At 49.4% G+C, this 56483-nt stretch carries 67 protein-coding genes, 2 tRNA genes and 1 pseudogene (1 of these 70 running past the window's edge); 30 read left to right on the top strand and 40 right to left on the bottom strand.

The genetic code is table 11. The features are described 5' to 3' along the window. Positions 1-110 carry the start of a spermidine synthase gene (locus AT710_00350; GenBank protein KUO93322.1) on the bottom strand. 838 nt of this gene lie to the left of the window's left edge, so 110 of the gene's 948 nt are visible here — the first part of the coding sequence; its start codon is at positions 108-110; its stop codon lies off the left edge, out of view. A 143-nt stretch (positions 111-253) separates the two neighbouring features. Between AT710_00350 and AT710_00345 the strand changes: the two genes are divergently transcribed. Then, positions 254-910 (top strand): 30S ribosomal protein S3, encoded by a 657-nt coding sequence (locus AT710_00345; GenBank protein KUO93321.1) that lies wholly within the window; start codon positions 254-256, stop codon positions 908-910. A gap of 191 nt (positions 911-1101) precedes the next feature. Here the strand turns inward: AT710_00345 and AT710_00340 are convergent, their stop codons facing one another. Further along, positions 1102-2247: a hypothetical protein gene (locus AT710_00340; GenBank protein KUO93320.1), complete on the bottom strand. Its 1146-nt coding sequence runs from the start codon at positions 2245-2247 to the stop codon at positions 1102-1104. 57 nt (positions 2248-2304) lie between these two features. Between AT710_00340 and AT710_00335 the strand changes: the two genes are divergently transcribed. Then, on the top strand, positions 2305-3441 hold the full coding sequence (locus AT710_00335) for a tyrosine--tRNA ligase (GenBank protein KUO93319.1): 1137 nt from the start codon (positions 2305-2307) through the stop codon (positions 3439-3441). Here AT710_00335 and AT710_00330 read toward each other — a convergent pair. Further along, the gene (locus tag AT710_00330) at positions 3435-3995 is read right to left on the bottom strand and encodes a hypothetical protein (GenBank protein KUO93318.1); all 561 of its coding nucleotides are present in this window, start codon (positions 3993-3995) and stop codon (positions 3435-3437) included. The genes AT710_00335 and AT710_00330 overlap by 7 nt on opposite strands. 81 nt (positions 3996-4076) lie before the next feature. On the opposite strand from AT710_00330, the gene AT710_00325 reads away from it, so the two are divergent. Further along, complete coding sequence (locus AT710_00325; GenBank protein ID KUO93343.1) at positions 4077-4874, top strand: 5'-methylthioadenosine phosphorylase; 798 nt, start codon at positions 4077-4079, stop codon at positions 4872-4874. A gap of 18 nt (positions 4875-4892) precedes the next feature. Here the strand turns inward: AT710_00325 and AT710_00320 are convergent, their stop codons facing one another. After that, positions 4893-5369 (bottom strand): hypothetical protein, encoded by a 477-nt coding sequence (locus AT710_00320; GenBank protein KUO93317.1) that lies wholly within the window; start codon positions 5367-5369, stop codon positions 4893-4895. Between the two features lie 168 nt (positions 5370-5537). On the opposite strand from AT710_00320, the gene AT710_00315 reads away from it, so the two are divergent. Continuing rightward, on the top strand, positions 5538-6962 hold the full coding sequence (locus AT710_00315; protein KUO93316.1) for an MFS transporter: 1425 nt from the start codon (positions 5538-5540) through the stop codon (positions 6960-6962). Between the two features lie 47 nt (positions 6963-7009). Here the strand turns inward: AT710_00315 and AT710_00310 are convergent, their stop codons facing one another. Continuing rightward, positions 7010-8908, bottom strand: coding sequence for a hypothetical protein (locus AT710_00310; protein ID KUO93315.1), 1899 nt, complete (start codon positions 8906-8908; stop codon positions 7010-7012). Between the two features lie 111 nt (positions 8909-9019). Between AT710_00310 and AT710_00305 the strand changes: the two genes are divergently transcribed. Then, positions 9020-9400, top strand: coding sequence for a hypothetical protein (locus AT710_00305; GenBank protein KUO93342.1), 381 nt, complete (start codon positions 9020-9022; stop codon positions 9398-9400). Further along, positions 9393-9941 (top strand): ribonuclease BN, encoded by a 549-nt coding sequence (locus AT710_00300; protein KUO93314.1) that lies wholly within the window; start codon positions 9393-9395, stop codon positions 9939-9941. The genes AT710_00305 and AT710_00300 overlap by 8 nt, the downstream gene beginning before the upstream one ends. On the opposite strand, the gene AT710_00295 is transcribed toward AT710_00300, so the two are convergent. Continuing rightward, a complete protein-coding gene (locus AT710_00295; protein KUO93313.1) occupies positions 9942-10562 on the bottom strand; it encodes a hypothetical protein in 621 nt (206 codons plus the stop codon). It abuts the gene before it with no gap. Between the two features lie 35 nt (positions 10563-10597). Next, positions 10598-11527, bottom strand: coding sequence for a hypothetical protein (locus AT710_00290; GenBank protein KUO93312.1), 930 nt, complete (start codon positions 11525-11527; stop codon positions 10598-10600). 109 nt (positions 11528-11636) lie between these two features. Between AT710_00290 and AT710_00285 the strand changes: the two genes are divergently transcribed. Beyond that, positions 11637-11724, top strand: a tRNA-Leu gene (locus tag AT710_00285). Between the two features lie 374 nt (positions 11725-12098). Here AT710_00285 and AT710_00280 read toward each other — a convergent pair. Then, positions 12099-13487, bottom strand: a complete 1389-nt coding sequence (locus tag AT710_00280; protein KUO93311.1) for a sugar transporter — start codon at positions 13485-13487, stop codon at positions 12099-12101. Between the two features lie 727 nt (positions 13488-14214). Then, positions 14215-15195: an alcohol dehydrogenase gene (locus AT710_00275; GenBank protein ID KUO93310.1), complete on the bottom strand. Its 981-nt coding sequence runs from the start codon at positions 15193-15195 to the stop codon at positions 14215-14217. Between the two features lie 115 nt (positions 15196-15310). Between AT710_00275 and AT710_00270 the strand changes: the two genes are divergently transcribed. After that, positions 15311-16660, top strand: a complete 1350-nt coding sequence (locus AT710_00270) for an NADH oxidase (protein ID KUO93341.1) — start codon at positions 15311-15313, stop codon at positions 16658-16660. A 40-nt stretch (positions 16661-16700) separates the two neighbouring features. After that, positions 16701-16991, top strand: a complete 291-nt coding sequence (locus AT710_00265) for a hypothetical protein (protein ID KUO93309.1) — start codon at positions 16701-16703, stop codon at positions 16989-16991. 23 nt (positions 16992-17014) lie between these two features. On the opposite strand, the gene AT710_00260 is transcribed toward AT710_00265, so the two are convergent. After that, on the bottom strand, positions 17015-17947 hold the full coding sequence (locus AT710_00260) for a Fis family transcriptional regulator (GenBank protein KUO93308.1): 933 nt from the start codon (positions 17945-17947) through the stop codon (positions 17015-17017). A gap of 25 nt (positions 17948-17972) precedes the next feature. Continuing rightward, positions 17973-18215, bottom strand: a complete 243-nt coding sequence (locus AT710_00255; protein ID KUO93307.1) for a hypothetical protein — start codon at positions 18213-18215, stop codon at positions 17973-17975. Positions 18216-18375: 160 nt separating this feature from the next. On the opposite strand from AT710_00255, the gene AT710_00250 reads away from it, so the two are divergent. Genes AT710_00250 through AT710_00240 form a run of 3 tightly spaced genes read left to right on the top strand, consistent with a single transcriptional unit; the run spans position 18376 to position 19461 of the window. Further along, on the top strand, positions 18376-18621 hold the full coding sequence (locus tag AT710_00250) for a hypothetical protein (GenBank protein ID KUO93306.1): 246 nt from the start codon (positions 18376-18378) through the stop codon (positions 18619-18621). Beyond that, entirely contained in the window at positions 18618-18869 is a 252-nt protein-coding gene (locus AT710_00245) for a hypothetical protein (protein ID KUO93305.1), read from the top strand. The genes AT710_00250 and AT710_00245 overlap by 4 nt, the downstream gene beginning before the upstream one ends. Positions 18870-18876: 7 nt before the next feature. Next, on the top strand, positions 18877-19461 hold the full coding sequence (locus AT710_00240) for a hypothetical protein (GenBank protein ID KUO93304.1): 585 nt from the start codon (positions 18877-18879) through the stop codon (positions 19459-19461). Positions 19462-19485: 24 nt separating this feature from the next. On the opposite strand, the gene AT710_00235 is transcribed toward AT710_00240, so the two are convergent. The 4 genes from AT710_00235 to AT710_00220 form a co-directional block, all read right to left on the bottom strand. Then, a complete protein-coding gene (locus tag AT710_00235; protein ID KUO93303.1) occupies positions 19486-20091 on the bottom strand; it encodes a fumarate hydratase in 606 nt (201 codons plus the stop codon). Continuing rightward, entirely contained in the window at positions 20092-20985 is an 894-nt protein-coding gene (locus AT710_00230; protein KUO93302.1) for a fumarate hydratase, read from the bottom strand. A 19-nt stretch (positions 20986-21004) separates the two neighbouring features. Continuing rightward, positions 21005-21913: a porphobilinogen deaminase gene (locus AT710_00225; GenBank protein ID KUO93301.1), complete on the bottom strand. Its 909-nt coding sequence runs from the start codon at positions 21911-21913 to the stop codon at positions 21005-21007. A gap of 70 nt (positions 21914-21983) precedes the next feature. Beyond that, entirely contained in the window at positions 21984-22265 is a 282-nt protein-coding gene (locus tag AT710_00220; GenBank protein KUO93300.1) for a hypothetical protein, read from the bottom strand. 108 nt (positions 22266-22373) lie between these two features. On the opposite strand from AT710_00220, the gene AT710_00215 reads away from it, so the two are divergent. The 4 genes from AT710_00215 to AT710_00200 all read left to right on the top strand — a co-directional run bounded on the left by AT710_00215 (position 22374) and on the right by AT710_00200 (position 24757). Further along, entirely contained in the window at positions 22374-23168 is a 795-nt protein-coding gene (locus AT710_00215; protein KUO93299.1) for a hydroxyethylthiazole kinase, read from the top strand. Between the two features lie 122 nt (positions 23169-23290). Further along, a complete protein-coding gene (locus tag AT710_00210; GenBank protein ID KUO93298.1) occupies positions 23291-23554 on the top strand; it encodes a hypothetical protein in 264 nt (87 codons plus the stop codon). Next, positions 23544-24257, top strand: a complete 714-nt coding sequence (locus AT710_00205; GenBank protein ID KUO93297.1) for a hypothetical protein — start codon at positions 23544-23546, stop codon at positions 24255-24257. The genes AT710_00210 and AT710_00205 overlap by 11 nt, the downstream gene beginning before the upstream one ends. A gap of 311 nt (positions 24258-24568) precedes the next feature. Further along, positions 24569-24757 (top strand): chorismate-binding protein, encoded by a 189-nt coding sequence (locus AT710_00200; GenBank protein ID KUO93296.1) that lies wholly within the window; start codon positions 24569-24571, stop codon positions 24755-24757. Positions 24758-25224: 467 nt separating this feature from the next. Here AT710_00200 and AT710_00195 read toward each other — a convergent pair. Then, positions 25225-25299: transfer RNA gene (locus AT710_00195), tRNA-Glu, on the bottom strand. Positions 25300-25676: 377 nt separating this feature from the next. Here AT710_00195 and AT710_00190 point away from each other — a divergent pair. The 6 genes from AT710_00190 (at position 25677) to AT710_00165 (ending at position 30019) form a co-directional block, all read left to right on the top strand. Further along, the gene (locus tag AT710_00190; GenBank protein ID KUO93295.1) at positions 25677-26828 is read left to right on the top strand and encodes an acyl-CoA dehydrogenase; all 1152 of its coding nucleotides are present in this window, start codon (positions 25677-25679) and stop codon (positions 26826-26828) included. Positions 26829-26883: 55 nt separating this feature from the next. After that, on the top strand, positions 26884-27330 hold the full coding sequence (locus AT710_00185) for a hypothetical protein (GenBank protein ID KUO93294.1): 447 nt from the start codon (positions 26884-26886) through the stop codon (positions 27328-27330). 77 nt (positions 27331-27407) lie between these two features. Further along, positions 27408-27749, top strand: coding sequence for a hypothetical protein (locus AT710_00180; protein KUO93293.1), 342 nt, complete (start codon positions 27408-27410; stop codon positions 27747-27749). Beyond that, positions 27742-28116, top strand: a complete 375-nt coding sequence (locus AT710_00175; protein ID KUO93292.1) for a hypothetical protein — start codon at positions 27742-27744, stop codon at positions 28114-28116. Before AT710_00180 ends, AT710_00175 begins: the two co-directional genes overlap by 8 nt. 55 nt (positions 28117-28171) lie before the next feature. Then, on the top strand, positions 28172-28669 hold the full coding sequence (locus tag AT710_00170) for a hypothetical protein (protein ID KUO93291.1): 498 nt from the start codon (positions 28172-28174) through the stop codon (positions 28667-28669). A 33-nt stretch (positions 28670-28702) separates the two neighbouring features. Next, positions 28703-30019, top strand: coding sequence for a hypothetical protein (locus AT710_00165; GenBank protein ID KUO93290.1), 1317 nt, complete (start codon positions 28703-28705; stop codon positions 30017-30019). A gap of 34 nt (positions 30020-30053) precedes the next feature. Here the strand turns inward: AT710_00165 and AT710_00160 are convergent, their stop codons facing one another. The 4 genes from AT710_00160 to AT710_00145 form a co-directional block, all read right to left on the bottom strand. Continuing rightward, complete coding sequence (locus AT710_00160) at positions 30054-30668, bottom strand: hypothetical protein (GenBank protein KUO93289.1); 615 nt, start codon at positions 30666-30668, stop codon at positions 30054-30056. Between the two features lie 137 nt (positions 30669-30805). After that, positions 30806-32290: a hypothetical protein gene (locus tag AT710_00155; protein ID KUO93288.1), complete on the bottom strand. Its 1485-nt coding sequence runs from the start codon at positions 32288-32290 to the stop codon at positions 30806-30808. A 3-nt stretch (positions 32291-32293) separates the two neighbouring features. Next, the gene (locus AT710_00150; protein KUO93287.1) at positions 32294-33067 is read right to left on the bottom strand and encodes a hypothetical protein; all 774 of its coding nucleotides are present in this window, start codon (positions 33065-33067) and stop codon (positions 32294-32296) included. A 1-nt stretch (position 33068) separates the two neighbouring features. Continuing rightward, a complete protein-coding gene (locus AT710_00145; protein KUO93286.1) occupies positions 33069-34349 on the bottom strand; it encodes a hypothetical protein in 1281 nt (426 codons plus the stop codon). Between the two features lie 88 nt (positions 34350-34437). Between AT710_00145 and AT710_00140 the strand changes: the two genes are divergently transcribed. Continuing rightward, positions 34438-35625 (top strand): hypothetical protein, encoded by a 1188-nt coding sequence (locus AT710_00140; GenBank protein ID KUO93285.1) that lies wholly within the window; start codon positions 34438-34440, stop codon positions 35623-35625. A 59-nt stretch (positions 35626-35684) separates the two neighbouring features. Next, a complete protein-coding gene (locus AT710_00135) occupies positions 35685-36035 on the top strand; it encodes a hypothetical protein (protein ID KUO93284.1) in 351 nt (116 codons plus the stop codon). On the opposite strand, the gene AT710_00130 is transcribed toward AT710_00135, so the two are convergent. The 10 genes and pseudogenes from AT710_00130 to AT710_00085 all read right to left on the bottom strand — a co-directional run bounded on the left by AT710_00130 (position 36036) and on the right by AT710_00085 (position 42422). Then, positions 36036-36455, bottom strand: coding sequence for a hypothetical protein (locus tag AT710_00130; GenBank protein KUO93283.1), 420 nt, complete (start codon positions 36453-36455; stop codon positions 36036-36038). A gap of 100 nt (positions 36456-36555) precedes the next feature. Further along, on the bottom strand, positions 36556-37113 hold the full coding sequence (locus tag AT710_00125; GenBank protein KUO93282.1) for a hypothetical protein: 558 nt from the start codon (positions 37111-37113) through the stop codon (positions 36556-36558). Continuing rightward, positions 37103-37957: a 2-oxoglutarate synthase gene (locus AT710_00120; GenBank protein KUO93340.1), complete on the bottom strand. Its 855-nt coding sequence runs from the start codon at positions 37955-37957 to the stop codon at positions 37103-37105. The genes AT710_00125 and AT710_00120 overlap by 11 nt, the downstream gene beginning before the upstream one ends. A gap of 143 nt (positions 37958-38100) precedes the next feature. Further along, the gene (locus tag AT710_00115) at positions 38101-39225 is read right to left on the bottom strand and encodes a 2-oxoglutarate ferredoxin oxidoreductase subunit alpha (GenBank protein KUO93339.1); all 1125 of its coding nucleotides are present in this window, start codon (positions 39223-39225) and stop codon (positions 38101-38103) included. A 68-nt stretch (positions 39226-39293) separates the two neighbouring features. After that, positions 39294-39554: pseudogene (locus tag AT710_00110) on the bottom strand. A gap of 58 nt (positions 39555-39612) precedes the next feature. Continuing rightward, positions 39613-39870, bottom strand: coding sequence for a hypothetical protein (locus AT710_00105; GenBank protein ID KUO93338.1), 258 nt, complete (start codon positions 39868-39870; stop codon positions 39613-39615). Between the two features lie 23 nt (positions 39871-39893). Next, positions 39894-40337: a hypothetical protein gene (locus tag AT710_00100; protein KUO93281.1), complete on the bottom strand. Its 444-nt coding sequence runs from the start codon at positions 40335-40337 to the stop codon at positions 39894-39896. 555 nt (positions 40338-40892) lie between these two features. Further along, positions 40893-41246 (bottom strand): hypothetical protein, encoded by a 354-nt coding sequence (locus tag AT710_00095; GenBank protein KUO93280.1) that lies wholly within the window; start codon positions 41244-41246, stop codon positions 40893-40895. A gap of 104 nt (positions 41247-41350) precedes the next feature. Beyond that, the gene (locus AT710_00090) at positions 41351-42064 is read right to left on the bottom strand and encodes a hypothetical protein (GenBank protein ID KUO93279.1); all 714 of its coding nucleotides are present in this window, start codon (positions 42062-42064) and stop codon (positions 41351-41353) included. Positions 42065-42200: 136 nt separating this feature from the next. Beyond that, entirely contained in the window at positions 42201-42422 is a 222-nt protein-coding gene (locus AT710_00085; protein KUO93278.1) for a hypothetical protein, read from the bottom strand. Positions 42423-43603: 1181 nt separating this feature from the next. Between AT710_00085 and AT710_00080 the strand changes: the two genes are divergently transcribed. Next, positions 43604-45424 carry an amino acid transporter gene (locus AT710_00080; GenBank protein ID KUO93277.1) on the top strand — a complete coding sequence of 607 codons (1821 nt, stop codon included), beginning with the start codon at positions 43604-43606 and terminating at the stop codon, positions 45422-45424. 213 nt (positions 45425-45637) lie between these two features. Here AT710_00080 and AT710_00075 read toward each other — a convergent pair whose 3' ends face one another. Continuing rightward, positions 45638-46570: an ornithine carbamoyltransferase gene (locus AT710_00075; protein KUO93276.1), complete on the bottom strand. Its 933-nt coding sequence runs from the start codon at positions 46568-46570 to the stop codon at positions 45638-45640. Further along, a complete protein-coding gene (locus AT710_00070; GenBank protein KUO93275.1) occupies positions 46567-47280 on the bottom strand; it encodes a hypothetical protein in 714 nt (237 codons plus the stop codon). The genes AT710_00075 and AT710_00070 overlap by 4 nt, the downstream gene beginning before the upstream one ends. Positions 47281-47462: 182 nt before the next feature. On the opposite strand from AT710_00070, the gene AT710_00065 reads away from it, so the two are divergent. Together AT710_00065 and AT710_00060 are read left to right on the top strand one after the other, a co-directional pair. Continuing rightward, on the top strand, positions 47463-48101 hold the full coding sequence (locus AT710_00065) for a uracil-DNA glycosylase (GenBank protein KUO93274.1): 639 nt from the start codon (positions 47463-47465) through the stop codon (positions 48099-48101). 36 nt (positions 48102-48137) lie between these two features. Then, positions 48138-49169, top strand: a complete 1032-nt coding sequence (locus AT710_00060; protein ID KUO93273.1) for a hypothetical protein — start codon at positions 48138-48140, stop codon at positions 49167-49169. 6 nt (positions 49170-49175) lie between these two features. Here AT710_00060 and AT710_00055 read toward each other — a convergent pair whose 3' ends face one another. From AT710_00055 to AT710_00040, 4 genes are all read right to left on the bottom strand, one after another. Next, positions 49176-49940: a hypothetical protein gene (locus tag AT710_00055; protein ID KUO93272.1), complete on the bottom strand. Its 765-nt coding sequence runs from the start codon at positions 49938-49940 to the stop codon at positions 49176-49178. A 101-nt stretch (positions 49941-50041) separates the two neighbouring features. Further along, positions 50042-50275: a hypothetical protein gene (locus tag AT710_00050; GenBank protein KUO93271.1), complete on the bottom strand. Its 234-nt coding sequence runs from the start codon at positions 50273-50275 to the stop codon at positions 50042-50044. A 54-nt stretch (positions 50276-50329) separates the two neighbouring features. Beyond that, on the bottom strand, positions 50330-51043 hold the full coding sequence (locus AT710_00045) for a hypothetical protein (protein ID KUO93270.1): 714 nt from the start codon (positions 51041-51043) through the stop codon (positions 50330-50332). A gap of 2 nt (positions 51044-51045) precedes the next feature. Then, positions 51046-51996, bottom strand: coding sequence for a hypothetical protein (locus AT710_00040; GenBank protein ID KUO93269.1), 951 nt, complete (start codon positions 51994-51996; stop codon positions 51046-51048). A gap of 147 nt (positions 51997-52143) precedes the next feature. Between AT710_00040 and AT710_00035 the strand changes: the two genes are divergently transcribed. Beyond that, on the top strand, positions 52144-52575 hold the full coding sequence (locus AT710_00035; protein KUO93268.1) for a hypothetical protein: 432 nt from the start codon (positions 52144-52146) through the stop codon (positions 52573-52575). Positions 52576-52620: 45 nt separating this feature from the next. On the opposite strand, the gene AT710_00030 is transcribed toward AT710_00035, so the two are convergent. Both AT710_00030 and AT710_00025 read right to left on the bottom strand, forming a co-directional pair. Continuing rightward, positions 52621-53928 (bottom strand): heat-shock protein Hsp70, encoded by a 1308-nt coding sequence (locus AT710_00030; GenBank protein KUO93267.1) that lies wholly within the window; start codon positions 53926-53928, stop codon positions 52621-52623. Positions 53929-54101: 173 nt separating this feature from the next. Continuing rightward, positions 54102-54425, bottom strand: coding sequence for a hypothetical protein (locus tag AT710_00025; GenBank protein KUO93266.1), 324 nt, complete (start codon positions 54423-54425; stop codon positions 54102-54104). A gap of 111 nt (positions 54426-54536) precedes the next feature. Between AT710_00025 and AT710_00020 the strand changes: the two genes are divergently transcribed. Beyond that, positions 54537-54716, top strand: a complete 180-nt coding sequence (locus tag AT710_00020; protein ID KUO93265.1) for a hypothetical protein — start codon at positions 54537-54539, stop codon at positions 54714-54716. 4 nt (positions 54717-54720) lie between these two features. On the opposite strand, the gene AT710_00015 is transcribed toward AT710_00020, so the two are convergent. Continuing rightward, the gene (locus AT710_00015; GenBank protein ID KUO93264.1) at positions 54721-55080 is read right to left on the bottom strand and encodes a hypothetical protein; all 360 of its coding nucleotides are present in this window, start codon (positions 55078-55080) and stop codon (positions 54721-54723) included. Positions 55081-55214: 134 nt separating this feature from the next. Here AT710_00015 and AT710_00010 point away from each other — a divergent pair, with 134 nt between their 5' ends. Beyond that, a complete protein-coding gene (locus tag AT710_00010; GenBank protein ID KUO93263.1) occupies positions 55215-55646 on the top strand; it encodes an archease in 432 nt (143 codons plus the stop codon). A gap of 177 nt (positions 55647-55823) precedes the next feature. Here the strand turns inward: AT710_00010 and AT710_00005 are convergent, their stop codons facing one another. After that, a complete protein-coding gene (locus tag AT710_00005) occupies positions 55824-56243 on the bottom strand; it encodes a universal stress protein UspA (GenBank protein ID KUO93262.1) in 420 nt (139 codons plus the stop codon). Positions 56244-56483: the final 240 nt, after the last annotated feature.

Below are 56483 nucleotides of genomic sequence, written 5' to 3'. Positions count from 1 at the left end.
TTGGATTCCCCGCTGTAGTATATCTTATTGACTCCGCGAACGTGCCAACTAGTTGGCGATATGAATTCAATGAAGTAGCTCCCCAACTTACTCATTTTGCTAAAACTCATGGATTGAGCGGCTTGTGTCCCTTTATAAGCATGGCGATTATAGGATTGGTTTAATGCCATGGTGATGGCATTTAAATTATGTTCAATTCACTTTCGTGGTAAGTTTTTTAAATGGGGCGGTAAGGCGGTTTATAGTGATTTGATTGTCGACGAAGGTGCCCGTCAGGAAGAAGATATTGGAGGATAATAAACGGAAATGGATGATAAAGGAGTACCTAGAGTACAGGCTAGCCAAGTCGGGTTACGTTGATGCAACAATACAGAGAATGCCGATTGGATCACGCATAATGATTAGCGCCGAGCATAAGAACAGGATAATAGGCAGGAAAGGCGCCATAGTCAAGGAGCTAAGCGAGCAATTGAAGAATAAATTCGACCTGGATAACGTGATGATAGACGTGGTTCAGGTCCAGGACCCGCAGCACAATGCGAAGCTAGTGGGCCTAAAGATAGCTAATGCGATGTCTAAGGGAGTTAAGTTCAGGCGCGCGGCCTTAGCCGCGCTTCGGCAATTAAGCGATGCTAAGGGCGTGGAAATAGTGATAAGCGGGAAATTAAGCAGCGAGAGATCCAGGTTCGAGAAGTACGTGCGCGGCGTCGTATATAAGTCGGGAAACGATGCCTCCACTAAGGTGCAGAGGGCAGTGGTTTGGGTCCTCCTTAATCAGGGCCTCTTCGGCGTCAAGGTGAGGATAATGCCGCCGGACGTGGTTCCAAGCGATAAGATAGAGATAATTGAGCCAGAGAAGGTTGAGGCTAAGCCGGAGGTAACGGTTCAGGGTGAGGTTAATGAGCAGTAAGCAGAAACTGAATCCAAAGTACATACGATCGCTCTCCCCAGAGGAAAGAAGCAAGTTGCTTAGTGACTTATTGACTGAGGTCAGGAAACTAAGGGCTCAAGCAGGCAAGGGAGTGGTGGAGAACCCGGGTCGCCTAAGAACTGTTAGGAAAGCAATAGCCAGGATAATGACCATAAACCACGAGGAGGAACTCAAGTCGAGGCAGCGCTCCTCATAATGCTTAATTCATGCATTGCTCTTCCCCTATCCTTCTCGCTTAGCTTTGCCCTAAGCACTACTTCCTCCAACGCATTAATTACCTCCTCCGCAACCCTCCTATTCACTGGGTATGGAACCCCATCCTTCCCCCCTATCGCGTATGCATACTTGAATGGATCATAGGGATGAGTCACGGGATCGTTCAGCGATGGAGGGGATCCATATATTAGGTCACACACTAGGAAGAGGGCCCTCGAGACGCTTGGACCCATCCCGCTCAGCAATGCCTCCTCCAGGCTGCCTGGTTTTCTCGCCGCCGTCTCCTCCATTGACTTAATGCCCCTCTCGCTTATGGGCTGATAATAAATGATGCCGCTGTTCCTTGAAACTGCCCCAAATGATCTCCCATATAGCCAAGCATCAATGCCGCCGCGAAGCATTGATTGTGCCTTCCTATAATCATTAACTAATTTCCTGGGGTCTTGGTTAAGGAGATCAAGCATTAGTTTCCTAGTCCCCTCCTGGCTTCCCTCAATCACGTTCGCCGCGTTGCCCTTCACTCCAGCCACGGCGGAGTGGGGATCGCTAATGAAGCTGCTTGGCTCTACCCAGTGATACCTCCTCGCGAATCTAGTGGCGGTATTCATTCCCTGCTGAATCACGGCCCACCGACCACTCCTCGTCACTATCATTGAGTGGATGTATAATTGATGACCATCCAGCAGAAGCGATGAGTCCACCCTAGCCGCTAACTTGCTTGCTTGGATGAGTCCCTCTATATCCAGGTCAAATTCCTTCCCCAAATTCCTTAATTCGCTTGGCGTCGCGGTAGCCATTCTGCCCTTGCCGCCGACCACCGCTAACCCATCATCCGGCTTCAGCACTTGCCTTAGTATAGATATCAACACCGTGGTGGAACCGCTTGAGTTCCAATCCATTCCTATTATGTTGCTCAGGCCCTGGAACCAGAAGGGATTCCCCAATCTCTCGAGCAATGTATCCTCCCCCCACTCGATCAGCATGACATCTATGACAGCACGCGCCATCCTCTTCATTATTGGCAGCAACCACTCGGGCACTTTGCCCCAGTGGAGAGGTAAATCAGCTGCGCCGATCACTATTGGATGCGCGGCATTCATATTAATATTTGTTTCAGCCAAGAAAACACATTAATATCAGGTGCTTGCTGGGTCTTCATGGATGTGGAGGAGAAGTTGTCCCTAATAATGAGGTTCCCAACGGAGGAAGTATTGACGGGAGACGAGTTAAGGCAGTACCTGGAGACGGGGCACCAATTGAGGCACTACATTGGCTTCGAGATATCCGGCTTCGTTCATATAGGGACCGGCATAATAAGCATGAGTAAACTAGTTGATCTGCAGAGGGCCGGCGTTAAGGTATCAATTCTATTAGCCGATGTACATTCATGGCTCAACGATAAGCTGGGCGGCAACATGGATGCAATACAGCGGGCAGCCATGGGTTACTTTGGGGAGACGCTTAAGAAATCCATTGAAGTACTGGGGGGAGACCCCGGCGCCGTTGACTTCATATTGGCGTCAAATATGTTTAGGGAGAACGAGAATTACTGGTATCAAGTGCTGGACTTGGCGCGTCAAGTAACGGTGTCCGACGCGAAGCATAGCTTAACCATAATGGGCAGGAAGTACGGCGAGTCAGCGAGGCTTGCCTGGTTAATATACCCATTAATGCAAGTGGTTGATGTGTATTCCCTCGGCACGCATATTGCCCAGGGCGGCATGGATCAAAGAAAGGCATATGTCCTTGCACGAGATGTTTGGGACAAGATAAGATTAATGCCGTTGAGGCTAGGCGATAAGAACGTGAAGCCAATAATACTGCTTCACCACCTGATCCCAGCCCTCAACATTAAGGGAACGGAGTCCAGGGAGGAATTATCGGAGGCTAAGATGAGTAAGTCAAAGCCGGACACCGCCCTCTTCCTGCATGNTTCGCCGGAGGAAGTGAGGCGAAAAATAAGCAATGCCTACTGCCCAGCTAAGGTGATTGACGGTAACCCAGTGCTTGACTTGGCCCGCGTCTTCTCGTTTAGGGGGACACGGCAATCACCATTCATAATAGAGAAGCCTCCCCAATTCGGCGGCGGGAAACTGGAGTTCTGGACATTCGAGGAATTGGCTAAATCCTATGAGGCGGGCGCAGTGCATCCAATGGATCTGAAGAAGGCAGTCGCTGAGGAGGCCGTTAAGGCAATGGAGCCATTCCATAAATGGTTCACAACGGGTCCCGGCGCATCGTTGCTGGAGCAAATGAGGCAATTAATGCCGCGATCCTCGACTGGGGATCATTGATAAACCAAGTCCGAATTAGTTAAGTCTATGAATGCCTTATCGAGTATTGACACCAGCCAGGAATAAACCACTAACTTACTCGTCTCTAGATCGGGATTAACGCAATTAATTGGGACGCTGATGCTTATTGGATCGCTGTATTCCCGGTCGCTCACCACGGCTTGGACTTGAGGCATTGTGATGCTGCTCGGCGCGTCCCAGAGATCAAGGGGTCTCTCCAGCGGCGTTTGGCGGCACTGGAATAATGGTTTTCCAAGGCCTATCGATGAGCCGTAGATGACTCCATCGCTGGCGAGGAACCCGATCACTAACTCGGTGCCGCGAGGTATTTTAGGTAGGGACGCATTGATTAATGTGAGCGGCTTCCCATTACTTATCAATTTATATGATTGGCCTAGATCAATGACTGTGGCCCACGGCAAGCTCTCCAGCGGAACCTCATAAGTGTTTCCACGCTTGACTGCCTTAAATACCCTGACAAGCTCCAGCTGCGTGGCTGAGTACATCTTGACCAGCATCTGGAGGTTCCCTATGGCGTATTGTCTCCGATACATGTGGAATCCTTAAATAGAGGAGCCTCGGGAGATTTATAAGTGAAACTAGTAAAGGCAACATCACCGGATGAATTAATCAAAATGGGCGTCACGCCTCGGGTAGGCGTCATAGGCGGCTCTGGTCTATACGATGCCGATATCTTCAGTGAATCAATCGAGGTGCAAATGCATACGCCATACGGGTTTCCAAGCGATAACCTAATCATCGGCAAATTACTTAATTCATGGGTTGCCTTTCTACCGAGGCACGGCAGGGGACACAAGTACCCGCCGCACAGGATACCTTATCGAGCGAATGCGTGGGCTCTTCGATCCATTGGAGTATCATCAGTGATAGCCGTTAGCGCTGTGGGTAGCCTGCGGCAGGACTATGCGCCGGGGGACTTCGTTGTGCCGGATCAATTCGTGGACATGACTAAGTCGCGGGAATACACGTTCTTCGATGGTCCTCGAGTCTGTCATCCACAGATCGGGGTGGAGCCATTCAATAATGAATTGCGTCGACTACTAATTGAGTCCGCATCAAAGTATAATAAGGTCCATGACGGGGGCTGCTACGTCTGCATAGAGGGGCCGCGCTTCAGCACTAGGGCTGAGTCAAGGATTTGGAGGGATGTTTATGGCTGCGACATAATAGGGATGACGCTTGTGCCGGAAATAAACCTAGTCAGGGAAATGGGCATGTGCTACGCGCTGCTCGCATTGGTGACGGATTACGATATATGGGTTCCCCACCAACCGGTTACCGCCGATATAGTGGAGAAGACGATGGGGGAGAAGCTTGGATTAGCTAAGAAGGTCTTGATGGAGGTTATTCCAAGGATACCGGAGTCGCTGGGGGAGAAGTGCTCGAAGGAAATGGAGAATGCCTGCATCTAATTGGGTTAATTCCCTTCCCTACTTGCTAAGTAGGTTCTTAAACATCTCTACGGCTATTTTATGATCTATATTAATATAATCGAGCAACATCATGTAGAGGTTAAACGGTAATGCGCCCGCCAGCAGCGTGCGGGCCAGGAAGAACTTAGCTGCATCTGCTCCACAGGCCTGCGCCGCGTGCATCCCTTGCAGTGCGGCGAATACCGCATAAATCCCTGGATTCACATTGTATTGGGTGAATATTGCTATTACGCCATCCGCATACGCCTCAACGCTGGGGGCAGTGGTTAGCCTCTTGCTTGCCTCCTGTATTTCGCTGAACTTAGCCGCCAGGGCCTGCAGTTTTTGAGCGAGTTCCGGGAATATTCTTCCAGTATCGTTTAATGCATTCATGGTTATTGATGCGTAATTCTTGTTTATGCAGTCGCTTGGCTTCACGCTTAATGCTATCATTATTAATTCAGCTGCTTCACGCGCCCCCTCTACTCCGGACATGAATTAAGGATTGGTTCCCAGTTATTAAAGCATTAACTGATAGGGGCGAGGAGCGCCATTGGTTTCGATTATCTCAATATTATATTGTANTAGCATTGATTAATATATAGTGTTCGTGTTTTAGGTAAGAAGCGCTTAAAGACCCTTAATCGCTGGTCACNAATCTCGATGAANGCGGAATCGAGAAATCCNTTTAAGGAAATGAACGGCATACGTCTATCCTTCGCCCACATAAAGGTCTTCTTCACTGCAGGCATGGGGTTCTTCACCGATGCGTATGACTTATTCATAATAGGCGCAGTCCTCGACGTATTCAGCAAGGCCAATATACCTGGCTTCGATATAGGAATAAAAGTGCTTGGAATGCCCCTCTCCGGGTTCCTAGGCGCCTCGGCAATATTCACGGCAATAATAGGCCAACTATTATTCGGCGCATTGGCCGATAGGTTCGGCAGGAAAAGCGTCTATGGCACAGAGGCAACGCTAATGGCGATCGGCGCCCTCCTATCCGCCGTTTCACCCAACATTTACTGGCTAATAGCTTCTCGTCTAGTGCTGGGTCTAGGCATAGGAGGCGACTACCCAGTCTCATCCGTTATAATGAGCGAGTACGCCAATACCAAGGACAGGGGCAAACTAATAGCGTTGGTATTCTCCACGCAAGGCATAGGCTCCTTAACGGCTATACTGGTCGGCGCCCTCTCCGCATCAATGCTGCCTCCCAGCATTTCATGGAGAATAATGCTGGGGATAGGGGCCATCCCGGCGTTATCCGTGATATACTTGAGGCTCAAGATACCGGAGACCCCTAGATACGCGCTCCTAGTGAAGCGCAATAAGGCTGAGGCAGAGAAGGCTGCTGGCCTCCTCGGCGCCAAGCTGAGCGGTGAAGCGGTTTCCCGCGACATGCCGCTCCTCGAGTTCATTAGGAGGTACTGGCTAACGCTGCTGGTGACCGCTGGGACCTGGTTCTTAATAGATATGGCATTCTATGGTTCAGGCGTGTACTCCGGCCCCATAGTTTCCTCATTCATACCCATAAGCCCCTCCCTGCCCGCATCTGTTCAAATAGAGAGGCTAATACTTGAGGCTGGATTGCCATTCATAGTTGGCCTACCGGGTTACTACTTGGCCGTTGCCTTAATGGATAAATTGGGCCGCAAAAACATCCAATTAATCGGATTCACGGGCATGGCTCTCCTCTACTTGATCGTGACCTCAATAATGAAGACCAGCGGAACCAAGGTAATAGGCTTCCTATTGCCCGCCAGCCTATCCCTATCGCTCTACGTATTGACCTTCTTCTTCATAGACTTTGGACCGAACACCACAACCTTCGTGATACCGGCAGAGGTGTACCCAACCAGGTACAGGACGAGGGGCCACGGAATATCAGCGGCGGCTGGGAAGGGGGGTGCAGCAATCTCAACCCTCCTCGTCCCCTCGCTTGAGTCAAGCATAGGCTTACATGGCATAATGCTGATATATGCTGCGGCCGCATTGATGGGCCTCGGCTTAACGCTTCTATTAAAGGAACCGAAACAGAAGGACCTAGAGACCGTGGCGGAGGAGGAAATAGTGCCGATCAATTGAATCGATCTACAAAAATAAAATAAAATAATGGATTAATTCATCATAAATTAGGCGTTGAATATAGTCTTCACCTCGCTCCATGTCATGGGTTCACCCCTTCCCTCCCCAATCAATCTACTGGGGCCGGGCACCAACTCCACTAATTGCTCCACTAATACTGTCCTCGCTCTTTTATCCAGCTCCACTAATTTGTTCCTAATCATTGTTGCCGCCCTACCCCTCTCCACATTGCCTGGACTAATGAGGACGTAGATATTGGCAAGCCGCTTAATCGCGGTGGGGGGAGCGGAGACCGGCCTTGCAGCGTTACCGTCAAACCTAACCCCAACCCCAAGCCCTAACTCCACTCCATGCACCCAATTCCGCTCCCCATAAATCATGAAGCTACCCCTACCAATGTACTCCCCCGCCGGCGCCTCCTTGCTTACCCTGCTTCCCTCCACATAGAACACGTCGCCAGCCATTGCGCCCATGGACCATAAGCGGGAATTCGAGGCAGCAAATGAAGCCACCTCAATCGCCTCCTCCGGAGTCACCTCGCTGGCGCGCAGCACTGTGGCGGCTGCGCCCGGTATATCCGCGTGGAAAAAGAGGTCGCGGGGCCTCATGTACTTCTTAACTATCACCTCGTTTTGATCCGCATTCTTCCCGGCCAGCACGCCGTGATTATTAAGGGTGATGAACCACTTAAATCGCTCGAACCACTCCTTCTCATACATTATCCTCACGGAGTCCCTGAACCCCGTTTCCCGCGTCTCTGCCTCGGCATTTAATTGAGCCAGTTTCTCCTCCAGCTTCTTAATGGTCTCGCCCGCCGCCTTGGCCTTCCTCTCGGCCTCCTTCGCTGCCTCGAAGTACCTGGACGCCGCGTCCCCGGGCGACTCGCTTAGCCCCAGCTCCACTGATTCCCCATCTATGATTATGCTCAGCAATCGCTTCACTGGGTCGAATCCCTTTATAGTCAAGTTACTGCTCCCCAACTCCCTTAACCCACTTAAGTCCCTAGCCGCATAGAGCCGCCGCGCCGCGTTAATCACTTCGCTTAATTGGTACAGGTTCCTCATTATTGCCTCCCCCATCCTTCTATATCGTTGAGCGGCCTCCAGGTTACGGGCGACGGATTCCCGGGCCTCCCTTATGCTGGACTCCAGTTTAGCCGCCTCACCCTTAATCGACTCAACGGCCCTGCTGGCGGCTTCTCGCTCCTCAAGTCTCCAGAAGTATTCATCAACCGCCTCATTAAATGTGTTGAACCTAATTAGTTCCCCTCCTATTGATTTGAACGGTATGGGCGACACGAAGGCTGGCTCCCCATTAATTACCTGAATAACGGGTTCTCTGGGACCCAGCACGGCTAGGGCAATCATTGACCTGAGCTCCCTCCACGCCATTAATGGGTCCCCACAATCCGTCCTCACGCATAGCTCCAACGCTAGGTCCCTCCCAAGCCCCAGTTCCCTCCCCAATGATTCGCGCTTCACGCCTATAAATGAATCCGCGAAGCGGGGATCCCGGAAGAGGCGCGGAGGGGGGGTGTAGGGCTTCCCCGGCCATATTTCCCTATCCCTCGACCTATAGCTGTGGAGAACCCACTTAACTATGCCCTCCCTCTCCAGCGCTATATTGAATGGGTTAAGCAGTTCAATTATGAGCGAGCCGCAATCGGTTTCCATCCTCAGTACCCTATCAAAGAATGGAAGCAGCATGCCGCTTATTCGGCACCCATCAATGTATTGCCTAAGGGGGCTGGGCTCAGTGTTGGGCGGTACTCGAGTGGTGATGCTTACCCTGTTTCTAGATGCGATTATGAGGGACTTATCCCGGCCCCCTACCCTGATCAGTAATGAGGCGTTCGCGGAGTAGACCTTATCAATGGGTCTCCCAGTGAGGACGCTTAATTCGCTGGCGATGGCCATTAAATCAAAGGCGGAGAGGGAGGGCTTCATGATTGTCCATGTCCATTAAGGATTAAAAGCCTTTCCACGTTGCTCGCATTAAGGCTAATAATGCGCATTGCCCAGTTAAGGATATATACCGCGGCAGCGCTTTGGTTCTCGATGTCTAATCAAAAGGAGGGGAATGAAGAGGAGAAAAAGAAGTTATTGATTCCCTCGTTCCTCACGGCCGACGTGTTCAAGAAGGAGCGCAAGGCACCAATGGAGAGGCGATTAAGGCTTAGGCGGAGGAGCGACGTGGATGAGGGAAAGGCATTCATGAATCCGGGCACCATGAAGGAACTAAACATAACCACGGAGATAGAGGCGGTCCTGGCTGGCGGGGGAGCAAGGGAGCGAAAGTACGTGTTTAGGGTCACCGCTAAGGAGGATGTGCCGCCCGGCGAGGTTTGGTGTAATGAGGAGGAGCTACGGAGGAACGGCGTTGCGGATAACTCCATAGCCACAATAAGGGCTCACCGGAGGGAGCAGGATAGTGCTTAAGGGCGTGCTAAAGGGGGACACCGTAATAATAAGCGATCCCGAGGAGGCGCGTCAATTATATGCATCTGCTTTTTACGGTAAATTCATTGGCCTAGATAAGGTGAAGCCGGNGGAGGCCAGGAATACCGCTGTTCCGCTTCACTTATCTATACTGGATGCCATTTACCTAGTGGAGCAGGGCAGGCTAGCCGTAACTAGGAGCAATGGGGCTCCAGTTGCCCTGGATGAGTTGAGGCGAATAATGGAGTCCAGGTTCAGCGATGCCGCTACTGTGTATGGCGTGTATAAGTTCTTCAGGGACCGGGGATTCGTCGTGAAGAGCGGGTTAAAGTTCGGGAGCCTCTTCGCCATATATGAGAAGGGGCCGGGGATAGATCATGCACCGATACTAATTCATTACCTGGATCCCGCGAGGAACATAACTGCGCTGGACATAACTCGCGCAGCCAGGTTGAGCCACAGCGTTAGGAAGGCCTTTGTCCTCGCCACGAGGGACATAGATGATTTATTCTTCATAGGATTCGAGTGGTGGAATCCCTAATCATTGATTGCTTCTCTTCCCAAGTATATCAAGCCATGGATTCTCCTTCATGAATTGAGGAACATCGCCGGCACTAGTCACTGCGGGAGCAGGGTTCTCCTCCTGGATCCGCTTCTCCTCCTGCCTCTTCTCCACGGCGTTCCCATCGAATCGCTTGCTTCGTTCCTCAAGCTCCTGGATCCGCTTCTCTAATTGATTTATCTTATCCTGCATTGCCCTAATGGTTCTCTCCAGTAATTGGAGTTCCTCGCCATCCATGATTGGGGCTTGGATTGTGGCTATGGGGATGCTGGGCAGGGCCTCCCTGATCTCCTCGCCCATCACTATGACGCCGATGCCCAGCTTCTTCATTAGTTTCCCATCAATGAAGTTCAGGGCCGATTTATCTATCGCAATATACATCTTATTAAAGCCGCCGCGGTTCCCCGCTAGTTCAGCCACGCTCTTCGCTATATCTGCCTCGCTTGGAATATCCATGTATATGTACCTGTAATGAACGGAGTTATTGCCGTCCCTGCAATTAACGTAGTCAAGCCCCCTCTCCACTATCTCTAGTCCCCTCTCCTCCGTGAGCCACTTAATTAATCTATCCATTTCCCTCTTGAGAAGCAGATCCAGCACTGCCTATTTCTCAACTGGACTCTATAAAAACCAAACTATTGTTGAGCCGCATTGGTTAATGCTGACCTAACAGATATTGCTTCCCTCATTGCTGCATCCCTGAGATCCTTCTCAGTAATGCTTGAGTCGCCCACCACCTCCACGGCTGCTTGGTACAGCGTTGTGGATTGCCAAGTCTCCTCCGCGGTTACCCTAACCGACTTAATTAATGGATTAAGCATGAGCCTCCGCCTCACCTCCTCCTCAAACTTATTTATGGGGATGGAGACCGGGAGATCAAGCCTGACCCTAACCATTCTGTGCCTGGCCTCATCATGATTTATTATCATTGCCTGCACGAGCACGGAATTCGGTATCCTAATCGTTATTCCCTTATCATCAATTATGGTCGTGTAGAGAAGCGTCATATCGGTCACCACCCCCGTGAACCCATCCGGCATACCCTCATGCGGATACATTGTCCTGAGGACACCGTACTGCCAAGTCACTATTGTGACCCTATTGCCCGGCTTAAATGGGGATGATAATATTATAATGATGCCTGCAAACACGCTTGAGAGCGATTGCTGCACCGCGAGACCCAGAATCAAGCCCACAGCCGTTCCACTGAAGGCAGCCACGGAGGGCGTGACCCTAACGAACTCCACAGCTAAAGCTATTAGGACGCCGCTAACTATGCTGAGCTGAAGCAGGAACTTAATTATGGGCCCCCGCCGCGGGTCACATGCATAAACCATCTTAGTGACCTCCCTACCCGTTTGCCAGAACGCCGCGGCACCAACAGCAATCGTCAGCGTTAATCTAATCAAGTCCTCATAGGATGCATACCTATATAGGAGGCTGGCCTTAAGCGCCTCATATATGACGTAAATTATTATGCCCGCGCCAATTACCGGTATCCAACTAATCACTATTTTATTAATTAATTTACTCATCCCAGTGAAGCCGCGGCACTCATTACTCATGAAGGGCGAAGCAACTGTTCAAGTTATAATTGTGTCCAATGCTTAGCCACGGACCCCGCCAAGCATGAAGCGAAAGACTTTAAATAAGGGCCTCCACGATCATTGAGAGGCGGGGGTACCCGAGCATGGTCAAAGGGGGCGGACTTAAGATCCGTTGGCGTAGGCCTGCGTGGGTTCAAATCCCACCCCCCGCACCATAGGTCTCACTCGGTCTCTCCAATATAATCCTGGGGCCATTCTTAGGGTTTGTGAGCGGCATGAGTTGATTAAAATAGATATCAACACGATAAGACATAGATTTTTGAATTGTTCAACTGACCTCCTCCCCGCCTTGAAGGGTTCCCCGAGGTCTCGGGGGTTACGCCCCTTTCGTGGGTGCTACTCGGTTGCCGGCTTCGCGGATGCCCTCTTGGCATTGCGGGAGAGATCGGCTCCCACTCCTCATTCCCATTAAGTTGACCAGAGGAGAGCATCTCAAAGAGAAATAGTAGCTTTGAGTTTAAAAAATACCCCGCCTCAGGGAGGCGAGGTTTTCCGTTTGTTTTAAGACATCGATTTTTGAATTGTTCCGTTAACTTGCTCCAGTGAGCTTGTTCTCTATTTGGGTTGGGGTTAATTCCTTTGTTTCAGGCATTAATAGGAACGACCATAACGCGACGAATAATATGGCGCCTCCTAGAAGAGCAAATGCTCCGCCGTACCCGATCTGCTTAACTAACACCGGCAACACGTAGGTGCTGGCCGCGGCCCCCAGCCTGGAGAACGTTGCCGCCAATCCATGTCCCGTCGCCCTAACCCTTGTTGGCCACAGCTCAGCCAGCGCCACCGTGTACGGCCCTGGACCAAAGTTCATGAAGTAGTAGTAAACGGTGAACAGGAACATTATTAATGGGAACGCTAGGCCTCCCCTGAAGAAGCCCATGTAGTACAGGGCTAGGCCAGCAATCATATCTATCCCCATCATTAAGGAACCAACTATCACCATTAGTCTCCTGCCCCACTTATCGTAAGCCACTGCAGCCGTGTAGTACCCAAATAACGCTATTACCCAGTACAACGCCGATGCTAACAACGATAATTGAGGCGTGGTTAACCCAAGCCCCTTAGTTATGTACGGCGTGTATAGGTTTGCGCCATAGAAAGCTATATCGGCCACTGGCCACCACACCCAAATGAAGAGCGTCGTCTTCCACATGTTGCCCTCGAAAAGCGCCCTAATGGATGGCTTCCCCGACTTGCCTGGATCAATGGTTGCGGAGGAACCGCCAGTCATTTTCTTAACCACATCATCATGGGTCTCCTTCATTTTTCGTCCAAGGCTTTCCTGAATGGCGGCCCACCTTGGGCTCTCCAATATCCCCATCCTAAGCACAATGATTACTAAGCCCCAAATGGCCTCGCTTCCAAGCATTACCCTCCACGCCAAGTTCGGGTTGCCGGAGTAAGCCACTGCGAATGCGAATGCGGATAGGAAGCCTATAACTGATCCAATGCCCCAGAAGCTATTCATGGAAGCCAAGGCAAAGCCCCTCCTCTTCGCGGGGGCATACTCAGCCACCATTGTTGGGGATAGGGCGTAATCGCCGCCGACCCCAATGCCTATGAGGAGCCTAAGTATATAGAGCTCCACGAAGTTCGTAACAAATGCGCTGAGGAAGCCGAATATCACCAGGAATATTAAGTCCCAAATATAGAGATATCTTCTGCCTATCCTATCGGCGAATGCTCCAAAGGTCGGCGCACCGATCGCCACACCTATGAATGCCGAGGAAGCCAGCAAACCCGTTTGGCTGGCAGTTAAGTGCCAAAGGGGACCCAAGTAGATTAGAGCTGCACCTATAATTAATGTATCATATGCATCCACGAATTGACCCATCGATGCCGTGAACCAAGCAAGCCAGAAGTATTTACCCAGTTTCCGCAGGGGCATATCATCGAAGCTTACTCCATTTATTCCCATAAATGCTGGAATTAACCATTTTTTTAAATTATTTGTTGAAATAATAATTAATATATTTGTATTTATAAAGTATAGATATATCTATGTTAATAAAATATTTCACTAAAGATATAGATAGATAAGAGTCGTTATCTCCCGGCTTCTGGAAGAGGCGGAGTTTTATCGTTATTTTTATCGCGCCTTGTGCCCAGATATCGATCAAAGCAAAAGTTACTGACCTCCTCCCCGCCCTGAAGGGGCGAGGTTTGCCGTTAGTTTTATCAACGGCCCCAATCCTAAAAGTACATTAATACCCGCTTCTTCCAATTCGCTGATTAACGCTCCTGCTAAGTACATGCTTGAGAGTCCTCATCCCCATACATGCCCATTATAACCAAATGAAAATAAATGATGTAGTGATTAGTCCCATAGGGGGTAACGCTCTAGACCTCGGGGAAGCCTCGCCATTAATGGTAAGGAGGAGGGCAGAAGCAAGTGAACTATTGGATTGGTTTAAATGTTCCTAGGAGTTCCTGAATCATAGGAACCGAGACCTCATATCAATATTAGAGGCGGCTGGGGTTCGGGATTATGATTATTACGTCGCGGATGCATGGATCCAGATGATCCCAGGTTCGGGGTAGTGTATAGGAGGGGGCTGGCGTGGATTACTTTGCCATAAATGTGAAAAGGAATTAGGCCGACCGAATGATGAGGGAAAGGCTAATCCGAAATCCATGCGTAAGGACTAGGGCCTTATGAATATGCGGCCATCCCTCTCCCTAAGCACTGATGACACTGCCTCTCCCCCATCATCCAGGGAATACGTCCTCCATGTCTTGACTCTACAATCCCTGCAGAGCTCCCTTAACTCCATGAGCTCCCTCCGTGTTCCCCCTGTTGTGCCTATTATTCTCTGGTGCCTCCCATAAATGGATGCCAAGTCTAGATTCACCTGTGAACCCGTGAGGCCGCCGAAAAACACTAACCTACCCCCAACGCCTAGAACCTTGAGGCCGGCGTCCCATTGCGCGCTCCCCACGGAGTTTATGACCGCGTCAGCCATTCGACCGCCCGTTAATTCCTTCACCTTCTCCTGCGCCTCCCCATAATTAACCACGTGATCGGCGAATTCCCTTACCCAAGCCTTTGATGTAACCGCTATTACCCTTGCCCCCATCTTCTTAGCTAATTGAACCGCGAATTGCCCCGTGTTTCCGGAGGCGCCGAAGACCACGACATAATCCATGGGCTTAACCCCGGCCTCCCTTAATGCGTGGTATGATGTTAACGCCGATACCGGTAGGGATGCAGCGAGTTCCGGGGTTAGATCCACCCTCATCACGTTCTTCTCGGGGGCCAACATGTACTCGGCGAAGCCACCATTAGTTACAACGCCCATTATTCCGCCGCTTCTACACAGCATTTCCCTCCCCTCTAGGCACATGTCGCAGGAACCATCAAATACCCTATTATAGACCACGACGGAGTCCCCGACCCCAATGCCCTTGACGTGGCTCCCCACTTTAGCGACTTCGCCGTAAATCTCCGCCCCCGGTATGTGCGGCATGGGCTTCACGGGCAAGTATTGAACCGCGAAGTAATCAATTGGATTAACCCCAGCCAACTTAACCCTAATCAATACATCATGTGGACCCGGCTCCGGGGCCTGGACCTCGGCCACCCTTAAATTATCTAGGCCGCTCTTATCGAAGACCAGCGCCTTCATGCTTAAATCAAAGCTTAATCACTTAATAAAGATCGATACAGGTCCCCGAGAGCACTGATTCCCCGGGGAGGCGGGGCACGTAAAGCCTTTTAAAAGCATGGAGAGGGGAGTAGGCATGCCGGAGAAAATAGTGATAATAGGGGCTGGAGCGGCTGGGGCATCCGCCGCGGCGAGGGCTAGGAAACTTAGGCCTGATGCCGAGATAACAATGATAGATAAGGGACTATTCATAACACACGCCCCATGCGGTATCCCGTACTATGTTGAGGGGGCCGTTAAGAATGCGGAGGACCTAGCCGTGTATAAGCCGGAGGAATTCGCTAAGGACCGGAACATAAATGTCCTAACCAATACGGAGGCAACATCGATAGATGTGGATAAGAGAACCATCAACATAAAGGGACCCAGCGGCGAGTCCAGCATGGCGTGGGACAAGTTAATAATAGCGACGGGGGCGAGACCCATCATCCCCAGAATGCCTGGAACAGAGCTGAGGGGAGTATTAAGCATTAGGTTACCCCATGAGGCGCCGATCCTCAAGCAGGAAGTGGAGAAGGCGAGCACCATTGCGGTGGTTGGGGGCGGCTATATTGGGCTAGAGATGGCTGAAGCCGTGAGGAGCCTAGGCAAGCGCGTCGCCGTGTTTGAGATGGCTAGCCACGTATTCCCAACAACCTTTGATAACGACATGGCTCAATTAATTCATGAGGAGCTCCGGAGAAATGGGGTAGAGCTGCACCTGGGGGATAAAGTCGTGGAGCTGAGGGGAAGCGAATCAGTGAGGAGCGTGGTGACGGAGACGGGCACCTATGATGCGGAGCGAGTCATCCTAGCCGTGGGCGTTAGGCCAGACGCCGAGATAGCTGGGAAAGCCGGCATAAGGCTGACCAATTCGGGGGCAATAGATGTTAATGAGTACATGGAGACCAGCGTGGAGGGCATTTACGCGGCTGGGGACGCCGTGGAGACCTGGAACGCCGTCACTGGGAGGAGAACCTACATAGCATTGGCGCCGCCCGCGAATAAGATGGGGCAGGTCGCTGGGGCTAATGCCGCTAAGGGAAGAACCCTAAAGTTCCCCGGCGCCCTGGGGACGGCAATAACTAAGGTCTTCAACCTATACGTCGCTAGGACGGGCCTCACGGAGGAGCAGGCCAAGGCTGAGGGATTCAAGGCGGTGTCGGCAACCATAAACTCCAGAACCACTGCCCACTATTATCCAGGCGGCACTAAGTTAACCATTAAGATGGTGGCGGATGAATCGACTCATAGGGTGCTGGGGGTTCAGGTCATTGGAAGCGAGAAGGTGGTGGCCGGCTATATCGATACCGCCGCCGCCCTGATCTGGAGATCAGCCACCATAGAGGACGTCTTCTTCGCCGACCTAAGCTATGCACCGCCGACGGCCCCCGTGTGGCATGGATTAATAACCGCCGCCCGCGTCCTCTCGAAAGGCGTCCTATAATGATGGAAACAAGTTTAACCCAGCGCTCATTAGTGAGGCGATGGAGACAATGGAGATACCGTACAAGAGACTAAGGGAGCTGGAGGCCGCTGATCCAGCGTACTCCATAGTTGAGGATGGGCTCCGCGTGGAGATAATATTCAGTCCACCATCTAGGGGGGAAGCCATGGGCATGGAGGAGACCGATGAGGAGCGGCCGGTCCTAAGGATAATTGGGGAACGGCGGGGGGACCTAGTCGCGTTGAGGGAGGCCTGGGTTGAGGAGGGCGGGAGTAGGAGGCGAATGGATCTCTCGGAGCTGGAGCTATGGATCCAGTCCCTGACCGATTAAGGAATTGCTTGGAGGAGTTGGTTTTAGGGCTGGCTCCGCTCCATGACTATTAAATCAACGCGTGAACCCAGGTATGCCTCGAGGACCTGCTTAAAGGCTTCGACTGCGGCCTCAGGCTTCAGGAGCGGCGACCTTATCTCCGCGCCGCTGGCGAACTTGTGTCCACCACCGCCTAACTTAGTGGCTACCTGGGTGCAGTCATACTTAGAGTCCCTATTAGCGCCGCAGTACAATCTATACCTGTTCCTCCCAAGCCTCACCAGGACATTGACGAACACTGCGCCCCTGTGCTGCAGCTCAATCGTTAATTGACGGTACGATATGCCCTCGCTCCTGGGGAAGTAAATGGTTAGTACCTCCCTTATCGGTATTGAGTCAGCTATCTTTAGCATTTTCTCCTTCATTTCCATCGCCTTCCCAATCCATGCCTGGGCCCTCTCATCCCTCATTAAGCCCTCGACCCCGCTCCTGGAGAGGAGGCGGGCAAGGTATAGCCGCCCCATGTAATTGCTTCCCTTCACGGCTAAATCAACGATCTCCGCCTCCTTGGTTGATATGGATGCCGTATCCGTCTGGATGGCCACATTAACTAATTCATTGGTTATCTTATCGCCCTCTAGCCCAAGCGCCTTCATTGCCATTAATGCGGAGCACGGCGCCTCAATGTCATAAAACTCATGAACTGCGCAGGGCTTATTGGTTCTATGGTGATCCGCCCTTATGAATGCCTTACCGGGGCAAGGAAGATCAGCCACGAAGTACCAATTAATTGATCGCAGTAATTTGGATGATTGGACATCCCTTGGGGCCGCGAATATGACTATGCCCTCCGGCTTCTTCCTGAGGAATATGGCTGCGCTCGTGAGTCCATCGGCATCCCCAATATCGCATAAGGCAAGCGGCCTCCTTAGGATCAAGCCCTTAGTTATGTATAGAAGCCTGTATAAGCCATCCATTTAGGAATAGAGGGGAATGCCCTATTTAAGCCTTACCGCTGTCTCGACTCCTCCTGGCCACAGTGAATGCCCAGTACCCTAATCCAATAATGAATAGAAGCGAAATGCCGGCGCTAATTAATGCATCGCGATAATAATGATTTGGGTAACCATTCTTATAAGCCAAGTAGGCGCCCTTGAAGCCCAAGTAGGCGAAGCCAATCATTGCGATCAGAAACACGACGGCCACCACGGCAATAATTAATGCCTCCGTTGTCTCCTTATCCATGTTACCCGCTGTCCCCAGCCATTTAAAAACATTAAGCCCCCTGGAAACTGGACGCCAAGCCTGGACCTAACGGTTCCGGGGCGAGGAGGCAATTCCAATAAAAATGCGACTAGATTCCCCTGGAAAAAGGTTTTAATACGGTAAATGAGGGAAACAAGCCATGGCTCAAGCCGAGGCGGTGCTCCTGGCATCAATGATGCTGGTAATAGTGGGGACCCTCCTCATAGTGATTGATATGGTCATGAGCGCGCGAAGGGAGGGCGAGGCAAGGGTTGGCGGCGTGATACTGATTGGGCCCATACCCATAATCATAGGCAACGATAAATCAATGATTAAGTGGGCCATAGTGCTAACCATAATAGCCGTGATGGCCTTCATATTGATGGCCGTGGTGGCTAAGCTATGAGGCTGGCCTACATAGGCATCGCACTAATACTGTTGGGAATAATTACTCCACTAATCTACATAGTCTCAACATCGACTCAAGCATCTTATGGGGGCGCCGTGATAATACTGCCGATACCCATAGCCATAGTGTTCGGCAATAATGAGGCAGCAACTAACCTAGCCACAATACTCTCCATTGCACTGCTCGCGGCATTCATAGCATACATTGTGGCCCTAATAATGATTCACAGAAGCGCTAATAAGTGAGCGAAGCGTGAGGGACTCATCGCTCATAAGCAAGAGGGCCGTGCGAGTCCTAGGCGTGGCCGAGAGCTTCACATTATCCAGGCCGCGGTCCGTCATGGTTGGCGTAGTGATGAGAAGCGATTGGGTTATTGATGGGGCCGCCCTGGGGAGCGCCACGGTGGGGGGACTCGATGCTTCCCAATCAATAATTGACCTATATAATAGGCTTGGGAGAAGCGATGTCCACTTGGTGATGATTGATGGATGCATAGTGTCCTGGTACAACGTGATTGACCTAGATGCGATCCACGAGTCCCTGGGGGTGCCCGTCATGTGCCTATCCTTCGAAGACATCAAGGGAGATGCGGCGACCGCCATCAGCAAGTTATTCCAGGATGCGCCAATGCGGTTAAGGCTTCTCCATGAGTTGGGGAGACCCATGATTATTCCCACTCCCCACGGCACTCTATGGGCCAGGTCCCGGGGATTAAGTTATGGCACAATCAAGGTAGTGATACATAGATTTCAACGCGAGGGAAAGAAGCCGGAACCAATTCGGGTAAGCAAATTATTGGCCAGCGCATTGCTGCGCAATGGGATACATGACCAGTGATGCGCCGCTGATGGAATTAACGCTTCATGGCCTCCACTTGAATTCCCTTAAGGCCGCCTCCTCATTCCGCCTCACTGCAGCCCTCAAGTCGGCATATAGATTGCTGCCGGTGGAGTCTATTGCCACAGTCATGGGTCCAAAATCCTCCACCCTGAGAACCCACATTGCCTCCGCCATGCCTAGCTCATCCAACCAATGAACCTCCAATACCTCCTTAATTGATTGCGCAGCGAGGACCCCGGCGCCTCCTGGGAAAACGGCGTAAGCCGCCTTATGGGTCCTCATGGCGTTCGCGGTTTTATCGCCCATGCCTCCCTTACCTATCACTAGCCTCACGCCCGTCCTCTCAATTACCTCGGCCTCGAATTCCTCCATCCTGGCGCTAGTGGTGGGGCCCGCACTAAGTACTCGCCACTTGTCTCCACTCCTCATAGCCACTGGACCAGCGTGATAAATCGCGCCGCCCCCGAGATCCACGGGCAACTGCTTACCGCTCCTAAGAGTCTCCAGCATCTTCACGTGAGCCGAGTCCCTCGCCGTCACTATTATGCCGCTCACGTAAATGGTGTCCCCAACCCTCAGCTTCTCTATTTCCTCCACGGGTATGGGGGTCCTCAGCCTATGCTCCACCTAGAACCACCTCGGGTGCGGGAGGAATTCATACTTGCCATCACTGTGAATTAGAACAGTGCTCCTCCTCGTTGCCCAGCAACTAAAGACTATGCCTATGGCGAATGTGGCTGGGTGCCTATACCCATACTCCACATGCACGTCAAGCGCAGTCACTGAGCCGCCGGTTCCATGCGGACCAATGCCCAGCTTATTCACTGCCTTAAGCAATTCATCCTCAAGCTCAGCCACCTTAGCATTAGAGTTACGTGACCCAACGGGCCTCAACGTCGCTGCCCTCTTGGCTAATTTAGTGGCCATCTCAACCGTGCCCCCAATGCCAACTCCAACTATTACTGGGGGACAGGGAATGGGGCCCGCCTCGACTACTGCGTCCAGGACTAGTTTTGGAAGCTTCTCCCAAGCATTGCCCGGCGGAATAACGAATCCCCTGCTGGGAAGCTCAGTGCCTCCCCCCTTCGGCACGTAAGTTATCTCCGCAAAGTCGCCAGGCACCAACTCAATATCTAGCCAGGGAATATGTATCCCAGTATTGTTTCCAGGATTATGCTCCTCAATTGGATCAACGGTATTGGGCCTCAGGGGAACCTCAGCCGTCACTTCACTCACAGCATTGCCCAATATATCGATTAATTTGCTTCGCACTGGAAAATCATCGCCCAGCCTCACGAAGAAATTGGGGAGACCCGTGTCCTGGCAAACCGCTGCTTCACTTGATTGAGCTAACTCCACGTTCTTAAGTATCGCGTTTAATTGATTCCTGCTGGCCTCCTTAACCTCAACATTGAGGCTCTTGCGTAGGGCATCCTTAACATCGAGGGCCGGACCAATGCTTGCCTCCTTAATTATCTTCTTAACGGCCTCCTTAATGGAGGCCTCCAAGGATTGAGGCATAAATTCAAAGGGGGCAGCCTCAATATAAATTTAGCCCCCGCCTCCTAGCCTCATCAAGCACTAGCCTTGCCATTCTTCTCCCCAACTCTACGGCCTCATCAAGCGGCGCTGAGCCTGTCATTATTATCCTGTTGCCCCCGCTTGGCTCCACTACTCCAGCGGTGAAGGTTAATTCACCATGATTAATGGAGGCAACGCCGCCGAGCGGAACATGGCAACCCGCCCCCGCCTCCTCAAGGAACGCCCTCTCCGCCATTGCCTCCACCTCCGTCTCCCTGTGGCTCGCCCTATGTAGGATTGGTATTAATGAACTATCGCTCCTAGCCACTACCCCAATTATTCCCTGGCCCGGCGCTGGAGGCATTTGGCTTGGAGGTATTGGAACTATCTTAACATCGCTTACCCTAATCCTATTAATGCCGGCGACAGCCATTATCAATGCATCGAATTCCCGAGACATTAATTTCCGGAGCCTAGTGTCGACATTACCCCTAACAGGCTCTACTCGTAGATCACTCCTAACCGATAATGCGAAGCCTCGCCTCCGTAGGCTGGATGTGCCGATCCTCGCCCTTCTCGGCAATGTGTCCAGCGAGTACCCCTCAATCGATATAACGGCATCCCTTGGATCCTGTCTCTCCGTAACCATGGCTAGCTCAAGTCCATCACTGATCTGGGCCGGTATATCCTTAAGGCTATGAACTGCTATATCCGCCTCGCCGCGTAGAACGGCTAAATTAACCTCGGCCTCAAAGAGCCCCTTACCCCCCATCTCATAGAGGGGCCGATGAGTATCTGCATCTCCCCGCGTCTTAATTATCTTGACCTCGAACTCATCATTGATGAAGTTCCTCAGGACCTCAATTACTGTCTTGACTTGAATTAGCGATAATTGCGAACCGCGACTGGCTATCCTAATCACGTGCATGGGTTCCCGCCTAGACTCTATAAAACTTCTGACTAGTCCCCCGCACCATTAAAGGGAATGATTGCTTTATTTAATGAACTAGGGTGAGAACCATGGCTGCTATGACTAGGACCCAACCCAGAGCTATTATTACTCCTATTATTTTCTTCAGGGAGGACACGAATGCTAGGATAATGTATATAGCCGTCAGCGATATCAACAGTGTCAATGCCTGGCCGTACTGGGCGGCCAATGTTGGGTCGGCCTTGAATACCGTTGTTTGAAGCAAGTATGAAATGAAGTTAACGAGTAAGTAATATGCATCCACCGTGTACTTAACGGCGTAATTCAGCAGCGATGCTGCTGGTATCATGTGGAGATCCCATAGTGCTTACTTAAATATTTTTCCATTAATTAATGAATGCAGGCCCGTTGAGGCAGGCAATAATGCTTATATTTGCGATTAATTGAGTTATTGTTAATGAATACAATTAATTATTGGGAGGACCTGGAAAAGATACGGAAGCAAAGGCCGTTAATACATCACTTGATGAACTTCGTGGTCATGAATGATGCAGCCAACATAACGCTGGCAATAGGGGCCTCCCCAATAATGGCCCACGCAGTGGAGGAAGTAGAGGAACTAGTCGCCGCGGCGGGGGCCCTATACATAAACATAGGGACACTCGATAAACAATGGATCGAATCAATGCTTAAGGCGGGAAAAGCCGCCAACAGGAACGGGGTCCCAGTGCTGCTGGATCCAGTGGGGGCCGGCGCATCTAGGCTCCGCACGGAAACCGCGAAGCAATTACTGCGGGAGGTGGAGATAAGCATATTGAAGGGAAACGGCGGCGAGGTAATGGCTCTCGCCGGGGAATCCGGGAAAATCAAAGGCGTTGATTCCCTGGGCGGAGCCAGCATTGATGCCGTGGATAAGGTAGCGAGGGAATTCGGCGTCACTGTAGTGGCCACGGGGCCCGTGGATTACGTCTCAGACGCACGGAGACGCGGCGAAGTGAGGAACGGAACCCCCATGCTTCAATTAGTGACGGGAAGCGGATGCATGCTTGGCTCCGTTATGTCGAGCTTCCTGGCGGTTAATCGGGATCCATTCACGGCGGCAATAGAGGGATTAGTCGCATTCGAGGTGGCCGCTGAATCAGCGGTGGAGGGCGCAATGGGGCCAGCATCATTCCGAAACAAATTAATTGACGAGGTATACAGGCTAAACAAGAAATCATTCGAGAAAGCCAAAGTAACCATACTGACATGATGAAGCCCAGCTAAACTAACGGGAAATGAAGCCCATCCCCCCTTTGAGGAGCGAACCTTGATCGCTTTATCTTTGGGGGAGAGGAGAGCAAAATTATTAATAAAAATTATTTCTACACTGCCATGGGCAGTAAAGCAATGATTATGCTTCTCTTCGTAGTCATCGCCTTATCAATCGCTTATCTATTATTATCCTCATTTCATACAGGTGGCGGAGAAACGATTCTTTACTTGATGCCTGGAAAGACTCGTTTCTCTTTGCTGGGCTCCTACTTACAGCAGTCCAGGTACTCCATGGCTGAGATTTACCTGGGGAACGCCACGCTGCTTGCCTCGCCGTTTCTATGGAATCTAAAATCTGGAGGGGGATCCGTCTATGAGCTTTAACTATATGGGCGTGACAGTGAATGAAACGCTGACCAAAGTCAATCTCATAGATCCAGAGATACATGTTATTGGGTACCCGGGTCTGATGTATGGCGAGGAGTATTGGTTCCCGTTTGCTTCACGCACAACTACATGTAACCCATTAAGGCTACCGATTAAGCTATCTGAATTGGGGGATGTCTGGGTCACGATTAATTACAGCTTGTGGCGGCATCTGGGTACCATAGATGATTTTTCGTATGATATATGGCTCACGAGGGATCCCAACACGACTTACCTGGGCTCCGGGGATGTCGAGGTAATGCTATGGATGTTCGCCAACGAGAGCCTGCAGAGCCAGCGGTATTGGATTGATGCTGGGGATGTTTCGGTTCCAACTTCAATACTCAGCAATGAAACCATGATTGGGGGCAATATGACTTACGCTGTTTTCATCTTGCCGCATACCGGCGGCGCGAGTGGTTGGAGCCTAATAATTTTCATTCCTGAATTTAATGGGTACCATGGATTATGGAGCGGAACCTATTCAATTAATCTAAATGGTTTACTGAGCAATGCAGTTAGTGAGTTGGGGAGGATGGGATTAATTGGCGATACGCTTTACCTGAATGCCATTCAAGTGGGGCTAGAGAGTTACCCAAATAAAGGAAATGTGAGCGTTGGATACCATATTTATAGTTGGTATTTGTCCTCCCCATCTTAATGCGCGGGATCACCATGGCTTCATAATTATGATGATCATGAAGCATGATTCTCTTTGGGATCAGGGGGGAGTATTATTATGTGGTCATTGTTAATGATTTTCGGTTTCGTTTAGCGGCATATGTTATATTGATGCGCTGAAGGAGTATGCTTATTATTTGTTTTTAAGGCTGTTTCGTGCCGAAAACGTGCAATTATCATTAATATAGTTCATATATACAACTGTAAAAAGAGNTTAAATTATCGTTTATTGCCCATGATACCCCCATGATTACTTAATAAACACATGACCCCAATATCTATTCGACCAAAATGCCTGGCGTAAACACTCAGGAATACATGGGCAAGGAATACGAGGTCGAGTATGAGGGACACAAGTACAAGCTAAAGCCCCTAAAGGTTTGGGTGCTGCAGCCGAGGGGAAGGAAAGGCATAGTAATAGGCCTCTTCCAGCTTCCCAACGGCAAGAAAATCAGAAAGGCAATAGGCAAAATAGAGTAAGCAAGCAACGAATAAAACCAACTTAAATCCACATCTTCCCTATTTTCATCAAAAACAAGTAATTACCCCAACATCCACATGAACCTTAAAGGAGTAAACTGCTCCGCCCTTATGGACGGGGTCTCTGTCGTTAAAAGATGAAAGCCGCGAACCCTCCTCGCTATAGGGTGAACTACCATGAAATACAAGTCCTCCCTAACACTCCTCCACACTAGAAATGGCTCTGATGAAGCGAATTCGGATTATTCGCAAGAAGCAGGAAAACCCCCACGAGACAGGGGAATCCACTTACAAGGGCTAAGTAGTTCACGTCCATGTTTTTATAGAGCCAAGGCACTCTAACGCATATAGTTGATTATTCCTTGGCCTGGTCCTGCCTGGCGCAAACACCTTAATCAGATCAGGGATAATGCTTCCGATATGGATCATTACTTCTTATCTTGATTTTCAATTAAAGGAGGAATCAATGCCCCGGCCGGGATTTGAACCCGGGTCGCAGGCTCGAAAGGCCCACATACTTGACCGAGCTATACTACCGGGGCCCATTTTCATGAATCCCCTTGGTTTTAATTTTTTTCCACTCATCTGATCCCCTCCCTGGGCCAATTAATATAGAGAAAATCCCTAAAGGGAGTTGGAGGAACACTAACAACCCAACCAAAGAAAGAGCAGAATCTACAAAAGAATTGAAACAATAGGCCAAATAATAAAGAAAGCCAATGTGATTTGCATGAAATGGGGGTTAAGGGGGCGGAAAGCCTCGCCCCTTCAGGGCGGGGAGGAGGTCAGATGAAATGTTTCATAAAAATTATATTATCTTCAACTATTTCTCTCCTCATTGCCTAGGCCGTATTGATTTTTCGATTTATATCTTATACTTTAAGTAAAAGTTATTAATTCTTTACTAAGTAAAGCATATATGGGAATAACTACAAGTGAACATGATTTAATACGGAAAGTTACTCGTGAATTCGCGGAAACCAGGGTGGAGAAGGAGGCTAAACTAATTGATCAAGATAATTACCCACGAGACTTAATACGAGATGCCGGAAAGCAGGGAATACTGACGCCAACTATACCGCAGGAGTATGGGGGCCCAGGTTATGATTTGAGGGCCGGCGTGATTGTGCTGGAGGAATTATCCCGATCAAGCGGGTCCTTTGGCTTATTAACCGAGGCGCTAGGCGTGCTTTTCGCGCACACGATTTACAGGTTCGGCACTGATCATCAGAGGGAGATACTGAGCAAGGTAGCTAGCGGGGAATTAATCGGCGCATTCGGTCTCAGCGAGCCATGCTGCGGAAGCGATGCGGGGGCCCTGGAGACGACGGCCACTAGATCTGGAGGCGAGTGGTCAATTAATGGGCACAAGATGTGGATCACGAATGGTCACTACGCCGATTACTTCCTAATATTCGCCAGGACCGGGAGCAGGGAGGAGCGGCATAAGGCGTTGACCGCGTTCCTAATACGGAGGAGCAAATGCATAGAGACTAATCAAATTGATTTAATGGGGGTGAGGGGCATAGGGGATGCCGAGGTATTCATTAATGATTGTAGGGCTGGGGAGGATGATGTGGTGGGCGGCCTCAATAATGGTTGGAGCATCATAAATTACACCCTGGATGTCGGTAGAACAGCAGTATCGGCCGTCGCGTTAGGCCTCAGTCAAAGAGCCGTGGAGGAATCCATTAATTGGGCCAAGCAGAGACAGGCGTTTGGGAAGCCCATTATTGAGCATCAAGTCACGCAATTCAAGTTAGCCTCAATGTACGAGAGGCTTGAGGCTATGAGGACCTTAATATATTACTCGGCGTATCTATATGACTCGATGGATCCCCATTTCCTAGTCATGACTCACGTGGCGAAGCTGTACTCGGGACCCACGGCTGTTGAGATAGCTAAGGACGCCGTTCAAATACATGGCGGCTACGGCTACAGTAAGGACAGCGTGGTCGAGAGGATTTATAGGGATGCAAAGATACTGGAGATAGGGGAGGGCACTAATGAAGTGCAGCAAATGGTTCTCTATAAGTTACTTATGGGCGGTAAACTCAAGTTCGAGTTCTAATTGCTTCCCGGAACCATTACGGCAAATTTAAAACCTTGACTTGGTTTTTAGGGATGTGTCGCACAAGGCCAAGGGCTCCTCATATGAGAGGAAGATAGCTAATCACCTCTGGGAGGAGGGGTTCGCGGTTCTACGCGGCTGCTCCAGCGGTGGGGGAGTGCGGAGGAGGTATGTGCCTGACATAGTTGCATCAATTAATGGAAAGATCTTGGTGATAGAGGTCAAGTATAGGGCAAAGGAGGGCCCCATCTATATCGAGAAAGATAAGTATCAAAAATTACTGGAGTTCGCGAGGAGAGCCAGTGGATCCGCGTACGTGGCGGTCAAGTACGGCAGCGATAAGTGGAGGGTAATGCCGGCGGAGAAGCTTGAGGAGACGGGGGAGGGTAATGTGGTGGTTAGGCCGGCGACAATAATGGAGGCCGGCATCCCGCTCGATGCATTGATAGCGGCGCTCAAGAATCAACCCATCACATCATTCATGGAGTGGGGCCAGGAATGAGGGGGAGAAAATTTTGCTGAGCTGTATATTTCTTTTTTATCCACTACTTATTTTTAATTAGGCCCAGCGGCTCTCCTATGTCTCTGCGTCAGGAGAAGGGGCTGGGGAACGATATAATACTGCTTGACCATAAGGCTAGGTCAAGCGCGGCCCTCCTGGCGCGAAGGATAATCAGGCTCGCAATTGATGGAGTAATTCCAAGGGATGCAGCGATATCCATGATCCGCAACCTAGGCATAGAGCTGAGCAGCATGGATAATCCATCCCGTTACGCACAGGTAGAGGATGGGGAGGAGAAAGTCGATAATGAGGAGGAGAGGGTCAGGGAATCGATAGTGAGGGTTCATAACAATGAGGAGGTGGTTATGGAGCACTACATTGGTGAAAAAGTGATTCAGAGGTGGTTTAGGCATGGATAAGGATGAGGTCACTTACATAGCGACCAAGTATGGTAAGTACCTGGGGGGAATAGATTACGCCTCAATACTAAGCCACATTAATGAGGAGGAGGAGAGATTGAGATTAGTGGAGGAGAGATTGCTGGGTTACCCAATAAGGGAGGCTCCTAGGGAGGATTTTGGGGATGCAAGGAGGCTCTGCGCGGAGCTCGATGCATTGAGGCTGGAGGAGAAGCGCTACATGGAGATAGTTAATGAGGTGAAGCTGAGGGGCCTCACTAAGCCTCATGTGGATAAAGCCATGCGTAGGCTGGGAACCATTAGGAGCAATATAAGGACCGTGCGCCGCATATTAAAGTACCTGGGGGACCCCCTTAAGTGCCTCTAGGCCTCATTTATTTATCGACAATAAATAAAAAAGGGAATCACGTAAAACCCCTTTAATGAGTGTCTACTTCGAGGGACTGGTTGAGGATAGGCTCTACCTATTCGTGTTCTCATCATCGTCATTCATGATGAAGGACATAACGGAGGAGAGGAGATTCAAGAGGCGGCTATTGATGAGCATAGTGATTGGATTAATTCTCGTGATAGCTGCATCGGCGTATGCAGTGATCCTCTACGCCTTCATGCATGGACCAACGCCGCCGCCTGCATATATGGAGGAGGGACCGCTCCTGGGGTCCGTGGGGGTCTTGGCGTTCCTAGTGTTCTACACATTATCTAGGAGACCAAACATAGATTACTCCGTGCCTGATTATGAGACTAGCTATAGATTCGTTAGGGTAATTGGGTATCCCAATGACGGCGTTATGTCCATATCCATAGACACGGCAGAGGGCACTTACGAGTATAATGTGAAGGTTGGGAAAAAGGTTCTCGAGATAGTTAGGCAATTAGCTTCACAACCCCTCTGGAGGACGCGCGTCTACTCGTACTAGAAATGTTTTTATCCATCGTTGCCCCTCATAACTATGGATGCGCTTAAATTATTGAGGGAACTAGTTGAGATTGATACAGCGATAAATCCAGCGGAGGGGAAGTACCCGGACGCGGCGGCCCTCACCATAGTTAGGGAGGAAGCCGAGTCGCTGGGCTTCACGTGTGAATTGATTCGGGATGGGGGCCTTAACCACATGCTTGCCCATAGGGGTGAGGGGGAGCCCAGGCTTCTCTTAATGGCTCACCTAGACACGGTTCCCTTTAATAGGGATGAGTGGAGCCATGACCCCCTGAAGCTCACTGTGGAGGGGGAAAAGGCGTACGGCAGGGGCGCACTTGATGATAAGGGGAACGTGGCTGCAATTCTCTCTGCGCTTGGGGAGGCTGGGGATGGGGAGGGAACGATAATGTTGGCGATAACCATGGATGAGGAGGCGGGGGGACGCGGAGCCAAGCTTATCAGGGATCGCTTAGCGGAGGAGTCCAGGATGCCGGCAATGGTTGTGAACGCGGATGGCAATGGCATGGTTATAATTAATAGGAGGAGGGGAGTATTTGAGGCTTACATAAGCGTGCCGAGCGCTGCGTCCATGATTAGGGGAGTAACTAGGCGAGTTGAGTTTAGGCTTGACTATAAGGTTAGGCCTCCCCATCATGCGGCTTATTTCTTGCCCGGCGTTGATTCCCATCCCTTAATAGCATTGTCCCAATTCGTGAGGGTTAATGATGCTCACGTAAGCGAGTTGGGGGGTTCTTGGCTTAAAACCAATGTGATTCCATCCATTGTTTGGGGAAATGTAGTGATAGAGGATCCAACTGGGGATTTTGTTCCCGTCGATGAGGGATTAACGGCGCTGATTAAGGCCGTGGTTCCATTAACTAGGCCAGTGATTAGGGGGAAGGCCCCCAGCGAGTACGGCATTAATGCAACTCCTAATTACTATAGGCGGCGAGGCGAGTCGCATGAATTGGTGCTTGATATAAGGGCTATGACCGATGATGAGGCGGAGGTGCGGAGGGCAATTGAGGAGCAGTTAGGCGATCTCGAGGCGGAGGTTCAGTTACATGGTGGCGGCGGCTACCTATTCACCTCGCAATCCTCTAACCTAGTTAAGGCGGCGATGGATACATTGAGGAAGATAGGGGTTGCTCCGCAGGTGGTTGAGATGAATGGGGCATCGGACAGTAGGTACTTCTCGCCCCTTGGCATTGATGCCATAGATTTTGGGCCGAGGGGCGGCAATATACATGGACCCGACGAGTATGTGGACATCAAGTCCCTGGAGTTAACTATTAAATTCTATGCAAAACTCGTGGAGGCCGTGATGACTCCTAAAGCCCACCGATGAAGTGACGTGAACCACTAGGCTGATGCCCGCCGATCTATGCAGTGGGGCGCTCGACGAATATGAGGCGAAGGGTTCTGCCTTTCCCCCTCTCTACGTTCACTACCTCCTTGCACTTAAATTCACGACACAACTTAGTCAAGTAATCGCTGCGGGGCATTAATATGAATCCTCGACCCACTAGCCTCAACGCCTTTATCTGAGCATCCAGCGGCGCATCATGCCCATTGATTATGATGAATCCCATGTAATCATTGTTCTTCGATGTGGGGAATATGCCTAGGGCGGCGCATGCGGCTGATATAGATGATACTCCCGGCACAACCTCATAACTTATGCCGAGGCTACTTAATTTAATTACCTCATCCTCCAGCCCCCCAAATATGGCGGGGTCCCCATTCTTTAGATGGGCCACATTAAGGCCTAGCCGAGCGTACCTGATTGCCAACTCATCCCCATCCTTCCTATGTCGTTTATCAAGCGTTATTATCTTGAGCCTCGGGTAGTGCTCCCTAATAAATGAGGATAGGCTGGGCGTTAAGGTAGCGGCGCCAGCGATCAATACGTCGCAGACGGCCAATGTATTGATTGCCCTAATGGTGAGCAAGTCATGGCTCCCAGGACCCGCGCCTATTATATAGACCTTACCCATCTAGGGTAGAGCCAATCAAAAACTCTATTTGTTTAATTCGCGTTAGTTTCATGAGGGGGAGTCATATTGCCTGCATTTATAAGGAGGCTGACCCCCCCCCCCGGGCCCTAAAGGGGCGAGGCTTGCCGTTCGTTTTATCACGCTATCTTATCCACGTCCAATCCATAGAGGGCGGCATACACGAAGTCCGAGACTCCCTTGAATTTTATGGGGGCCTTATGATAATTAATCACGACCGGGAACTGGGCCTTGTCTATTGTGCAAGGCGCAATCATGTACTGAGCCCCCGTCTTCAGCGAGTCATAGACGGAGGGCCATCCAGCCCATACCCTTAACGGCATTAATTCATCGGTTAGTAAGCCGCCGCCGGCGCCGCAGCACAAGGTCTTCTCCCTATTATGAACCCTCTCCCTGAATTCCTTCACCACGCCCTTAAGCACTAGCCTAGGCTCCTCCAGGAGGTCCCCGGCCCGAGCTAGGTTGCAGGGATCATGATAGGTCACCACGGCGTCGACCTTCTTATCGACCCGTAACCTCCCCTTCTTGAGTGCCCATGCCGTTAATTGAGTTATGGATATGGCATCTATCCCCATTGCCTCGAGCCGTGGCGCCACGTAATTCTTGAATGCCCTCCAGCCATGACCGCACTCCCCAAACACGACTAGCTTAGCCTTCCTTCTCAGGGCCGCATTTATGTAATTATCCCCAATATACCTCAGGTGGGCCTCATCCTCGAATAAACCGAAGTTAGCCACCTCAAGCGCCCTGGAGTCAAATGTCCAATTAAGTCCAAGCTCATTCATTATGGCTATCTCGCCCTTCAGTGTCCCTATATTGGAGAAGAAGTCGGCTGATGAGGGGAGGAGAAGCACATCGGCCTTCTCGGCATCCATTACTCCCCGCACCTCCTTCCCCGTCTCTTCCCTCATTTCATCAATAACGAAATCCAACACGTTCTGCGCGGCCTCCTTCTTTATGTACATGTTATTCCCAGTCTCATAGATGCCCCTAATTGTCCTGGCGTTGAATTCCGGAATCATTCCCATCTCCACAAATATTTGCCTAACTGTTCTAGTTACCTCGCCTTGATCGATCCCCATGGGGCAATACACTGAGCAGCGCCTACACTCCGTGCACTGGTAATAATAAGTCCATATCTTATCCAGATCCACGTCCTCCATGGCTCGCAGCAAGGTCTCTTCATCGGCCTCCTTCCCCAGCAAGCCATTGCTCAACTTATTGAGCCTCCTATAGATGCTTCTCACCAAGTCGCCGCGCCCCACCGGACTATTCACGGGATCCCTGGTTCCCAAGTACTCTGGGCACTTATCTATGCAGAGGCCGCAATGAGTGCATGCATCCATGTGGTGCTTGAATGCCCTATTCTCCTCGGCGGCCCGCATTATGCTTGAGGCGAAGAATTTCTTCTTCTCCTGGAGCGGAGCATTCCTCCCTATTTTCTGAATGCTCGGCATGCCTATTGATTTAAGGGTTTCATCATCCGTTTCCTCCTTTATCCTGACATGAATGCTCCCCCGACCCTCGAACTCCTTCCTCCACTCCACATACTTGGGGCTCTCCTCCAATATATCCCTCTTGCCATCATATGATGCTCGCCTCATGACTCACCACCCCAACTTCCTCTCAACACTCTTCTCCACTTCATCAATATCCTCGAACTTGCCGTAGAGAATTGGATTAACTGGGAACGTGAATGGATGAACCATCTTGGAGAAGGGCACGTATATCATGAATAGCTCGACTAAGAGGACANGTATATAGAAAAGCATGTAGGCGGGGGGCGGAACTGGGTGAAGCGATGCTAATCCAATGGCCCAATCAGTGGCCTCACTGAATAATTGAGGGGGCGAAGTTGCCCTCAATAATAGGCCCATGATTAGGATGAGGATCACCCAGGAAATAGCCACGTAATCATCCAATGCATTCATGGCTAGCCCATAAATCCTTCGCAAGTTGATTCTGCGAATGAGTAGGAATAAACCCGCCGCGAGGGCCACGGCGCCAGTGCTCATTCCCATGACATACATTACCTCTTCGCTGACGGTTATCCAAGGCATCCAGAGGTGTAGGTGGAATATTATTAATAGGAAGATGCCCCAATGAAACAGGAAGACCCCTAGCCAAGTCCCGTAATCCCTTCCATAGCTCCTCTTAATTATGGAGTTGAAGATGAACATCCTGGAGAGAATGTAGCCAACCGCCCCCGCGTAGCTATGTTGCCCCGCCCTGTTGACTAGTCTATAGAGGCCCAGGTAAAGGCCATTAGCGCCCTTCGCCGTAGAGGCCCAGGCGTATATCCTATAGGCCACGCCTATTATGAGAACCATAAGCGAGATGTAGGGCAAGACAATGAATAATGCGAAAAGAATGGTATTCATATTAATCCCAGTCCTTCATTGATTCACCCAACTCGTTTAGGTATGCCTTCTTGTCTTCATCGCTCATTATGAAGAATGGAATGCCATTCATATAATATGGCTCCCTGCCTCCCCCATCCTTAACTATGTCCTTAGGATCCAGATTAGCCACCTCCGTCACGAATCTCCTCCATCCAAGCCTAATGGCGACATCCCCTATGCGTTCCCTGCGCCAACCAATCTCATCCCACTTCGGCACAACCTTATCCTTCAATAACTCGAACACCTTCATTACCTCGTCATCCGGATGCATGGAATCCCTCAGCGGAATGAATGGAATCAGAACCTTGGCCAACTTAGGGCCGTTCCGGCTCTTTATTGTTCCTCCCAGCAACACCCTTATTCCCCTCTCCCTGCCCGGGGATATAGCGGGGTAAGCCCGCTTGATACACTCCATGCATTGAACGCACTTGCCGCCATCTATGCTTAACTTGCCGTTCCTGAACTCAATGGCTCCCGTTGGGCAGGCCTTAACCAGCTCATCGATGCTTCCCCCCTCCTCCATCCATTTATTGAGCGCCTCCTCATTAACATCAGGGGCTCCTCTCCAGGTCCCAATGAAGACGTAATCGGCCCTGGCCTGCGCCTTGAGGCAATCAATTGGGCAGCCGGAGAACTTGAATTTTATCTTGTAGGGGAATTGCGGGTAGGACGCCCAATCCAGGAAGCATTCATAAGTCATGTCACGGGCCCTCAATGTATCATATATGGCGTACTCGCATAGAAGTGGGCCGGGGCATGCCACTGAGTTCCTCATTACGTCCCCCGATCCACCCACCTCCAGCCCTATTCTCCTAACCTCCTTGGCGGCATCGATTATCTTATCCCTCTCCACATTCATAACTATATCGCCGGTTCCACCTATTAATTGGAAGAGGGCCCAACCATATTGCCGCGATATTCGTATTAATTCTCTCATGACGATGGTGCTCACGACTTGGGCGGAGGGGATTATTATTCTCTCGTGATCCTCGGAAATGGGAGGATCCATCCTAGTCCAGGGATGCGAAACCCTGGACAGGACTCCTGCAAATATTCCCGGAGCATTAGCGACGCTTGAGGCCCAGGGCGTTGCCTTGGCGACCAGCCCCATTCCATATAAGTGAATTGGGTACTTGCTTCTACGCAGTTCGGCCACGTGGCTTGGCCATGGGCCCTCCTCCAATGCCTTAAGCGCCTTCTCGGCCTCCTCCCTGCTTGGAGGAGTGGGCCACAGCGATTCATCTATGGGTAGCTCAGTCATGCCTATTCACGTGGATTCACGATATAAAAGCCATATTCCACATCAATGTGAAATACGGCATATAAATTGGGAAGCAACAACGGGAATCATGAGCTCTGAGCCACATGTTAGGGATAGGCAATACTCAATCGTGGTTAGGACGGGGGACGTTACTCCCATGAATCATCCCGAGAAGCTTCCCCCGATACCGTACACTAATTACTTGCCCTCAGTCCTGAGAAGCAACATGGGGAAGTGGATCAATAGGAGAATGATTACGCCGGCCATAATGGAGCACGTCTCCGAGAGCGGGGATAGGATATTCACGGTTAAGGTGATTGGGCCGCCCAACGCTAGGTACAGCGCAGATACATTGGAGAAGCTATGCGACTTAGCGGACACGTATGGAATCGGATTGATTAGGCCAACGCCGCAGGGCAACATAGAGATAATAACGGATAGGGAGGAGAACGCGCATAGGTTGGAGGATGAATTACGGAGGCTTGGATTCCTAATTGGGGGGTGGGGGAATCACTTATGGAACATTCAGCCCTGCACTGCCTACCTGACCTGCACCACCGCGGTTACCGATGCGCCAAGCATGGCGAAGGCCATAGGCGATGCGCTGCACGAGTATGTTTACGAGAAGGAAACGCCGGCCCACTTATCAATAAAGGTATCCGGTTGCCCCAATGCCTGCGGCGGCGCCATTAACGCGTCCGATATAGCAGTGGTGGGTTACCCAGCCCAAGCGCCTGTTGCTGATGATAAATGGTTCTCCCAAGTATCCTCCCCCAGCGACGTGATTGCGGCTTGCCCTGTTGGCGCAATAACCGCCAAGAAGGATGGGAGCGGGAAGGCCTATAGCGTGGCAGTTAGGCAGGAGCTTTGCATAGCGTGTGGACGATGCAGGGACACCACTGACGCAATGGCTTACAACCCGGAGAAGGCGGGCGTAATGGTGTTGGTGGGGGGCAAGGCATCCAACACGGGTAGGCTTGGGCAAATCATGAGCAAGATAGTGGTTCCGTACTTACCTAATGAACCGCCGCGTTGGCCCACCCTAGTCAAGGTGGTTAAGAGGATAGTGGATACGTGGGTGAATCACGCCGAGAAGGGGGAACGCTTAGGGGATTGGGTGGCTAGGATTGGGTGGGACAAGTTCTTTGAATTAACTGGGTTACCAGATGCTAGGAAGTACTTACGGTTCTCCGATAAGCCTGGACCATTGTATCAACCACTTTATAAGCGTAGACTAACGGAGACGAGCGCCTACCTCTTCAGGGAGAAAAATTAAACCTATAAAGCGAGACTCTAATCACTCTCTCATTAATTCTAACATTAGTTAACCTCAAAATGATTGGAGTTACTCCTAGTTTCATGAAGGTGGCCGTATTCCAATCAGCAATATACGTGGCGAGCCTGGAAAGCGCGCGACAAATAGTTCTCTACGAGGCGGGGAACGGCGAGGCCAAGCAGATACAGGCAATTCCAAATCCAGCACTCTCTGCAATATCGACGTCCCTAAAGGGGATTATGGCTCTCCAGAAAGTCATGGACATGGGCGTAAATGCGATAATGGTGACTCGAATGGGGGCAGAATGCGAGAAGAGAGCCAGGGACTCCGGGTTAAGGGTTATAATGGTTAAGGAAGGGACTCGGGTCAACGATGCATTGAAGGAAGCCATTAATCAAATTAATGGGTAACTACCTTACACGCCTTGAATTAGCGGCGCGCCTATGGGAACTCAATAATGTGTACTCTATAACTAGGTGCTCCTCCTCGTTTCTCCGAATCACCTCGAATAATCGAGAAGCCAATTCGCTCACGTTTGCATTTATCAGATCCGTGTAGAGCTCAATTGATCTAGCCTCTATCTTGTTGTGGGCATCAATGATGCCAATCACGCTGCCACGACCATTATTTTTGGTCTCGCTTATTTTCCTGTGCTCGATCAAAGCCCTCCTAATTCCCCTAACTAGTTCTAGGTGAATCATGGCGTCAAGCAGCATTCCAAGAAGCGTCTCCCTGTCTCGACCGCTCACCTTGCCCAATGCCTTACTTAACTCGACTACTCCGGCCTCCTCGATGCTCTCCAACTCCTCTAATTCCCTCATCACATCCATAAAAACATAACCGCAACACGAATATTAAGCATTGCTGGTGGAAACATATTGAGGCGACATTAACATTATTTTAAGGGCTTGTTGCCTAATTATTTAATTTTTAGTGAGCGGCTTGCGTCACCGCCAGTTTCCTGCCTTCCTCAAGGCCTAGATGCAGGGCCTTTATGTTGAGCTCAACCCATCTAGGATTAACTACTTCCTTGACGGCATTCTCCAACGCGTTTATGGGCACTAAGCCCAGCGATGAGAATGCGCCAAGCATAATCATATTAGCGACCCTGGGCGTCCCCAAGTTCTTCTCGGCTAATTCAGTGAAGGGTAGCCCCATTACTCTCCACGACCGAGGCAGTGAACCAGCATTCACAAGCGTGGAGTCTATTATTACCGTGGCGCCGTCCTTCACGTACTTCGCGTACTTGGCTGCCTGGTCCTTAAACATGAATATGGCTATGTCCGCTCGCTCGGCTCCAATGAAGTCTATCTCCTCATCAGCGATAACTATATCCATCTTGCTGTCCGTTCCCCTCGTCTCCGCTCCGTACTCCTCCGTTGATGATACTTGGTAATCGGTGAATTTGGCGACTGAGTACCCTATCAAGTACCCGGCCAATAGTATTCCCTGCCCACCCTTCCCGGCTAGGATTATCTCAGTTCTCACTGTTCCTCACCTTACTTATTTGCTCATATAGTGACTTGGAGAAGCCCGGCTCATTCCTATCAATGAATTCGCCAATCGTTATCTCGCTGCTCCAATCATACTTGGCATCCCAAGGCTTTATGCCGCTCCTCATCTTAACCACTTCCTTTATCTTCAGGTAGAAGTCGGCGGGGGACTTATAGCCGAGGTGCCTACCATAATTCTCGGGGCACGTGGAGACGACCTCAATGAAGCGGAAGCCCTCCTTAATCAATGCCTTCTTGAAGTAGGACTTCATGACCTCCGGCTGGGTAATTGATGCGCGGGCCACATAGTTGCCGCCCGCGGCGGCTATTAGGGGCACTAAGTTAAAGGGCCTCTCTGGATTACCGTATGGAGTAGTGGTCGTGTAGTGACCCGTTGGCGTGGTTGGGGATAATTGACCCCCCGTTAATCCATACGTCATGTTATTAATGACTACGACGAGCAAATCCATGTTTCGCCTAGCCGCATGAATCAAGTGATTACCGCCAATGCCGGCTAAATCGCCGTCCCCACTGAACACCACTGGGATAATATTGGGATTGGCAAGCCTCGCGCCCGTGGCGAATGGTATTGCGCGTCCATGAGTGACGTGGGCGCTGTCGAACATTGTGTACATGCTCATCCTGGCCGTGCATCCAATGCCCCCAATGAATAATATGTTCCTCCTATCAAGCTTGCCCTCACTGCTCAACTCATTAACCGCCCTCAGGAAGGCATTGAGGGCTATGCCTATGCCGCAGCCCGGGCAAAGCGTGTGGGGAAGCCTATCGGTTCTAAGGTAATCATCCAATGGATGAAGCCGCGGAACGCTTACCTGGATAGCCTCCATGGGTTACTATTTTACTTTTATCTATTTAAGTTTTACCGAACAAAGCCCACGTGAACCAATATTCCCCCACCTTAATGGGCAAGCGTTCTGACCTCCTCCCCGGCCCTAAGGGGCGAGGCTTATCATTCGTTTTGTCACGACTTGATTATCCTCCTAAGCTCGTCGAGAGCCTCCGTGGGGGTTGGGAGCTCGACGCGGAGTAGGGGCAGGAATGAGACGTCGCGGTTCCTTACGATGCGCTGCACCTCCCTATATAACTGCCCTAAATTATTCTCCATAACCACTATGTTCTTAACCCTGGATGCCTCCCTAATCAATGTCTCCTCGTCGAGGGGCCAAATCGAGATGGGCACGAACACCTTAATCCTTAACCCGAGATCCTTAGCTCTCCTAGCCATTCCCCGCGCGACCCTGGCGTAGGAACCAAACGCAATTAGGAGGGTGTCGGCGTCATTGTCCCCATATATGCGGGATTCCACTATCATCTTTTTATGAACCTCCGTCTTCCTGTTTAGCCTGGTCACGAGCTTCTCAAATACTTGGCTGGTGGGCACGTAGTAGCCCCGCTCATCGTGTTGAAGGGACTCCACTAACACATTGAATCCCTCTCCGAAGGATGCCATGGGTGGCACCAAGTCATTCCCGGCCTCGTAAGGCAAGTACTTGGAGCCGGGGGCTGGCTTCTTCCTATTAATGATCGGCACATCGCTCTTCATTATGACCTTCTCTCGCCCATGTGCGATGGCCGCATCGCTGAGTATGATCACGGGCACGCGAAGCGCCTCCGCCACGTTGAATGCCTTAATGGCTAAGTCGAAGCTGTCCTGAACGCCTGTGGGCGCATACACTACTATGGGGTAATGACCGTGGCTCAACCACCTGGATTGCATTACATCTCCCTGGCCCGGGGTCGTTGCTATTCCGGTGGAGGGGCCTGTCCTCATATTGACTGCGACGACGAGGGGCGTCTCGGTCATGGCCGCTAAGCCTATTGATTCAGCCATTAGACTGAAGCCGGGGCCCGATGTGGCCGTCATCGCCTTTGCGCCGCTCCAGGAGGCGCCAATAACCGCAACTATGCTGGCTATTTCATCCTCTCCCTGGTAAACCACTCCACCCCTCTTTGGCAGCTTCTCCGACAAGTACTCAAATAGGTCTGAGGCGGGGGTTATTGGGTAACCCGCGTAGAACCGTAGCCCAGCAGCCATGGCTCCCTCGGCCACTGCTTGATTGCCCGTTAAGTAACCAATGCTGGCCATCCCCATCACCTCGCCACCGCTGGCTCCGGCGCCTTCTCTGGACTACTCCATGTAATTAATCCCCTGGACTTGCCTTCGCCGGGCTTAACGAATATGGCGAAGTCGGGACAGGACCACTCGCATAGCTTGCATCCAATGCATTTCTCGGGGTGAGCTGCGTAGGATACCTTATATCCATTTCTATTCATTACATCGCTTATCACGAGGACCTTAGTTGGGCAAACCGTGACGCATATTTCGCACTCCTTGCACCTATCCCCAATGGTTATTATATCGAATACCTTGGGACTGGGTTTTGACATATATCCTATTGGGTGCATTTTCTGCATTTTAAGTTTTTCCACTTGGAACCGCAAGCAATTAAGTGGTGGAGAACGATTTGCTCGCCTAATGCCTTCGCCTATCCAATAAAATGGTGCCTGTCCTCGACTGTATTAGGGTTACCCTATGGTATGGTATATAGGTCTCCCTCCCATCAACGCTAATTAGGAAACCATCATGAAGCAATTCCAATATGGATGATGCAGGTATGGTTACCTCATCATTCGGCGCACCCCTCGATACATAAGTAACATAGTAATCATGAGCGGAGCCGGTCCACTTCAACTTATTCAATACTTCCCTAATTGTGACCACGCCGAGAATGCTTAAACCCACCCCTTAAAGCTTTAAGCTAATTGCTTAAAGACGCACCTATCTGGGGTGCACTCGCCATCATAGGTGTTTCCAGTAATTCCCTCCAAGAAACCTGCAATGAATAATGCAATGGGTCTTGGATCGGTGCCGCTGGGAATCGGAGGATCGGAGACCATTATATTGCTTAATGTGCCGGATACTCGGCCGAAGCCGTGGGCAATGAAGTGGAGATCTATGTAATCAATGGATATATTGCCCTTGTGTAGCTCGCCGAATGATCTACCCATGCTCTTTATCAGTATGTCCGCAGCTCCCTCGACGTACCTCATTAGATCCTGCCAAGCTATTTCTATTAATTTAGTGGGCATCATCATCAACGGCTGCCCATTCCCAAAGGTTAAATGGCCCCGCGTTTCATCGAAATTAACAGAGCCATGGGCCTTCTCATATATATTAGCCCAATTAATTATCGACATAACCTAATTTAGATAATAAGCAGTTTTTATTTTTTGCTCAGTTTTTACTTTTCTGCATAGGTTTTGGAAAAGTAGCTGATCTCCTCCCGACTTGAGGAGTTCCTTGGCTGGGAGGTTACATCCTTAGGGGCGCGCTCCCCTTCCTTGGGCATCTCCGGCAACTCGTNCCCCCTAGATCGATCCGGAGAGCAAGGGGGCGAGGCGACAATTACCGCCTCTTAAAGGGGAAGGCTTGCCGTTATTCCATCATAGGATATTTATGATGTGGCCCCTCTCGGAGGAAACCCAATCACCGGGAGGATATTCCTCGCTCATGGATTCCACGCCTGGGGGCTTATCAGCATTAGTATTGCATGCTATAAAAACATGCCTCTTCTAATTGCTGACCCCCTCCCAACCATAAATAGGCTTGCCCTTCCTTTTTACCAAGACATCTTAATATAATGCAAGAGAAATCCACTTGGTCTCCTAAAGGGTTTGAGGATTATTGTTTTATCGTGGTAATCGAGATTCCCGTTGCAAAAATATTTTTTTTTTAAAAAAAAAAGGAAGGCATTAACCAGGTGCTGGATATATTGCCTTACCTGTTGCTAGGTTTGGTGGGTAAACCACTACCGTCTGTAAGCCACTTGGAGTTGGCACTATTTGCCCAACGAGAGGTACCTCGCCAAGCTGCATGCCGTTTGTGGCGTTCACCATGAAGGGGCCATCAATTGTGGTTATTTTGCCTGTGAATGAATTAATGGCTTGCCTCACCGCTGTTGCATTAAGGGAGCCGGCGGCCTCTATGGCTTTCTGAATTATTAATCCAGCCGTGAATCCAGCTATGCTTAAGTAACTAACTGGAGTGCCTGGATATGTAGCATTCCATTCTTGCTCGAATTGGGAAAGCGTGGAACCATAATTCACAGCGTATTTAACTAGCGGTGGAAATAGAACTCTATTAGGAATAGGACCTAATTTAGTTTAAAAATTTTATCAGCAAATTATTGAATTGTTGAATATAGACCCCATCATTTATTGCAGATGCTATCCGATAATTCCCGTAACATGGCCTCTTCATCCATTGAGTGCTGCGTCCGCAGCTCTGCTTGAATTGCCTCGCAAATGGATTCGGCCTTAACCAAGCCATCCTCTATTGCCTTTTTAAGCCTCCTCACCGCATCATCCATCCTCCACAATATCGACATCGCCTCTACATAATTCACCCAAACAATCGGATCCCTCGACGCCAGGGATAAAGCCTTATCGAGCTCCTGCATAGCACTGCTCGATTCGCCCATCCTAGCCAATGCAAATGCCTTGTTTAACCTATAATACGCATTCCCCGGGTTCATCTTAATGGCATCATCATACTCCTTAACNGCATCGCTGAATCTGCCGAGGACGTAAAGCGCATTGCCTTTCCCATAATGGTAATCCGGATCCCCTGGATCCAACTTAATTGCCTCCTCGTATTCCGCTAATGCATCATCAGGCCTACCCAGATCCAAGAGCGCATTAGCCTTATTAAAGCGATAAACCGAGTTCCTGGGATCTAGCGAGGCAGCTTCATCGAACTCATCTAAAGCTTCATCGCTTCGCCCCATTTTCCTCAAGATCACGCCCTTTAAGTTATGGTAGGAGGCATTCCTGGGCTGAGCCTCGAGAAGGCCATTAACCTCGCCAAGCGCCTCCTCCAATTTTCCAGACTTATAAAGCGAAATTGCCTTATCGAAGTCGGGCACAAAGGCCGGAATTCATTTTGATGTTAATAAATATTTGGAAAACAATTCACCCTAGTTGCTGTGTCTTTTCTTAGGTCGATTAAGTGTTGCTAGTGCAGCGTGGATTGCGTGATAAAACGAACGGCAAACCTCGCCCTTAAGGGCGGGGCAGCTCACAGAGCGGATCAATTATGGCGTATTTATTCTCTTCATCCTTTATGCCAATACCGCACAATATAGAGCCTGCTTTTAGGAATTCCATGCTCTGCTTTTCACTGAAAGGCTTAACTTCTATCTCTACTATGGGCCTACCTTTAAAAGAACTGCCAACTTTTTTACCTTTTCCTTCTCCAGTTAATGTCTTGGATGGCCCTATCATTGATCCAGTAAAAGCAAACCTAACTTGAGAATTATTATAGGTAGTAGAAAGAAGCGATATAAACCACGGGGTAACAATGTTCTGCACTTCATCGATTAAGATTACCGCGTCTCCAAGTTTATTTAGGAGACTTTATATTCCTTTTACTGGTTTCTTCTGTATTTCAACCTTTATGATTTTTAGATCAATTTCCACTTTCAACTGAGGAGAGTTCACTATTAACTCTCCTAGTTCTTTAAGGCTCTTAACTCCTGAAGCATCTACGTAAATCCCGTTAATTTCTTTGTTAACTATTTTCAGGATTGAAGTTTTTCCAGTCCTTTTAGGGCCTATTAATAATGGCCAGAATTTTCCCTCAATTAATTTTTCTACTTCATTAATTATTTCTTCATTGTCAAAGAAGTCCTCCCTGTTAGCCTTGGGATAAGGATCAAATAGTCTGCAGATAGCCGTATTAGTTACTAATATGGCTATCTTTATAAAGTTTTTACGTTAAATTTCAGGGAGATTTATAATGAAGAATATCTATAAACGAAAAATTATGTTAATTTTTAATGTAAATAAAAGCATCATTAGTAACTAATATAGCAATAATTTACCTAATATCCATTATTCATTAAACCTTATCCCTAATTTGCAGTATGGTTTAATTTCTAAGTTTATCGAAAATTAGAAATGGAAATCAAAAGTAGATTTGATGAACTACCCCGCCCTTAAGGGCGAGGCTTCCCGCTTCCCCGCCCCGCCTTGCCCATCGTAGGGTGTTGTAGACCTCCGAGGCTAACCTCAATTGGGCCTTTAACGCCCTCAGCGTCTGTTCGTCGGCGTACGCTCTAAACCTAAACCCCACGATGGGCATTAACATGGTTCCTCGTTAGCTCATATTAAATATATGGGGCCATCCCCCGCCTCACGGGGTCTTCCGCCCCCTTAACCCGTTAAGATAAACATGTTGCAGACATCAATATGGGAATCTCTTTTCTTTCAATTAATTCGTGGATGAAACCCTAGGGGACTAGGGGTTGATGTTTCGTTTTTGATGTAATTGAAAGTAAAGGATCGGCCAATCTCATCTCTTCAGAACATGAGAAAGATCTAACAAATTGCCAATATTGTATAAATTGCTAAATAGTTATTGATAAATATTGTTAAAAATCAGCCAAATTATGCTATAAGCTAATATGAGTGAGAATACACGAAATCCCGCTCAGCCCACTCAAGTGAAATTAAGAAGGACCTTAACCGCAATGGACTACTTCATGTTATCGATAACCGGCATGATAGGTTCCGCATGGTTATTCTCCGCGCTGGGCGCTGTGGGCGTCATGGGGCCGGCCGCACTGCTTTCCTGGATTATCGCAGGCGCGTTCTTCATCTTCATGGTATTCCCATTCGCTGAACTTGGAGGACTATTCCCATTCAGCGGATCGCTGGCAAGATATAATCACTATAGCCATGGGGCACTGAGCAATTATTTATTGGCGTGGGCATATACCCTAGGCGCGGTTACTACGTTGTCCACCGAGGCCATAGCCATAGTTGAGTATGCCAGCGATTATATACCTCAATTCTGGAACTCAACCCTGGGCGTTTTGACCCCGCTCGGCATAGTTGTGGCCGGCGGTTTGATAATCTTTTTCTTCTTTATTCAGGTAATCGGCGTTAATGTTTATGGCTGGTTCAATAGAATCATAACTGCCTGGAAATTCCTAATACCCTCCTTAACCATTATACTCCTATTGGCTCTCTACCTTCATCCAAATAACATTATAGGCAAATTACCTGGTGGCTTTGCTCCATATGGTTATGCAGCTGTATTCACGGGAATGATCACCACAGGCATAGTTTATGCGTATGAGGGATTCAGGCAGGGACTGGAGTATGCCGGGGAGGGACGTAATCCACAGCGTGACGTGCCTCTAGGCACCATACTTGCCGTAGTGGTCACAATAATAATCTATGTCTTGCTTCAAATGGCATTCCTAGGCGCCATAAATTGGAGCGCTGCGGGCGTTGCAGTGGGCGATTGGAGCGCACTTGCATCGAGTAGTTGGGCGGCGCATCCGTTTGCCAGCGAGGCCATGGCGACGGGAATACCGATATTGGTTGGATTAGCCGTTCTATTATTGGTGGATGCGGCCGTATCGCCCGCCGGCACTCTTGCCGTTTATCTCGGCACTAGCGGCAGGAACTTATATGGAATGGCGCGGGTCGGCTATATACCTAAATTCTTCTCCCAAATACATAAGAGGTTCCAGACCCCTTGGATAGCTTTATTGGTCACATCAATACTTGCACTAGTTTTCCTGGCCCCATTCCCCACATGGTACTCCATAATGTCGTACTCGGCGGTGGTCACGGTATATGGTTATCTAGAGGTTGGGGTCACTAATCACGCCTTGAGGAGACTGGCTCCAGACCTACGGAGGGCTTATAAGCCCGTGGCTTGGTACATATTTTATCCCCTTAGCTTCATAGTTGCCTCACTGCTCATCTATTGGTCATCCTGGACCTACGTTAANCCAATAATAATAAGCGCAATAATTGGCCTTCCCTTGCTTCTCCTAGGTCCCTATAGGTCAGTGCTCGGATTAAGCAAGTCAGAGGCAATAACATTCAGCATAATTTATTGGATAGCCGCGGCAGGCATCATAAGTGCTTGGTACATGAATTGGCTTGCCTCATTGGGTTCAATAGGGTCATTTGCTATATATTGGGCATTAATCTCTGCAATACAAGTAATTGCATTTACTTATCTCTGGCTAAGGACCAAGCACCCAGATATCAAGGGCGCCTCATGGATAGTAATTTACAATATAATTCTCGGCATCATCTCATATATGGGCTCCCTAGGACCATTATCGACCCCTATAATACCATACCCATGGGACTACTTAACCTGGGCACTGCTCAGCTTAATTGTATACTTAATAGCCATCAAAGTCGCATACCTTACAACCGATTTGAAGCAGATCAAGGAATCCGGGCTACCCATTGAGTAATTGATTNATTATAATATTCTAATGTAAATAAAAAGCTTTTCATGGGCCCCAGAATTCCAACGAATGAGTTGCCCTATTAATTAGGGAAGCAACGATGCTTGCGGAACCAAGAAAATTCAAGTCCTTTAACTTTACGGGGGATTAAAGGGAGGGAAAGCCCCATCCGCGAGGGCGGGATACCGCTTCAATAAAGGATTGTTTTATTCGAAGGGCCTAGATTAGTGCTGATAGTATTGCCTTTATTGTGTGCATCCTATTCTCGGCCTCATCCCACACAACGCTTTGCCGTGAATCCACCACGTCATCCGTAACCTCATAGCCCCTGTGGGCTGGGAGGCAATGCATGAATATGGAGTTCTTCCCCGCCAGTTCCATTACGTGGGAATTAACTTGGTAAGGCTTAAACACTTTAAGTCTCTCCTCGGCCTCCTTCTCGAACCCCATGCTGACCCACACATCAGTGTAAACAACATCAACCCCCTTCACTCCCTCCTCCAAGTTATCGGTGATAATTATTGAGCCGCCGCTCTTCTTGGCGTCGTCCTCTGATGGCTCCAAGTACTTCTTGCTGGGCCAGTAACCCTTTGGGGACACTATCCTGACCTCCATGCCTAGCTTAGCCCCCATCTGCATCAGGCTATGCGACATATTATTATCGCCGTCCCCAACGAACGCCAGCTTAACGCCGCTTAACCTACCCAGCTTCTCCCAAATGGTTAAGGCATCGGCCAATACCTGAGTTGGGTGGCACTCATCGCTTAATGCGTTTATTATGGGTACATCCGCGTTCTCGGCCAACTTAATTAGGGAGGCGTGGCTATAGACTCGAGCCATGACTCCATCCACTAGCCTGGTCACTACCCTAGCGGTGTCCTCAATTGTCTCGCCCCTACCTAACTGAAGCTCCTGGGGATTGCTGTAAATCACCTTCATTCCCAATTGATTAGCGGCAACCTCCAGGCTTATCCTAGTCCTGGTGCTCGGCTTCTCGAATATGCCGAGGACGGTTTTTCCGAGGTGAGTCGGCACGTACCTCTCCCCAGCATAGAACCGCTCCTTGAGGTTCTTCGATAGGTTTAACAGGAACATGAATTCATCCCTGGAGTAATCAACCCATGAGAGCAGGTCTCGACCCTTTAGCTTCACTTATTATCGCCGAAAACCTCGCCTAGGGCTGAGCTTAATAGTTTTACTAGCCTGGCATCAGCCAAGGCCCCGCCTAGGGAGTCCCTATACGTCTCCAATGCATTTATGTCGCTCCAGTACTTATTCCTGTACTGCTTATCGTACCTGAGGACAAAGTAGCCCTCGTAACCAATCATTGCGAGCAGTTTAATTATCATTAGGTAATCCATATCTCCTCCCCCCATCAATGGGAACCCGCCGCGGCCATTCTGGATATTATGCGCGAACATGAATTTAATGGAGGATTGATTAAGCAATATGAATTTGGCGAGCGACTTCATGGAGCCAAGCGATGGAATGGAGAACGCTATCTTAATTGGATGAGGAAAAGCAGCGGGGGGAGAATAATTCGCGGGATCCCTAAGGAACCAAGCAATAGATACGCCGTAATTGGCAGCCACATCCAATGCATACATCATTAAATCGCTTCTGCTCGGCATCGATAATATGATTGAATCCACATCCAGGTAATTCACCAAATCAAATAACCTATCTATTCCCCTCCCATTGCCCGGCATGGGAAGCCAAGCAGCCGCAATATCCCCCACATCCTCCGGGTAAACCAGGGGAAGCATGAGGCCCCACCTCTCCCTAACGATGCGCCTAAGGTCAAGCACGATCTCCGCCCTCAACCTATCCTCGCCCGGCTCCTGGTAAACAGCGAAAATCACGTGAAGCCATCCCGACTCCCCCTTAATAATCCTATGGCAATGGGGAGTCCGGTGGGCAGCCGCCTAATGTGTCCCACCATCACTCGCCCCACTATAGGCATTCATGCACCCCCTTAAAACGCTTTACACTATCATTATGTAAAGCCACAATATTGAAGAACGGCTATTCCCCCTTAAAATTAATGCTGCCCGGACTCGCTGAGTGCAGGTTATGTCCCCGATTAGTTGCTTACAGGGAGAACGTGAAGCCCTTGCCTAGGTTCAGCGGTGAAGAGTATTGGAGGAAACCTGTTCCTCCCTGGGGTGAGGCTGGGGGAGTCATGATTATTGGATTAGCGCCTGCGGCTCATGGTGGGAATAGGACCGGGAGAATGTTCACAGGCGACCGCAGCGCGCAGTTCCTGTTTCGGGCTCTTCATGATGCTGGTCTCGCAAGTAATCCCTTCAGCGTGTCCAGGAACGACGGTACGAGGCTCAGGTGTGCGTATGTTACTTCAGCGGTTAAATGCGTGCCTCCAAGCAATAAGCCGCTCGCATCTGAGGTAAGTAATTGCCTACGCTGGTTAAGCATTGAATTCGAGATGATTAAGCCGAGGTCTGTGGTGGCATTGGGCGCCATCGCGACTAACTCCATTTCTAGGGTAATGGGGGTTAGGGTTAGGTTTAGGCACGGCGATTCTCTTGTGGTTAATGGCGTCAAATTATTCATGAGTTACCATCCAAGTCCACGAAACACCAATACTGGTAGACTTAAGTTGAGCGATTTAGTGGATATATTGATTCAGGCAAGGAAGTGGGCCGGTTGCTTAGAGAAGAATTAAGCAGGTTTTTAAATGATTAATAACCGAAGCGATTAAATGAGCATCCTAGCCACCACAGTGCCTGGATTAGAGGACTATGTCGTGAAGGAGGCTGAGAAGAGGAGGGGATCCAGTATTGGCCATAGTTATGAGAAAATGAGCGGTAGGGTAATTCTTGAATTGGGCGCATCATCCATGGCGGCCGCCAAATCTTTTTTGGCCACCATGAGGACAATAGAGAACGCGTACTACCTGCTTCACAGGGGGAAAGTGGGGCCTAGGCTGAGTGATCTAGCCACCGCGATAAGTGGCGTGGACTTAAGTGAATTAATGGGGATTGTGACTCCAGAGACGAGCATAGCGATTGAGGCGTTGAGGACCGGCAATCATGAGTACACCAGCACCATTGTGGCAAGTCATGTGGGCGACGCGGTCATTTCATTTCTTGAGGAGAGGGGGGTGAGACCATTAGTTAATTTATCTAATCCAGACGTGGTTATTGGGGTTCACGTGATGGGCGATCAATTACTGCTTGGGGTGAGGTTGACTAGGTCAACCATGAGGGATAGGGATTATAGGGTTGCCTCTCATCCAGCATCGCTTAATCCGGTGATCGCATTCGCCATGATCATGATGGCGGATCCCGGGGATGGGGAAACCATTTGCGACTTGACTTGTGGGGGAGGCACTATTCCCGCCGAGGCAATGCATTACTGGGCTCGAGTTAGAGCCATATGCATAGATATCAATTTGAATTACTGCTTAATGGCGAGGGATAACTTGAATTCCGCGGGCAGTGACTTCGATGTGGTTTCAGGTGATTCAACAATGGGATTCATGCGATCGCTTTCCTGTGATCACGTAATATTTAATCCGCCCTATGGAATCAGAATGAGGACTATGACCCCCATAAGGACGTTCTATAATGAATTGATCGCCGCCGCCATCGATTCGGCAAGGAGGAGCGTGGTTATGATAACGGCTAGGCGAGGCTTGGTGGCTGGCTTAAGGGATTTAGATGTCGCTGAGCGTCGCATTGAGCAGGGCGGAATGTACTCCAGCATATTCGTGATTAGGAAAAAGAAGTGAGGGGAATTACGTTGCCTTTGGCACGAATGACCTCGTATCAGCGTTTGGAAATAACTTATTCACTATGTTGCGGGGAGCCTTATATACCTTGACCGCTATTTCCCTTATCAATTTATCCGATGGCGCGCACTTAGTTAAACCCAGTCTGACGCAGTAGGCATACTTCTCTATCTTCTTATCGTTTAGGTTAGTTATGAGTCCCAACGCTATTTTCTCCGCTATCCGGGTGGCCACGTAGAACCTAACGTAATTTATTAATCTCTCCGATAATTGTGGAAACACGTCGAGAAATACTCCATACATCTTGACGAAATCGGTCTCAGGCATGAAGCCCATTATGCTTCCAGTATATATTAACCTATAAGCCCTAAACACCCTCTCCTCAAGTGATTCCCCCATTGCTTCCACATCTATTTTTTCACGTATTGAGTCCCTTAACTCATTGCTTAGATTGAAATCGGCCCTCCTTAATTGGTTATACACGTCATCCCCTATTATCTCTATTTGAAATAGGCTGGAGTATTGCTTTATGGATTCATCATCGACGAGGGCCAACCCATACTTCCCAACCACATAGACAGTCGCTATCTCCTTATCATATATGCGTATCTTGGATAAGCCCCTGAATGGCTCTACCCCCTTCTCCTTGTATATGGTCACCAAGAGGTTCTCCAGTTCAGGCCTAGTGGAGACCTCTCCCCTTAGGATCCTATCCCAAGCATCCAGGGAAGCCTCTATCCTATCCTTATATAACTGCCTTGAATCACTCATTAAAGGCGCCTCCGCGTTTCTCCGCTATTCTTCCTTTTAAACTTTAACTGGGGCATTAACGCCCTTTAGAATAGGAGACCCGTGGGGGCAGTAACTTGGTGCTAGTACTTCTTGATTACCATTGCGGTCAGCGTTCGCTCCACGCCGTCTATGGCATGTATCCGCTTTATTATGTCCTCCAGGGACTCTATGTTCTCTATCTCCATTGATGCAATTATGTCGTAGGGACCCGTCACAGTATATGTGGATTTAATTCCAGGTATCGATCTTATTTGCTCCGTTACTTGAAATGCCTTGCCCACCTTAGTCTGGACAAGTATAAATATCTCAAACATGGTATAGTATAGGAATCAGTATTATTAAATTTAGCGATTCAAATCGAAATGTCCTCACGCCTCTTCGGGCTCCTCGTACCACTTAATGCGCTCCCCAATCAATGATCTGAGCCTCCACTTAATGCTCTTCGGCGATGATTCCATTTTAGATGCAATGATGGAGACCCTCTCCTCTATGCCATCTATCCCAATGCCACGCACGTAATCAAGTACCTTTCCCAAATTAATCAGAGACGTCTTATAGAGACCCCAATCACTCGACGTCAACTCAATTATCCTCTTGATTGAGATGGTTTCACGCGAATCGGTCTCCCCCAAATTCAGCTTAAGCAGTAATGCGGCTATATCCTTCAAGTCCTTCTCTGTGATCGCCCATATCTGAAGCTTAGTCATCAATAAATCACTTGGAGGCACGGTTGGGGAGTAGAGCCCCAATCTCTTCCCGAGGGGTAATACATGGCTCTCCCTGAAAATGTCTAGGAATACATCTATCTTTACCTTGAGCTCCCCATCAATGAATCTGAGCCGGGNTTGCCCATGAAGCGCATTGAATCTCTTATCGGGCTCCGCGAAGCCCGTCATTAACTTAATTATCCTCGATGATTCCTTACCATAACCGATTAAGTCAATATCATTAGGCACTCGCTCCAACTTGGGGTGAGTGGGGTAGGACAATATGGCTACAGCATTGCCGCCCAATAACCTCAACGTGATGCCCAATGAATTGGCTGCATTAATTATCTCTAGGCTCCTCTGTACTATATTCATCTTTAACCCTTGGTCGGCAAGTAATTCATCATCTTCCCATCATCTATTTGAATTAGAATGCCGCGGAGAACCCCAAAATTATACTCGCTCCCAGCATTGAGAACAGGTACCCTGGATTCCCTGGATGCCACGTAATCAACGCCGCCCGATTCATGTATATGCCCATGGAGTCCAATGATCGGCGCATACGTCTCCAGTATTTTCCTGACAGCCATGCTGCCCACATGCATCATATCCACCTCTCCCCCTCGTATTATTGGACGCATATCGCTGGTTAAGCGGGGAGCTAAATCTATTGATGTATCGATTGGAGGCACGTGAACCGCCACAATTGTTCTTCGAGCATCATCAACGCCATTCATCAATTTATTCAGTGATTGCCACAACTCATCCTCACTCATTTCCCTCGGCGTGTTCCACGGCGTCTTATTGGAGTAACCCAGGCCAATTATTGAGTAATCGCCAATATTAGTANCCTCCCCCTCTATTGGGATCAATACATCGGATCTATGCTTGTTTAACACATCAATCGTCTCCGGGTAATCATCATTCCCCGGCATTATGTATAGCTTCGCGCCTGCCCTGCGGAACCTCTCCTCAATGATGTTGAGGGACTTATCAAGCTCCTTAATGGCGATATCCTTGAATAGCCGCTCCATATATGAGTAATCCTCTCTGATTTTCTCGTACTCATCCATGCTCGTCATGAATGGGTACTGGCCGGCATTTCTGATCCTCTTTATTGCATCATCTATGTTCCTCTTCTTTATCTTCTCGCCGTTGGCCTCATAATGATCGCCCATATCTATTATTGGGACCAATGCCTTGCCCAGGAGGTCCCCGGCGAATATCACGTCCTTCACGCCATAGAATTGCGGTGCGTTAGATAACTTCATATATGCTGCGTTGGAGCCATGTAGATCCGACACGAGGAGGAGCTTGAGCTTGCCCACGCCATTACATTGATTTGGACATTTATAAAGTTATTTCTAAACACCGGGCCGCATCGAAGATATATTTAAATAATTATTTAAATAATTAGTTCAAGCACGTAAATCAAAGAATCAACATTTATTAATCAAATCAAACCATGTCCAGCAATGAAATTCCAAGTAACTAGGAGAATCAATGCACCTGATGAAGAGTTATGGAGAATAATCAGTGACGTGGAGGGCATACCCAAGTACTGGCATGGAACCAAGAAACTCAGGGTTACCGGTAAGGCTGAAAACACGATCTATGCCGACGTGCAATTCGCGTTTCCAGGCCCATTTAATAAGGGCAAAGTGAGAATCATGATCAACGAGGCCGATAAGAAAGTGATCATGGAGTACCTGAGCGGTCCATTCACTGGAGCGCATAGGATAAAGGTAAGCAATGGGGAAGTGATCAGTGATTGGGACATAGAGTTCAAGCCCCTCTTTAAATTAATCGAGTCATGGAACGAGAACCACTTCAAACAGGGAACCGAGCACGCATTAGAGAGAATAGAGCAGGAAGCAGTGGGCAGCCAAGCCAAGCGGAATCAATAAAACTAACGATACGCCTCAACCCCTCAAGGCGGAAGGGGGACCGAGTCATCTCGGGATTATCCAACCCTCCTTAGCCTTATCATTCCACTCAACGCTGAGCGGCAAGGCGTAGCCATAAACTATTGCGCCCTTCCAAACACTGTACTGGGGATCCTTAACCATCCTTATATTAAGCCTATTCAGCAGGTCAGGCACCTTATCGCCTATCATTATCCTAACCTTATCCACGCTATTAACCGCCACATCACTGAGGGCGGGAGGCGCCCTCCAATTAAACGCGCCCCCGCTTAGAATTATGTTGCTCACTATCTTATCCTGAACCTCGACGGGGGTTTTCCTGACGCTGCTTATGATGGCGTCAGCCATATTCATTTCCCCATAAAAAACCATGTCCCCCATGGTGACGTCCTCAATGGAGAAGCGTCCTTGTTGAACATAGCTCTTGAACTCGTCATGCGTCGGGTCAAATAAGACCTCCCCTATCAGGAAACGGGTCCACGCTGATTCGCTTAATTCAACAGTGACCAATGGATTGACCTTAATCTTTATTGAGAACCTCTTCGGATCCTCCCGCGCGCTCCTTATGGCTGTCCCCAAGTCCTTAGGCACTAATCCAGCCTCTCGCTTAACCATCTCAACCACGTACTCATCCTTGGCCAAGTCACTATAGCCCGCATCCTTGAGTATCTCTCTCGTAATTGCATTAGTCTCGGCGCCTCCCCTATTTAATGCCACTATTCCATCCCTTATGGGGCCATAACTTATTGGAACGACTTGAATATTGCCGTGACCGGCCTCCACAACCATGCATGTAACCGCCTTCTCCGATATGGCTACAGCGAAGGGCTGATCAATGGCAGTCAATGCACGTATCATCTTGCCTTGATACTCCTGATTTATCTCCATGTGGATATCGATGAATCTCTCCCTCATGTAGTCCGGGGAAAGAGCGGATAACGACATGACGACGAGGAAGCCCCTGAAGTCCCCGCTATTAACTGCTTGTTCATAGAAACTTGATAATCCAAATCGGGTTAATTCCTTCACCACTCGCCAGGAATCCTCATCTTCCTTCTTTATTATGCCATCATGAAGCGGGTACCTTAAGTTCCTCATCATATCCCGCGTGGAGCTGAGGTACCGCGATACATCGTCCCCAACCACTATGCCCCTCTTCACCACCTCCGGCGGTATGAGCATTTTCACGCTTTCCGGGAGGTCCCTAAGTATGAGCCCACGGCTCTGAATTATGCGGGGAGCCTCGCCTAAACTTATTGGGCCGTACTTAAAGTAACCCGTGCCGAAGTCTTCTCCATATGTATATTTCAATTTATACCTCAACTCCTCCTCCATTGAACCACAAGCCCCAGCCTAGATGCGGACTTATAAAGATATAGGAACTTACTTCCAACCCTCCGCCGCCCATCTTCTCCCCGCCCATGAAGGGGCTTGTAGACCCTTATCGAAGATAAAAAATGTAAGCCATGGGGCACTTATCAGCATGGCATTTAAATGAGTGGAGTACCTTAGCAATAACCCGGCGTAGCTTGGTAGCTGAAGTAAACAAATACTATATATATTATCAACATCACTATGAAGGCGGCTAATACATAATCCCCAACGGAGCCCCGCCTCTTATAATCAATTATCGCATACGCGCCCACGGCCATCATAGCCATTGTTACTAGAACCAAGCCCACATAAGATGAAGTGCATTGGCTCTGAACAAGTGAAGTGGGGTAACCGGTTGGGGTCACCAATTGCCAGAAGCCATATATGAAAATGGATAAAGTAATTATCAATATGAAGGCAAGCACGAGCCCTCCACGAGACACATCTATGCTGCTCATCGAAACGCTTGAACAGCATTAGCTTTAAAGTTATTCTTTGCTTGCCCCACAATAAACAGCTCCCATAGAGTAAACTACCCCGGCCCTTATGGAGAGGGTCTCTGGAGAGAATTGAGCTCGCCCCTTTGGGGAGGCCAGTTAATCGGATCAATATTAGTGAGGCCAATAACTGTAGGGAATGGATCCGCTGCAATTCAATGGAGCAACGCGTCCAATGCCTCCACTGTGAGCGGGGGAGGAAGGCCCTCGAAGCTCAGGAAATCCCGATGGGGGATTCCCCATGGGAATTAGGCGTTCACCGATTAATTATCTCCACGCGGAGCTTCTTTATCATGTCATCCAATAATGTTAAGATTAAACCTACCTGTTGCTCCTTGGATACTATTGTCAATATATTGTTTTCATCTATCTTAGCCACAACGATGAGGCCCGGGGAGCTATATACTATTGAGTAATCGAAGTTGCCCTTGAAGAAGAGCTTAGAGGCATTCTCTGAAACTATGGCTAATGGAGCCGAAACCGCCGACACCTTATCGGGATCAACTTGCTCCATGCTGACATACTCCTTTATTAAACCATCAGTGGTGGATAAATATATGCCTAAAATGCCTGGCGACCCTATTACTCCCTGCTGCAAAATGTCCCTAACGGCCATGATAGAGATAAAAACGTGAAAAGTTATAAATATTTCCTTTAAAAACAGCACTAATCCGGCCTCAGAATTGATGGCTAATGATTGAAAACCTATAATGGGCGAAAACCTTTATATTGATGACCATAATGTAGAGCATGATGATTGAACCACCATTTGAGTACGCTGATCACACTGCGGATATAATGATAATAGCAAGGGGGAAAAGCCTGGGCGAGGCATTCAAGAACGCGGCTCTTGGCGTTCTTAACCTAATGTATGATACCTCCAAGGTAAGGACCGCGTACTCGCATAGAGTGGAATTGAGTGGAATTGACCTAGAGCAATTATTATTTAATTGGATAGATGAAGTAATTTACCAATTCGATGGGGCAAAAATGGCAATAGGCAATGATATCGATATCGACGTTGATGAGAGAACCATTAGCTTAAAGGCCGAATTTAAGGGGGAGAACTATGACCCGGCAAAACATGGATTCAGGGGAACAATAGTTAAGGCAATCACGTATCACTTAATGAAGATAGAGAAGGATAATGAATATAGGATACAATTCGTTGTGGATATCTAGCCCCTCTTCCCGCATTGCGGGGCAAGGCTTGTAGTTCTTCAATCCCATTTAATTGAGGAGACAACTTTAGAATGCCGCCATTAATTAAGGCTTCACTGAGGCCGTCACCACGTGGGCAGCGGGGCTTTCCTTTCATTAAATCGCCTAGCGGAACCAACATGTCTCTAAAATCATTATCTATTTAACTACGAGGACCGGTATCCGTGCTTCGCTGACTAGCCTCGAGGAGACGCTGCCAAGGAATAATCGCTTTAGGGTGGATAATCCCCTGCTGCCTGACACCAATAAGTCGGCCTTCACCTTATCGACGAACTCCAATATGCTGGTGGCAGGATCACCCTCCAATACTTGCCCCTCGGTCTCTAGGCCAGCGGCTCTTTTGCGTGCCTCCTCAATATCATCCTTAGCCTTCTGATATAATTGATCCAGCACCGTCTGAGGAACAGGACTAACGCCTAGCCCTATTAAGGCGGCTGGATCCACGACCTCAATTATGTAGAGGCGCGAACCATATTTCTTGGCAATGTCTATAGCCATATCAAGCGCCCTCTTCGAGTGGGGCGAACCATCATAAGCCACCACTATTTTCTGGAACATAAGTAATTAACCTCTATCTATTATTTAAGCATTCCCGAGAAAACGGAAAATGATAAAACGAACGGCAAACTCGTCCTTTAGGGGGTAAAAGCTTGAAAAGGAGGATTATTTCCCTTTAATGTCCTCCCCCGGTCAATTTTTAGAGAATGGGGGTGGGAACCGACTTCCCCCGCAATACCGGGAGGAGGACCCGCGACGCGGAGACCGAGTAGCGCCCATAGGGGCGTAACCCTCTAGACC

It is taken from the genome of Thermocladium sp. ECH_B, from assembly GCA_001516585.1.
GTDB lineage: Archaea > Thermoproteota > Thermoprotei > Thermoproteales > Thermocladiaceae > Thermocladium.
The sequence above is the reverse complement of the archived record's forward strand: the minus strand, read 5'-3'. Positions and strand labels throughout refer to the sequence as shown.

Excerpts from the sequence above, each read along its gene's own strand:
- AT710_00340 (KUO93320.1), bottom strand. The coding sequence starts at position 2,247 with ATGAATGCCGCGCATCCAATAGTGATCGGCGCAGCTGATTTACCTCTC.
- AT710_00330 (KUO93318.1), bottom strand. The coding sequence starts at position 3,995 with ATGTATCGGAGACAATACGCCATAGGGAACCTCCAGATGCTGGTCAAG.
- AT710_00325 (KUO93343.1), top strand. The coding sequence starts at position 4,077 with ATGGGCGTCACGCCTCGGGTAGGCGTCATAGGCGGCTCTGGTCTATAC.
- AT710_00320 (KUO93317.1), bottom strand. The coding sequence starts at position 5,369 with ATGTCCGGAGTAGAGGGGGCGCGTGAAGCAGCTGAATTAATAATGATA.
- AT710_00310 (KUO93315.1), bottom strand. The coding sequence starts at position 8,908 with ATGAAGCCCTCCCTCTCCGCCTTTGATTTAATGGCCATCGCCAGCGAA.
- AT710_00305 (KUO93342.1), top strand. The coding sequence starts at position 9,020 with ATGTCTAATCAAAAGGAGGGGAATGAAGAGGAGAAAAAGAAGTTATTG.
- AT710_00290 (KUO93312.1), bottom strand. The coding sequence starts at position 11,527 with ATGAGTAATGAGTGCCGCGGCTTCACTGGGATGAGTAAATTAATTAAT.
- AT710_00280 (KUO93311.1), bottom strand. The coding sequence starts at position 13,487 with ATGGGAATAAATGGAGTAAGCTTCGATGATATGCCCCTGCGGAAACTG.
- AT710_00275 (KUO93310.1), bottom strand. The coding sequence starts at position 15,195 with ATGAAGGCGCTGGTCTTCGATAAGAGCGGCCTAGATAATTTAAGGGTG.
- AT710_00270 (KUO93341.1), top strand. The coding sequence starts at position 15,311 with ATGCCGGAGAAAATAGTGATAATAGGGGCTGGAGCGGCTGGGGCATCC.
- AT710_00265 (KUO93309.1), top strand. The coding sequence starts at position 16,701 with ATGGAGACAATGGAGATACCGTACAAGAGACTAAGGGAGCTGGAGGCC.
- AT710_00260 (KUO93308.1), bottom strand. The coding sequence starts at position 17,947 with ATGGATGGCTTATACAGGCTTCTATACATAACTAAGGGCTTGATCCTA.
- AT710_00255 (KUO93307.1), bottom strand. The coding sequence starts at position 18,215 with ATGGATAAGGAGACAACGGAGGCATTAATTATTGCCGTGGTGGCCGTC.
- AT710_00250 (KUO93306.1), top strand. The coding sequence starts at position 18,376 with ATGGCTCAAGCCGAGGCGGTGCTCCTGGCATCAATGATGCTGGTAATA.
- AT710_00245 (KUO93305.1), top strand. The coding sequence starts at position 18,618 with ATGAGGCTGGCCTACATAGGCATCGCACTAATACTGTTGGGAATAATT.
- AT710_00230 (KUO93302.1), bottom strand. The coding sequence starts at position 20,985 with ATGCCTCAATCCTTGGAGGCCTCCATTAAGGAGGCCGTTAAGAAGATA.
- AT710_00225 (KUO93301.1), bottom strand. The coding sequence starts at position 21,913 with ATGCACGTGATTAGGATAGCCAGTCGCGGTTCGCAATTATCGCTAATT.
- AT710_00220 (KUO93300.1), bottom strand. The coding sequence starts at position 22,265 with ATGATACCAGCAGCATCGCTGCTGAATTACGCCGTTAAGTACACGGTG.
- AT710_00215 (KUO93299.1), top strand. The coding sequence starts at position 22,374 with ATGAATACAATTAATTATTGGGAGGACCTGGAAAAGATACGGAAGCAA.
- AT710_00210 (KUO93298.1), top strand. The coding sequence starts at position 23,291 with ATGGGCAGTAAAGCAATGATTATGCTTCTCTTCGTAGTCATCGCCTTA.
- AT710_00205 (KUO93297.1), top strand. The coding sequence starts at position 23,544 with ATGAGCTTTAACTATATGGGCGTGACAGTGAATGAAACGCTGACCAAA.
- AT710_00200 (KUO93296.1), top strand. The coding sequence starts at position 24,569 with ATGCCTGGCGTAAACACTCAGGAATACATGGGCAAGGAATACGAGGTC.
- AT710_00190 (KUO93295.1), top strand. The coding sequence starts at position 25,677 with ATGGGAATAACTACAAGTGAACATGATTTAATACGGAAAGTTACTCGT.
- AT710_00180 (KUO93293.1), top strand. The coding sequence starts at position 27,408 with ATGTCTCTGCGTCAGGAGAAGGGGCTGGGGAACGATATAATACTGCTT.
- AT710_00175 (KUO93292.1), top strand. The coding sequence starts at position 27,742 with ATGGATAAGGATGAGGTCACTTACATAGCGACCAAGTATGGTAAGTAC.
- AT710_00170 (KUO93291.1), top strand. The coding sequence starts at position 28,172 with ATGAGTGTCTACTTCGAGGGACTGGTTGAGGATAGGCTCTACCTATTC.
- AT710_00165 (KUO93290.1), top strand. The coding sequence starts at position 28,703 with ATGGATGCGCTTAAATTATTGAGGGAACTAGTTGAGATTGATACAGCG.
- AT710_00160 (KUO93289.1), bottom strand. The coding sequence starts at position 30,668 with ATGGGTAAGGTCTATATAATAGGCGCGGGTCCTGGGAGCCATGACTTG.
- AT710_00155 (KUO93288.1), bottom strand. The coding sequence starts at position 32,290 with ATGAGGCGAGCATCATATGATGGCAAGAGGGATATATTGGAGGAGAGC.
- AT710_00145 (KUO93286.1), bottom strand. The coding sequence starts at position 34,349 with ATGACTGAGCTACCCATAGATGAATCGCTGTGGCCCACTCCTCCAAGC.
- AT710_00140 (KUO93285.1), top strand. The coding sequence starts at position 34,438 with ATGAGCTCTGAGCCACATGTTAGGGATAGGCAATACTCAATCGTGGTT.
- AT710_00135 (KUO93284.1), top strand. The coding sequence starts at position 35,685 with ATGATTGGAGTTACTCCTAGTTTCATGAAGGTGGCCGTATTCCAATCA.
- AT710_00130 (KUO93283.1), bottom strand. The coding sequence starts at position 36,455 with ATGGATGTGATGAGGGAATTAGAGGAGTTGGAGAGCATCGAGGAGGCC.
- AT710_00115 (KUO93339.1), bottom strand. The coding sequence starts at position 39,225 with ATGGCCAGCATTGGTTACTTAACGGGCAATCAAGCAGTGGCCGAGGGA.
- AT710_00100 (KUO93281.1), bottom strand. The coding sequence starts at position 40,337 with ATGTCGATAATTAATTGGGCTAATATATATGAGAAGGCCCATGGCTCT.
- AT710_00085 (KUO93278.1), bottom strand. The coding sequence starts at position 42,422 with ATGATAGGGCCATCCAAGACATTAACTGGAGAAGGAAAAGGTAAAAAA.
- AT710_00065 (KUO93274.1), top strand. The coding sequence starts at position 47,463 with ATGCTGCCCGGACTCGCTGAGTGCAGGTTATGTCCCCGATTAGTTGCT.
- AT710_00060 (KUO93273.1), top strand. The coding sequence starts at position 48,138 with ATGAGCATCCTAGCCACCACAGTGCCTGGATTAGAGGACTATGTCGTG.
- AT710_00055 (KUO93272.1), bottom strand. The coding sequence starts at position 49,940 with ATGAGTGATTCAAGGCAGTTATATAAGGATAGGATAGAGGCTTCCCTG.
- AT710_00050 (KUO93271.1), bottom strand. The coding sequence starts at position 50,275 with ATGTTTGAGATATTTATACTTGTCCAGACTAAGGTGGGCAAGGCATTT.
- AT710_00035 (KUO93268.1), top strand. The coding sequence starts at position 52,144 with ATGAAATTCCAAGTAACTAGGAGAATCAATGCACCTGATGAAGAGTTA.
- AT710_00030 (KUO93267.1), bottom strand. The coding sequence starts at position 53,928 with ATGGAGGAGGAGTTGAGGTATAAATTGAAATATACATATGGAGAAGAC.
- AT710_00025 (KUO93266.1), bottom strand. The coding sequence starts at position 54,425 with ATGAGCAGCATAGATGTGTCTCGTGGAGGGCTCGTGCTTGCCTTCATA.
- AT710_00015 (KUO93264.1), bottom strand. The coding sequence starts at position 55,080 with ATGGCCGTTAGGGACATTTTGCAGCAGGGAGTAATAGGGTCGCCAGGC.
- AT710_00010 (KUO93263.1), top strand. The coding sequence starts at position 55,215 with ATGATGATTGAACCACCATTTGAGTACGCTGATCACACTGCGGATATA.
- AT710_00005 (KUO93262.1), bottom strand. The coding sequence starts at position 56,243 with ATGTTCCAGAAAATAGTGGTGGCTTATGATGGTTCGCCCCACTCGAAG.